At 41.2% G+C, this 57671-nt stretch carries 46 protein-coding genes; 22 read left to right on the plus strand and 24 right to left on the minus strand.

Annotated elements, in window-relative coordinates; all coding sequences use genetic code 11:
• Positions 1 to 150 precede the first annotated feature (150 nt).
• Both PR709_RS12965 and mdtD read left to right on the plus strand, forming a co-directional pair.
• On the plus strand, positions 151 to 849 hold the full coding sequence (locus PR709_RS12965; RefSeq protein WP_004923944.1) for a FadR/GntR family transcriptional regulator: 699 nt from the start codon (positions 151 to 153) through the stop codon (positions 847 to 849).
• A 49-nt stretch (positions 850 to 898) separates the two neighbouring features.
• The gene (gene mdtD / locus PR709_RS12970) at positions 899 to 2305 is read left to right on the plus strand and encodes a multidrug transporter subunit MdtD (RefSeq protein ID WP_004923945.1); all 1407 of its coding nucleotides are present in this window, start codon (positions 899 to 901) and stop codon (positions 2303 to 2305) included.
• Here mdtD and rbsR read toward each other — a convergent pair.
• From rbsR to rbsD, 6 genes are all read right to left on the minus strand, one after another.
• Positions 2302 to 3303, minus strand: a complete 1002-nt coding sequence (rbsR, locus tag PR709_RS12975) for a ribose operon transcriptional repressor RbsR (protein WP_014657138.1) — start codon at positions 3301 to 3303, stop codon at positions 2302 to 2304. The genes mdtD and rbsR overlap by 4 nt on opposite strands.
• A gap of 3 nt (positions 3304 to 3306) precedes the next feature.
• Positions 3307 to 4236, minus strand: coding sequence for a ribokinase (rbsK, locus tag PR709_RS12980; protein ID WP_004923951.1), 930 nt, complete (start codon positions 4234 to 4236; stop codon positions 3307 to 3309).
• A gap of 81 nt (positions 4237 to 4317) precedes the next feature.
• A complete protein-coding gene (gene rbsB / locus PR709_RS12985) occupies positions 4318 to 5208 on the minus strand; it encodes a ribose ABC transporter substrate-binding protein RbsB (protein ID WP_014657139.1) in 891 nt (296 codons plus the stop codon).
• A 24-nt stretch (positions 5209 to 5232) separates the two neighbouring features.
• Positions 5233 to 6195, minus strand: a complete 963-nt coding sequence (gene rbsC, locus PR709_RS12990) for a ribose ABC transporter permease (protein ID WP_004923956.1) — start codon at positions 6193 to 6195, stop codon at positions 5233 to 5235.
• On the minus strand, positions 6192 to 7706 hold the full coding sequence (rbsA, locus tag PR709_RS12995) for a ribose ABC transporter ATP-binding protein RbsA (RefSeq protein ID WP_004923958.1): 1515 nt from the start codon (positions 7704 to 7706) through the stop codon (positions 6192 to 6194). Before rbsA ends, rbsC begins: the two co-directional genes overlap by 4 nt.
• A gap of 7 nt (positions 7707 to 7713) precedes the next feature.
• Positions 7714 to 8133: a D-ribose pyranase gene (rbsD, locus tag PR709_RS13000; protein ID WP_004923960.1), complete on the minus strand. Its 420-nt coding sequence runs from the start codon at positions 8131 to 8133 to the stop codon at positions 7714 to 7716.
• A 280-nt stretch (positions 8134 to 8413) separates the two neighbouring features.
• Here rbsD and ravA point away from each other — a divergent pair, with 280 nt between their 5' ends.
• Positions 8414 to 9928, plus strand: a complete 1515-nt coding sequence (ravA, locus tag PR709_RS13005) for an ATPase RavA (RefSeq protein ID WP_004923961.1) — start codon at positions 8414 to 8416, stop codon at positions 9926 to 9928.
• Between the two features lie 2 nt (positions 9929 to 9930).
• Positions 9931 to 11388 (plus strand): ATPase RavA stimulator ViaA, encoded by a 1458-nt coding sequence (gene viaA / locus PR709_RS13010; protein ID WP_004923962.1) that lies wholly within the window; start codon positions 9931 to 9933, stop codon positions 11386 to 11388.
• Here the strand turns inward: viaA and asnA are convergent, their stop codons facing one another.
• Positions 11389 to 12381, minus strand: a complete 993-nt coding sequence (gene asnA / locus PR709_RS13015) for an aspartate--ammonia ligase (protein WP_004923963.1) — start codon at positions 12379 to 12381, stop codon at positions 11389 to 11391. It abuts the gene before it with no gap.
• Between the two features lie 161 nt (positions 12382 to 12542).
• On the opposite strand from asnA, the gene asnC reads away from it, so the two are divergent.
• From asnC to glmS, 15 genes are all read left to right on the plus strand, one after another.
• Positions 12543 to 13004 carry a transcriptional regulator AsnC gene (gene asnC / locus PR709_RS13020; protein WP_004923964.1) on the plus strand — a complete coding sequence of 154 codons (462 nt, stop codon included), beginning with the start codon at positions 12543 to 12545 and terminating at the stop codon, positions 13002 to 13004.
• Between the two features lie 91 nt (positions 13005 to 13095).
• A complete protein-coding gene (mioC, locus tag PR709_RS13025) occupies positions 13096 to 13536 on the plus strand; it encodes an FMN-binding protein MioC (RefSeq protein ID WP_004923965.1) in 441 nt (146 codons plus the stop codon).
• A gap of 378 nt (positions 13537 to 13914) precedes the next feature.
• Entirely contained in the window at positions 13915 to 15804 is a 1890-nt protein-coding gene (gene mnmG / locus PR709_RS13030; protein WP_004923968.1) for a tRNA uridine-5-carboxymethylaminomethyl(34) synthesis enzyme MnmG, read from the plus strand.
• A gap of 2 nt (positions 15805 to 15806) precedes the next feature.
• Positions 15807 to 16430 carry a 16S rRNA (guanine(527)-N(7))-methyltransferase RsmG gene (gene rsmG, locus PR709_RS13035; RefSeq protein ID WP_004923970.1) on the plus strand — a complete coding sequence of 208 codons (624 nt, stop codon included), beginning with the start codon at positions 15807 to 15809 and terminating at the stop codon, positions 16428 to 16430.
• A 601-nt stretch (positions 16431 to 17031) separates the two neighbouring features.
• Positions 17032 to 17409 carry a F0F1 ATP synthase subunit I gene (gene atpI / locus PR709_RS13040; protein WP_004923974.1) on the plus strand — a complete coding sequence of 126 codons (378 nt, stop codon included), beginning with the start codon at positions 17032 to 17034 and terminating at the stop codon, positions 17407 to 17409.
• Positions 17410 to 17442: 33 nt separating this feature from the next.
• Positions 17443 to 18261 (plus strand): F0F1 ATP synthase subunit A, encoded by an 819-nt coding sequence (gene atpB, locus PR709_RS13045; protein ID WP_004923976.1) that lies wholly within the window; start codon positions 17443 to 17445, stop codon positions 18259 to 18261.
• Positions 18262 to 18307: 46 nt separating this feature from the next.
• Positions 18308 to 18529, plus strand: a complete 222-nt coding sequence (atpE, locus tag PR709_RS13050; RefSeq protein WP_004923979.1) for a F0F1 ATP synthase subunit C — start codon at positions 18308 to 18310, stop codon at positions 18527 to 18529.
• 57 nt (positions 18530 to 18586) lie between these two features.
• The gene (gene atpF, locus PR709_RS13055) at positions 18587 to 19057 is read left to right on the plus strand and encodes a F0F1 ATP synthase subunit B (protein ID WP_004923980.1); all 471 of its coding nucleotides are present in this window, start codon (positions 18587 to 18589) and stop codon (positions 19055 to 19057) included.
• 12 nt (positions 19058 to 19069) lie between these two features.
• The gene (atpH, locus tag PR709_RS13060; RefSeq protein ID WP_004923982.1) at positions 19070 to 19603 is read left to right on the plus strand and encodes a F0F1 ATP synthase subunit delta; all 534 of its coding nucleotides are present in this window, start codon (positions 19070 to 19072) and stop codon (positions 19601 to 19603) included.
• Between the two features lie 14 nt (positions 19604 to 19617).
• Entirely contained in the window at positions 19618 to 21159 is a 1542-nt protein-coding gene (gene atpA / locus PR709_RS13065; RefSeq protein WP_004923988.1) for a F0F1 ATP synthase subunit alpha, read from the plus strand.
• 54 nt (positions 21160 to 21213) lie between these two features.
• On the plus strand, positions 21214 to 22077 hold the full coding sequence (atpG, locus tag PR709_RS13070; RefSeq protein WP_272570919.1) for a F0F1 ATP synthase subunit gamma: 864 nt from the start codon (positions 21214 to 21216) through the stop codon (positions 22075 to 22077).
• A gap of 34 nt (positions 22078 to 22111) precedes the next feature.
• The gene (gene atpD / locus PR709_RS13075) at positions 22112 to 23494 is read left to right on the plus strand and encodes a F0F1 ATP synthase subunit beta (protein ID WP_004923990.1); all 1383 of its coding nucleotides are present in this window, start codon (positions 22112 to 22114) and stop codon (positions 23492 to 23494) included.
• A gap of 21 nt (positions 23495 to 23515) precedes the next feature.
• Positions 23516 to 23941: a F0F1 ATP synthase subunit epsilon gene (locus tag PR709_RS13080; RefSeq protein WP_004923991.1), complete on the plus strand. Its 426-nt coding sequence runs from the start codon at positions 23516 to 23518 to the stop codon at positions 23939 to 23941.
• Positions 23942 to 24067: 126 nt separating this feature from the next.
• Positions 24068 to 25438 (plus strand): bifunctional UDP-N-acetylglucosamine diphosphorylase/glucosamine-1-phosphate N-acetyltransferase GlmU, encoded by a 1371-nt coding sequence (gene glmU, locus PR709_RS13085; RefSeq protein ID WP_004923994.1) that lies wholly within the window; start codon positions 24068 to 24070, stop codon positions 25436 to 25438.
• 168 nt (positions 25439 to 25606) lie between these two features.
• The gene (glmS, locus tag PR709_RS13090) at positions 25607 to 27439 is read left to right on the plus strand and encodes a glutamine--fructose-6-phosphate transaminase (isomerizing) (protein ID WP_004923999.1); all 1833 of its coding nucleotides are present in this window, start codon (positions 25607 to 25609) and stop codon (positions 27437 to 27439) included.
• 72 nt (positions 27440 to 27511) lie between these two features.
• Here the strand turns inward: glmS and PR709_RS13095 are convergent, their stop codons facing one another.
• From PR709_RS13095 to PR709_RS13130, 8 genes are all read right to left on the minus strand, one after another.
• Positions 27512 to 27916, minus strand: coding sequence for a ParB N-terminal domain-containing protein (locus PR709_RS13095; RefSeq protein ID WP_004924000.1), 405 nt, complete (start codon positions 27914 to 27916; stop codon positions 27512 to 27514).
• Positions 27917 to 27940: 24 nt separating this feature from the next.
• Positions 27941 to 29086, minus strand: coding sequence for an ABC transporter substrate-binding protein (locus PR709_RS13100; protein ID WP_272570920.1), 1146 nt, complete (start codon positions 29084 to 29086; stop codon positions 27941 to 27943).
• Positions 29070 to 30278 (minus strand): MFS transporter, encoded by a 1209-nt coding sequence (locus PR709_RS13105; RefSeq protein ID WP_272570921.1) that lies wholly within the window; start codon positions 30276 to 30278, stop codon positions 29070 to 29072. Before PR709_RS13105 ends, PR709_RS13100 begins: the two co-directional genes overlap by 17 nt.
• Entirely contained in the window at positions 30275 to 31444 is a 1170-nt protein-coding gene (locus PR709_RS13110) for an NAD/NADP octopine/nopaline dehydrogenase family protein (RefSeq protein ID WP_014657146.1), read from the minus strand. Before PR709_RS13110 ends, PR709_RS13105 begins: the two co-directional genes overlap by 4 nt.
• 11 nt (positions 31445 to 31455) lie before the next feature.
• Positions 31456 to 32472, minus strand: a complete 1017-nt coding sequence (locus PR709_RS13115) for a PLP-dependent cysteine synthase family protein (RefSeq protein WP_004924012.1) — start codon at positions 32470 to 32472, stop codon at positions 31456 to 31458.
• Positions 32473 to 32480: 8 nt separating this feature from the next.
• Entirely contained in the window at positions 32481 to 33884 is a 1404-nt protein-coding gene (locus PR709_RS13120; protein ID WP_272570922.1) for a Y4yA family PLP-dependent enzyme, read from the minus strand.
• Between the two features lie 11 nt (positions 33885 to 33895).
• Entirely contained in the window at positions 33896 to 36067 is a 2172-nt protein-coding gene (locus tag PR709_RS13125; RefSeq protein WP_150376165.1) for a TonB-dependent receptor, read from the minus strand.
• Between the two features lie 61 nt (positions 36068 to 36128).
• Entirely contained in the window at positions 36129 to 37694 is a 1566-nt protein-coding gene (locus PR709_RS13130) for an IucA/IucC family protein (RefSeq protein WP_230084715.1), read from the minus strand.
• A gap of 498 nt (positions 37695 to 38192) precedes the next feature.
• On the opposite strand from PR709_RS13130, the gene PR709_RS13135 reads away from it, so the two are divergent.
• Entirely contained in the window at positions 38193 to 39023 is an 831-nt protein-coding gene (locus tag PR709_RS13135) for an HpcH/HpaI aldolase/citrate lyase family protein (RefSeq protein ID WP_004924028.1), read from the plus strand.
• Positions 39024 to 39166: 143 nt separating this feature from the next.
• Here PR709_RS13135 and PR709_RS13140 read toward each other — a convergent pair whose 3' ends face one another.
• Positions 39167 to 39703, minus strand: coding sequence for a TetR/AcrR family transcriptional regulator (locus tag PR709_RS13140; protein ID WP_004924031.1), 537 nt, complete (start codon positions 39701 to 39703; stop codon positions 39167 to 39169).
• Positions 39704 to 39798: 95 nt separating this feature from the next.
• Here PR709_RS13140 and PR709_RS13145 point away from each other — a divergent pair, with 95 nt between their 5' ends.
• Positions 39799 to 41280 carry an MFS transporter gene (locus PR709_RS13145; RefSeq protein ID WP_004924034.1) on the plus strand — a complete coding sequence of 494 codons (1482 nt, stop codon included), beginning with the start codon at positions 39799 to 39801 and terminating at the stop codon, positions 41278 to 41280.
• A gap of 72 nt (positions 41281 to 41352) precedes the next feature.
• Here the strand turns inward: PR709_RS13145 and PR709_RS13150 are convergent, their stop codons facing one another.
• A complete protein-coding gene (locus PR709_RS13150; protein WP_004924037.1) occupies positions 41353 to 42762 on the minus strand; it encodes an MFS transporter in 1410 nt (469 codons plus the stop codon).
• A 74-nt stretch (positions 42763 to 42836) separates the two neighbouring features.
• On the opposite strand from PR709_RS13150, the gene PR709_RS13155 reads away from it, so the two are divergent.
• On the plus strand, positions 42837 to 43499 hold the full coding sequence (locus PR709_RS13155; RefSeq protein ID WP_004924040.1) for a helix-turn-helix transcriptional regulator: 663 nt from the start codon (positions 42837 to 42839) through the stop codon (positions 43497 to 43499).
• Between the two features lie 33 nt (positions 43500 to 43532).
• Here PR709_RS13155 and PR709_RS13160 read toward each other — a convergent pair whose 3' ends face one another.
• The 7 genes from PR709_RS13160 to PR709_RS13190 all read right to left on the minus strand — a co-directional run bounded on the left by PR709_RS13160 (position 43533) and on the right by PR709_RS13190 (position 57366).
• Positions 43533 to 46064 (minus strand): penicillin acylase family protein, encoded by a 2532-nt coding sequence (locus PR709_RS13160; protein WP_004924044.1) that lies wholly within the window; start codon positions 46062 to 46064, stop codon positions 43533 to 43535.
• A gap of 151 nt (positions 46065 to 46215) precedes the next feature.
• The gene (locus tag PR709_RS13165; protein ID WP_004924046.1) at positions 46216 to 46791 is read right to left on the minus strand and encodes a rhomboid family intramembrane serine protease; all 576 of its coding nucleotides are present in this window, start codon (positions 46789 to 46791) and stop codon (positions 46216 to 46218) included.
• On the minus strand, positions 46788 to 51728 hold the full coding sequence (locus PR709_RS13170; protein ID WP_004924049.1) for a DNA repair ATPase: 4941 nt from the start codon (positions 51726 to 51728) through the stop codon (positions 46788 to 46790). The genes PR709_RS13165 and PR709_RS13170 overlap by 4 nt, the downstream gene beginning before the upstream one ends.
• Before the next feature lie 165 nt (positions 51729 to 51893).
• Positions 51894 to 54092, minus strand: a complete 2199-nt coding sequence (locus tag PR709_RS13175) for a flotillin family protein (RefSeq protein ID WP_004924051.1) — start codon at positions 54090 to 54092, stop codon at positions 51894 to 51896.
• 56 nt (positions 54093 to 54148) lie between these two features.
• Positions 54149 to 54787, minus strand: a complete 639-nt coding sequence (locus tag PR709_RS13180) for an OB-fold-containig protein (protein ID WP_004924054.1) — start codon at positions 54785 to 54787, stop codon at positions 54149 to 54151.
• Positions 54788 to 55618: 831 nt separating this feature from the next.
• Positions 55619 to 56221 (minus strand): hypothetical protein, encoded by a 603-nt coding sequence (locus PR709_RS13185; RefSeq protein ID WP_004924062.1) that lies wholly within the window; start codon positions 56219 to 56221, stop codon positions 55619 to 55621.
• A 71-nt stretch (positions 56222 to 56292) separates the two neighbouring features.
• Positions 56293 to 57366, minus strand: a complete 1074-nt coding sequence (locus tag PR709_RS13190; protein ID WP_272570923.1) for an HBL/NHE enterotoxin family protein — start codon at positions 57364 to 57366, stop codon at positions 56293 to 56295.
• Positions 57367 to 57671: the final 305 nt, after the last annotated feature.

Genomic DNA, 57671 nt, shown 5'->3' on the forward strand with positions numbered 1-57671 from the left:
CCCTTATTTTGCATTTTCTTTTCGTTCGCGCTTTTTTTCATCAAAACGGTGATAAATCAACTAAAACAACGGTAGAATTGATTATTTCAGCAGCAATTATCCCCCAACTCACGTAATATAATTGCTCAAGGTTATGTATTGGGACTAATTATGGAATTTAGTGAGCAGCAAACTGCTTCGCAAAAAAACCTTTCTTATCTTATTGCCGAACAGCTAGGCCAAGAGATTTTGAAAGGCACTTATTTACCAAGCTCTATTCTTCCCAGTGAAATAGAGTTATCTGATAAATTCCAAGCCAGCCGCACAGCGATTAGAGAAGCGGTTAAGATGTTAGCAGCAAAAGGGATGTTACTTGCGCGTCCTCGCATTGGCACAAGAGTTATGCCTTCATCCCACTGGAATTTTTTGGATCAAGATCTGCTTAAATGGTGGATAAGCAGTGATGAACAAACGGTCGTTATTAGGCATTTTCATGTTGTAAGACTCGCGATTGAACCGCAAGCTTGCTACCTTGCCGCAAAACATGCCACAGACAAGCAAAATAATTTACTCAAAGCACTCGCCAATGAAATGCAATTATTAGAAAAGCAATTTGATAGGCAGCGTTGGATAGATGTTGATCACCGTTTTCATCTAACGATTTATGAAGCTTGTGCCAATCCATTTTTGATCTCCTTTGCCAATTTATTCCGTTCTGTCTATCAATTCTATTTTGATGCGATTACAGAAAATGACGTTATTGAAGTAGACATTCATCAGCAACTGGCAAATGCCATAATAAAAGGTAATAGCGCCAAAGCGTTTGATCTCTGCTATAAGTTATTAACTATTACTGGAAAACAAACCTAACACGATAACTTTCCATGTTTGCTTTAACTTTTTATTTAATAGGTTACCGATGTTAAAAACAGCTAAAAGCATGTCAGGCCTTCCATGGATAGCCGCAATGGCATTTTTCATGCAAGCCCTTGATGCAACCATTTTGAACACGGCGCTACCTGATATCGCCAAAAGCCTCCACCATTCACCACTCGCCATGCAATCTGCGATTGTCAGTTATACATTAACAGTTGCATTATTAATTCCTGTGAGTGGATGGTTTGCAGATAGGTTCGGCACTCGTCGCATTTTTATTATCGCTGTTTCACTGTTTTCCTTTGGTTCCCTTCTTTGTGCGCTATCACCGTCATTGACATTTTTAGTCACCTCCCGCGTTATCCAAGGTATTGGTGGGGCAATGATGATGCCTGTTGCGCGCCTTGCATTGATCCGTGCCTATCCACGCAGTGAATTACTCCCAATATTAAACTTTGTTACTATCCCTGGATTAGTAGGTCCTATCTTAGGCCCTTTACTAGGCGGTGTATTAGTGACTTATGCCACATGGCATTGGATCTTCATTATCAATATTCCGATTGGTATTTTAGGGATCTTGTACGCCTTAAAATCAATGCCTGATTTTAAAATGCCAAAACGTAAGTTTGATGTTCTTGGGTTTATTCTCTTTGGCTTTGGTCTTGTCATGTTATCAGTCAGTCTGGATCTCTTTGGCGACAAGTCCTTGCCCGGTTACATTCCAGCATCCATCGTACTCGGTGGTTTTGTATGCCTATTTCTTTATGTTTTTCATGCTCGACGTATAAAACATGCCATCATTCCACTAAACTTATTTAAAACCCGTACTTTTAGTATTGGTATTAGCGGTAATATTGCCACTCGATTAGGGACAGGAAGTATTCCATTTTTGATGCCATTAATGTTGCAGGTTGGTTTTGGCTACGAAGCGGTTATCGCCGGTATGATGATGGCTCCAATGGCTATAGGGTCAATTATCGCAAAATCAGCAGTAACTCGGATACTGACTCGCTTTGGTTATCGAAAAACACTGTTTACCGTGACGGTCATTATTAGTTTTATGATAGCTCAGTTTTCTCTCCAGACTCCGACTATGTCTATCTATTTACTGGTGATACCTCTATTTGTGCTTGGGATGGTTATGTCAACGCAATTTACTGCGATGAATACGATTTGCTTAGCTGATTTAACAGATAATAATGCCAGTGCGGGGAATAGTATGTTAGCGGTGACTCAACAGCTATCGATCAGTTTTGGTATTGCAGTCAGTGCGGCAATATTGAGCTTCTATGAAGGCTTACCACATGGGAATACTGTAGATAATTTCCATTACACCTTTATAACTATCGGTGCTATTACATTACTTTCTGCATTTGTCTTCTTGTTGTTGAAGAAAAGTGATGGTCAAAACTTAATAAAAAATAAGTCTAAACCATCAGATAAGAACTAATTTCGTTTAACGGATTGGCGCTCAACCAGTTTGGGCGTCAACACCAAAACGTTAGCGTCGGCTTCAGGGTTATCCATCCGAAAAATAAGCTGGTCGACAGCCAATTTACCTAATTCATCTTTTGGTTGATGAATCGTCGTTAATGGCGGGATCATATAAGGTGATAAGTCGATATCATCGTAGCCAATGATTGAGATATCATCAGGTACTTTCAGTCCTTTACGAAATATCGCCTGATAAGCGCCAACGGCCATGGCATCATTCCCGGCAAAAATAGCTTTAGGTGGGTTAGCAAGCGCCAACAGTTTATTCATTGAATTAAAGCCACCAGCAAATTCAAAATCACTAAAAATAATATATTCATCAGGAATATTCAGCGATGCTTGCTTCATCGCCTGCATAAAACCTTGGAAACGCGCACGTGCCGGTGATTTGTCTTGGGGGCCTGCGATGCAAGCAATTTGGGTGAACCCCGCATCAATTAAATAACGTGCGGCAATCTCCCCGCCAAGAAAAGAGTTATCTTGAATAATATCGCCATCAGACTCAAAGGGAGACCAATCCATCATCACGGTAGGCACTGCGGGATAACGGGAAAGAACCTCTTTTGATGGCCCCTGAACTTCTGTACACATCATCAGTAAACCATCAACGCGTTTCTGTAATAGTGTTTCTAAACTATGATTCATCCGCTGAAGGTCGCCTTCAGTATTACAGAGGATCAAACTATAACCACGTTCATAACAACTGCGCTCAACCCCACGAACCACTTCTGCATAAAAAGGGTTATTACTGGTTGTCAGTAACATACCTATCGTATTAGTACGATTCATTTTTAAGCTACGAGCTAACGCCGATGGAGCATAATTTAGCTGCTCAATCGCATTTTTGACTCGTAATGTCACACTTTCGCTGACATAGCGATTTTGGTTGATGACATGAGAAACGGTGGATGTCGACACGCCAGCAAGGCGCGCAACATCTTTCATTGTTGCCACAAGCTATTCCTGTTGAGTTAAAAATGCATCGATTTCATTGCGCCATGGTACAGAGGGTTGTGCACCGGGTCGAGTTACCGCAATTGCAGCCGCTGCATGAGCGAAAACAATAGCCTCAGCATCACTTTTCCCTTCAAGTAAAGCGGTAACATAAGCGCCATTAAAGGTATCCCCTGCCGCAATTGTATCGACGGCTTTCACTTTAAATCCAGCGATAATTTTACCTGTTGAACCTTTTTCACTATACCAAACGCCTCTCGCCCCTAACGTAATCATGACTTTACTGATACCTTTATCATGCAATACTTGAGCTGCCGCTTGTGCGCTCTGATCATCTTTGACGGTAATTCCAGTCAAATGCTCCGCTTCTGTTTCATTTGGCGTAATAATATCGACTAAAGCAAGTAACGAGTCAGGAAGAGCTTGGGCAGGTGCAGGGTTTAAGATGACTTTTGTACTGTTTTTTTGTGCAATTTCCGCTGCTAACTGAACCGCTTCAATAGGGGATTCTAATTGCATCAGTACGGCATCTGCATCAATGATTTTTTGCTGATAGTGGTTCACTCTTTCTTTAGTTAAATGCGCATTGGCTCCAGCATGGATACCAATTACGTTTTCACCTTGTTGGTTTACAAAAATCAGTGCAACACCCGTTGTTTCATTATCAACGACATCAATACATTCAACATCAATATGATCATTTTTGAGCTGCGTTTTGATGCTTTGCCCAATGCTATCGTTACCGACGCAAGCAATAAATGTTATGTCAGCACCACTTCGTCCAGCAGCAACCGCCTGATTCGCACCTTTACCACCAAAAGCAACCTGATAGTGATTCCCTCTAACCGTTTCTCCCGGTTGCGGAAATTGCCCGATGTTTAGAATATGATCAGCATTGATACTACCTAAAACCACAAGTTTAGCTGCGCCCATAACATTTATTTCCTTTTGCCTTTTTTATTTTATTCGCAAATAGAGCAAACCGCCGTTAAGGTTAACGGCGGTTAATCTTTATTACTTTTTAACAACCAGTTCTAGTTCTACAGGTACTGTTGGCTCGACCTTTTCACCTTTCAAAACTTTATCGGCGATTTGTACACCTACAATGCCAATTTGATCAGGGCGCTGTGCAATTGTTGCGCCTAGTTTGCCCCCTTCAACCGCTTTAATACCATCATTGGTTCCATCGAACCCGACAACTAATACATCATCACGTCCTGCGGTTTGTAACGCTCTTAGCGCCCCTAATGCCATTTCATCATTTTGAGCAAATACCGCTTGCACAGTAGGATGCGCTGTCAGTAGGTTTTGCATCACGTTTAAGCCTTTTGTTCTATCAAAATCAGCAGGCTGGCTGGCTAATACATTAAATTTATGCTCTTTTGCACCGGTATTAAAACCTTCACCGCGTTCACGAGCTGCGGAAGTTCCTGTGATCCCTTCGAGTTGGATCACTTTGGCGTCGTTACCTGTTTTTTCAGCGATAAAATCTGCCGCCATCTTACCGCCCATTCGGTTATCAGAAGCGACATGACTGACTACATCACCTTTGTTAGCTGCGCGGTCTAGGGTGATAACAGGAATTTTTGCTTTATTGGCCATGATAATGGCATTCCCAACCGCATCTGAATCGGTCGGGTTAATCAACATGAGTTTAGTGCCACGAACAGTTAAGTCTTGAACGTTAGCTAGCTCTTTAGCAGGGTTATCTTGAGAGTCGAGTACTATTAGTTCGTAACCTAATTTATCGGCTTCTTTTTGAGCACTATCTTTCATTGTCACAAAGAACGGGTTGTTCAGTGTGGAAATAACCAGAGCGATACTCTCTTTCGCCATCGCATTAACACTCACAGTAGCACTTAAAGCGACGGCTGATAGCAAGGTTGCGAGTTTTTTCATTTTCATAATCGTATTCCTGTAGGGTATAAGTTACTTTTTATTATCAACGAGTACGGCAAGTAAGATGACAACCGCTTTTACAATCATTTGATAGTTTGATGATATACCTAGTAAGTTTAAGCCATTATTGAGAAAACCTAAGATAAGAGCACCAATCAAAGTTCCAACAATGCGTCCTTTACCACCAGCCAGACTTGTACCGCCAAGAACAACAGCGGCAATTGCGTCAAGCTCATAACCATTACCAGCCATTGGTTGCGCTGACGACAGTCGAGCAACTTCAATAACACTCGCCAATGCCGCTAATAATCCACACAGGGCATAGACAATAATTTTAATTCTGTCGACATTAATGCCGGATAAGCGCGTCGCGGCTTCATTTCCACCCAATGCGTAGATATATCGACCCAAACGGGTGTGGTGTAATAGATACCATGCCGCGGCAAACACAATGATCATCAACCAAACAGGGGTCGGGATCCCGAAGGGGCGACCAATACCAAACCAGCCGAAAAGATCTGCATTATCACTGAAACCTGTATTGATCGGGCTACCATCGGTATACACACGTGTCACCCCCCGCAATAACAACATCATGACTAATGTCGCAATAAAGGCTTGAACTTTACCTTTGGCGACAATCACCCCCGTACAAGCACCAATAGCAGCCCCAAGGGCTAATGCTCCCGCAACGGCGACGAAGGCATTCACATCAGCCCCCACCATCGATGCCGCAACAGCCCCTGTTAAAGCCAGTAATGAACCAACAGATAGGTCAATACCGGAGGTTAAGATCACCAACGTCATCCCCACAGCCATGATGGCGTTAACCGATGTCTGTTGCAGGATATTAAACAGGTTATTAAGGGTGAAAAAATTCGGGCTAAGGGATGAAACAATGGCAATTAACACTAATAATGCAATCAGTGATTTTTGCTCCATTAGCCATGCTTTACTGAACCAACGTTTTGAGGTTGTGGTATTCGATGTCATTCTGATAACTCCTGAACTGAGCCGTAGCTTTTGCCAACAGCGGCAGCCATTAAGACTTCTTGAGTGGCCTGTTTAGCTGAAAACTCACCGCTAATATGCCCTTCATGCATAACGAGAATGCGGTCACTCATCCCAATCACTTCTGGCATTTCAGAAGAAACTAAGATGATGCTCAGCCCTTCTTTTTTAAATTGGTTAATTAATTGATAGATCTCTTTTTTAGCCCCAACATCCACACCTCGAGTTGGTTCATCTAAAATCAGGACTTTAGGCCTTGTCATCAAACCACGCGCAATCGCGACTTTTTGCTGATTTCCTCCCGATAGGTTGCCAATAATCTGATCCATGGAAGGGGTTTTGATATTAAATAAGCGAATAAAGTCACCGACCGTCTGTTGTTCTTCTTTATGTTTAAGATTGCCGCCAGCACGACTAAAGTAACGAAGTGCTGTCAACGACATGTTCTCTTTGACGGACATACCTAGTACTAAACCGTCACGTTTACGATCTTCCGAGATATAGACAATGCCGTTATTTAAACCATCTTGTGGCGTTTTTAATGAAATACTTTTGCCATCAAGGCGTACTTCACCTGATTTTTTTGTCGCAGCGCCGTAAATGATCTTCATTAATTCAGTACGCCCTGCTCCCATCAAACCAGAAACGCCTAGAATTTCACCGCTTCTCAATGAAAAGCTGGCATTATCGACACCAGGGCCTGATACATTTTCAACCTGTAAGCGAACCTCTCCCACCGGAACATGAATACGTGGGTATTGGTCTTCTAATTTACGGCCCACCATCATTTCAATCAGGGTTTCTTCTTCTAATTCTTTAACGGGTTTTTCACCGATAAATTGTCCATCACGAAACACGGTTACATCATCACAGATTTCAAAAATCTCTTTTAAGCGATGAGAGATATAAACAATTCCACGCCCTTGCGCTTTAAGCTCTTCAATAACTCGAAAGAGTGATGCTGTTTCCGTATCTGTGAGGGCATCCGTTGGTTCGTCCATGATGATGACTTGCGATTCAAAACTTAACACTTTCGCTATCTCAACCATTTGCTGTTCGCCAATAGAAAGCTCAGCGATCAATTGATGGCTGTCATAATCCAAGTTCAGGCGTTTTAGTAGCTTATCGGATTCACTGAACATGGTTTTCCAGTCGATTTTGCCGAATTTATTAACAAATTCGCGACCAAGGAAAATATTTTCAGCAATTGTCAGTTCAGGGATCAAATTAAGCTCTTGATGAATAATACCAATCCCTGCTTCTTGTGAATTTTTAGGGCCATGAAAGACCACTTCTTTCCCTAAATAACGGATAGCGCCAGCATCTTTACTATAGATACCTGTAAGCACTTTCATCATGGTGGATTTACCCGCACCATTTTCACCGACTAGCGCCATCACTTTTCCTGGGTAAACTTTAAGTGCAGCACCGTTTAGTGCTTTTACTCCGGGAAAAGACTTTTCAATGCCAATAAGCTCTAATAAAGGCTGCATACACACCTCAAAACGTCACACCAGAACAAAGGATCACATTAGCAAAAGGTGAACACTCCCCTGTTCTAATCACCGCTTTGCTGTCATGAGTCATTTTTTTAAAGCTTTCATGACTACAATATTCCACTGTTATTGGTTTTCCTTGGGCAAGCTCTAATGCCTGCAAATGTGCCAATATCGCATGTTCCATTTCAGGATTAACGGTCGTGATCTCGCCAGCCAAAATTGCCTTTTCAATCTGCATCTCTTGAGTAATGACACTCAATACCGACATCAAATCGGGCAAACCTTGTGTAATAGCTAAATCAATACGTTCAACCTGCTGTGGTATAGGTAACCCAGCATCAGCAATTGTGATATGGTCGGTATGACCTAACTTTGCTATCACGGATGTAATATTGGAATTAAGCAAAATACCTTTTTTCATTGTTCCCGCCGTTTCCTTATGAGCGAAACGTTTCGCTAAATCTAATCATAGATAAGAAAATGAACAACACAATGTTGTTGGCTAAGATTTGTGATCACCATCGAAACGTTTCGTTAACGCCAAAAAGAGAAGAAAAGATGAAAGTATTGAATTAGTTATAGCTGAATCGTTTTTGTTGATAGTGAGTCTAAATCAAAGAAAAATGACAAAATTCGTTGCAAAATTGGCACCTCGATGGATAACCTAGCAATAAATGACATAAATAATAAAAGGAACGAATATGCAGTTAGCGGAAAGAATCGCCCAACTTAGCAATTACCTTGAAAGTGGTTTGTATGAACGCCAGCAAGCAATTCGTTTATGTTTATTGGCCACATTAAGTGGTGAAAGTGTCTTTCTTTTAGGGCCTCCAGGTATCGCTAAAAGCTTAATTGCACGCCGCATGAAGTATGCGTTTCGCCACGCGAATGCGTTCGAATATTTAATGACCCGTTTTTCCACACCAGAGGAAATTTTTGGGCCATTATCCATCCAAGCTTTAAAAGATGAAGGGCGCTATCAACGACTAACAAAAGGCTATTTACCTGATGCTGAGGTGGTTTTTCTTGATGAAATTTGGAAAGCTGGCCCCGCTATCTTAAATACCCTACTCACCGCTATCAATGAACGGAAATTCCGTAATGGAGATGGTGAAAGTGCTATTCCTATGCGTTTATTAGTCACCGCATCTAACGAGCTTCCTGATGCTGACAATAGCTTGGAAGCGCTATTTGACCGAATGCTTATCCGTATTTGGCTCGATAAAGTACAAGAAAAACAAAACTTCCGAGCGTTGCTGACAGGTAAATCCCCCCAAGATGAGTCACTGGTTCCTGAACACTTAAAAATCAGTGATGATGAATATAAAGAGTGGCAACAGCAAATCCCTAAAATTACGCTTCCCGATCACTGTTTTGAACTTATTTATCAACTCCGCCAGCAACTGGATGCCACCGATAAACACCTTTATGTCTCGGATAGACGCTGGAAAAAAGCGGTCTATTTATTACAAGCCAGTGCGTTTTTTAATGGGCGAAATACCATTTCCCCCCTTGATATCATCCTATTAAAAGATTGTTTATGGCATGACATGCAATCGATGAATGCTTTACCTCAATTACTCAAGTCCATATTAGAAGAAGATGGCTGGCAACAGAGAAAACTCTCTCGTGAAATAGAAATGCTCTACCAAGAGTGGACCTCATCAACCCAAGATCAAAACAATCAAAATGCTTTTAAGGTCAATAAAAATACGCCAATGTTTGCTCGTAAGCCAACGTACACTCTTCCAGAAAATATCAAAGAGGGGCGTTTAACACTATTTTTGCATAAGCCACTACAGTTACATGATATAAAAGTAACGTTTATTACCACGGATAAAAAGTTACTGACTCATTTTCTAACGAAAGGTACTACTCTATCAGCTCACCTCAATGGTATTGGTTTTGCACAAGAAATTGCTGCTGAAATTAATAACTTAAATCAGATTCAGCTATTAGATGTGAGTCACCAAGCTTCCACTCTTTATTTACAAGAATCCACCACCACCGTCGATAAAACGGATAACACACAATGGTTAGAAAAGCTTGATAAGATCCAACAAGATATTCAATCGGCGCGTTATCAATTTGAACAACAACAGCCCAATTTATTTATTGAATCAAGCTGGCTGGCAGGAATCGAAGGAAGCTTTATGAAGTTAACTGAAAAGCTCACTCAGTTACGTAATCAAATAACAGGAAAAATGGCGGATTAACTATGCTGAGTTTAGCCACGCTAGACTTATTGCTTTCCGTTAATGAAAGCCAGCTTATAGAAGAGATTATTATCTCTCTTCTTGCCACACCTCAACTCGCCGTTTTCTTTGAAAAACACCCTCGACTTAAAAAAGCCCTGTTAAAAGATTTATCGGAATGGAAAAAAGATCTTAAACAAAAGCTGCAAGATGCCTTAGTGCCTGCTCAACTCGCTGAGGAGTTTCAACTTTATCAACAGTCTCTTGGTCAAGCGACTGAGTTATTTTTTAATCAATTACCCGAGATTATTGAAACACTAAAAGCCATAGACTCTCCTTTTTATGCCGAAGCCTGCAAATTAAGTTCAGGTAAAATAGAGAATAAAAGCGCTAGGCAAAGTTTATTTATCCAACGCTGGCGGATCAGTTTGATATTGCAGGTGACAACTTTACATAAAGAGTTATTAGAGCAAGAAAAAGAGCAGTTACTCGCTGAACTACAACAACGGCTCGCGTTAAGCGGTAATCTCGAAGAGATTTTAGGTGAAAATGAGCGGGCTGCTGGCCGATTATGGGATTTAAGTAAAGGGCTAAATACAGCATCAGCCTATAATGATAAGTTATTGAATCAATATAGTGATTTTTTACGTCAACAACCTGAATTGGAAAAGATAGCTCAATTATTAGGCCGCAGCCAATCTGCTCGCACCCTGCCTGAAGATAGCGTGCTGCTAGAGCCAATGACTATCTTCGAGAAAGTCCCTGAAACAATACCAGAGCAAGTTGATGGATTAAGCCAAAGTGATGACGTATTACGACTATTACCTACCGAATTAGCGATGTTAGGGCTTGAAGAAATTGAGTTTGAGTTCTATCGAAAACTGCTTGAAAAGCAGTTAATCACTTATCGTCTCCAAGGAGAAAGTTGGCAAGAAAGACGAGTATTGCGCCCCGTAACTCACCATCATCATGAAGAACAACCTAGAGGGCCTTTTATTGTCTGTATTGACACTTCAGGCTCTATGGGGGGAATAAATGAGCGATGTGCAAAAGCATTTTGCCTCGCATTATTAAAAATTGCGCTGGCGGATAACCGTTCATGTCACATCATGTTATTTTCTACTGAACTCGTCCATTATGATTTACTCTCCGTGGATGGTTTAGAGCAGTGTATTCGTTTTTTACACCAAACATTTCGTGGAGGAACAGATTTAGCTAACTGTTTGCAAGAAACGGTCAAAAAACTCGAAACCCCGACATGGTCAGATGCTGACGCGGTGGTGATTTCCGATTTTGTTTCTCAACGTTTGCCTGACGAATTAATCAAAAAGATAAGATCCCTTCAGCAGGTAGGGAAATACCGCTTCCATGCGGTATCTGTTTCAAATTATGGGAAACCCGGCATCATGAAGATATTTGATCATATCTGGCGCTTTGATACCGGATTAAAAAGCAGGTTATTGCGCCGCTTTAGTCGCTAACTACAGCATACCCGCAACAGATTCACGAGTTTCTGGAGACCAAACACCACATTGAACTTGGCCAATGTGCTGACGTTGGAGCAGTAACATCACTAAACGTGACTGACCAATACCGCCGCCGATAGTCTGTGGCATTTTGCCTTCGACTAATGCTTGGTGCCATTCTAGCTCCATGCGCTTTTCATCGCCTGTTAAGCTTAGCTGACGAGTCAGGCACTCAGGGCTAACACGGATCCCCATTGACGAAATTTCAAATGCGTCTTGCAGCACTGGGTTCCACACAATGATGTCACCGTTTAAGCCTTTAAAGCCATCTTCGTTTTCAGTTGTCCAGTCATCGTAGTCTGGTGCACGCACATCATGCGCTTCACCGTTTGATAGCTTCCCACCGATACCGATAAGGAAAACAGCGCCTAATTCTTTAGCAATCGCACGTTCACGGCCTTTTGCATCTAAATCAGGATAGCGCTGTAGCAGTTCTTCACTGTGGATAAAGTGAATTTGGTCTGGCAGGAACGGTGCCAGCCCAAATTCGCTGCTAATTGCGGCTTCTGTTTGTTTTATTGCCTGATAGATTTTACCCACTGTCTGCTTCAGATAAGGAAGTGTACGCTCCTCATCTGCCATCACTTTTTCCCAATCCCACTGATCAACGTAAACAGAGTGGATTGGTGTTAAGCGATCTTCGTCCGGACGTAACGCTTTCATATGAGTATAAAGGCCTTGGCCTTGTTTAAAATCGAAACGGCCTAATGTCTTACGTTTCCATTTAGCCAAGGAGTGAACCACTTCAAAGGTTGCGTCAGGAATTGATTTTACTTTTACTTGAACCGCTTTTTCATGGCCTGACAAGTTATCCTGAGTTCCATCACCTAAACGGCTTAAGATAGGACCTTGAACTTCAATTAAGCCAAGCTCTTTTTCAAGTAAACGTGAAAAATAAGATTTAACAAAGCTGATTTGCTGCTGTTGTTCGATGAATGATTTGTCCATTTTATTTACCCATAATTTGTTAGCTGCGTTAGCCGATGTGTAGATTAAGCAACAAAACAGGGGTGGAATTCAATATACTTCATTAAAAAAACACTTTCTCATTTATTTTATCTAAAAAAATGGGTATAAAAATGAGAATTCGTTAAATTAAGGAGGTAATAATGCCTGAAAATTATCAAATCGATAATCTCGATCGTGACATACTTCACGAATTAATGCGCAATGCACGTACAGCTTATGCTGAACTTGCTAAAAAATTCTCCGTTAGCCCAGGTACTATTCACGTCCGTGTAGAAAAAATGAAGCAGGCAGGGATCATTACAGGAACACGTATTGATATCAGCCCGAAACAACTCGGTTTTGATGTGTGCTGCTTTATTGGCATTATTTTGAAAAGTGCTAAAGATTATCACACCGCCCTCAAAAAATTAGACGCCCTAGAAGAAGTAGTTGAGGTCTACTATACGACTGGGCAGTACAGTATTTTTATTAAGGTGATGTGCCGATCTATTGATGCCCTCCAAGACGTACTTATCAACAAAATTCAAACTATCGATGAAATTCAATCGACAGAAACGCTGATCTCGCTACAGAACCCGATCATGAGAACAATCACCCCATAGAAAAAAATTTATATAACCACATTATCCACAGGTAGATCCCAGCTCATTCACAGCGTACAATAACGCCCTAATATTGCTATCGGGAATCACCATGACAAAAGTAACCCTAATAAGTGGCAGCACAATGGGCAGTGCTGAGTATGTTGCAGAACATATGGCTGAGATCTTAGAAGAACTTGGTTATGAAACAGAAGTGCAGCATGGGCCTGATCTTGACTCACTTCCACGTGAAGGTTTATGGCTGGTGGTGAGTTCCACTCATGGGGCAGGCGATCTTCCTGAAAATATTCAACCTCTAGCTGAACAAATTGAAAGCCAATCCCCTGATCTTAGTCAGGTGCTGTTTGGTAGTGTAGGTATCGGTAGTTCTGAATATGACACTTTCTGTGGCGCGATCCATAAATTAAGTCGCCTATTAGTCGATCATGGGGCGAAAAGGATCGGTGAGCCACTAGAAATCGATGTACAGCAACACGAAATACCGGAAGATCCAGCAGGGGAATGGGTTAAAATTTGGGCAAACGAACTCTAGTTTGTTCAAAATAACAACGAACAGATGTGGATAACTCTGGTAAGATCGCGGTATTAACCCGTAGTTATCCATAGTATAAGTTTTAAAGGGTCGGGTGCCTGTGCATAACCCCCCTTTTAGATCCCAGCTTATACGCAAAAGGATCACGGATCATTCACAGTATATGATCCTTTACACTTTTATGATCTTTAAAGTGAAAAGTCAGTTATCCACAGATATCGATGATCCTAATAAAAGATCTAATAAAGAGATCTTTAAATAAAAAGATCTTTATATAATAAGGCTCGGATCAACTTAGCTTGGTCTATCCTTAAAACTTGAGTAGAATTCTCTCCTCGAATGCAACACTCAGCATTTTTCTAACGTTAAGGTTCACACATGTTTTATCCAGAGCAATTTGACGTCATCGTAATTGGTGGTGGTCATGCCGGTACTGAAGCAGCAATGGCAGCTGCACGTATGGGGCGTCAAACCCTATTACTGACTCACAATATTGATACATTGGGCCAGATGTCTTGCAACCCAGCCATCGGTGGGATCGGTAAGGGGCATCTGGTAAAAGAAATTGATGCCCTTGGTGGCCTAATGGCTATCGCGACAGACAAAGCGGGTATTCAATTTAGAACCCTCAATGCCAGTAAAGGGCCAGCTGTTCGTGCAACTCGAGCACAAGCAGACCGCGTCCTTTATCGCCAAGCGGTAAGAACAGCTTTAGAAAATCAACCAAATCTCATGATCTTCCAACAACCCGTGGAAGACTTAATTGTGGAAAATAACACGGTTACTGGTGCGGTAACCCGTATGGGGCTGAAATTTAAAGCCAAAGCAGTTGTGTTGACAGTCGGTACTTTCCTTGATGGAAAAATCCACATTGGTTTAGAAAATTACAGTGGTGGACGAGCAGGGGATCCCCCATCTGTTTCACTGTCACAGCGCCTAAGAGAATTACCTTTACGTGTTAATCGTTTAAAAACGGGTACACCACCAAGAATTGATGCTAGAACAATAGATTTTAGCCAATTAGCTCAACAGCTTGGTGATGATCCAATGCCTGTATTCTCCTTTTTAGGATCACAGGATCAACATCCACAACAGATGCCTTGCTATATCACTCATACGAATGAAAAAACCCATGATGTGATTAGAAATAACCTTGATCGTAGCCCAATGTATGCTGGGATCATTGAAGGGATCGGTCCTCGTTATTGCCCATCGATCGAAGATAAAGTCATGCGCTTTGCCGATCGTGACGCTCACCAGATCTTTTTAGAACCTGAAGGGTTAACGAGCAATGAAATATACCCTAATGGGATCTCCACCAGCCTACCATTTGATGTACAAATGCAAATTGTCCACTCAATGAAAGGGATGGAAAATGCAAGGATCGTACGTCCGGGTTACGCCATTGAGTATGATTTCTTTGACCCTAGAGACCTAAAACAAACACTTGAAAGTAAGTTTATTAATGGTTTGTTCTTTGCTGGTCAAATTAACGGAACTACAGGTTATGAAGAAGCTGGTGCGCAAGGGTTGCTAGCTGGCTTAAATGCGGCTCAATATGCTTTTGATTTAGAAGGTTGGTTCCCTCGTCGTGACCAAGCTTACATGGGAGTGCTGGTGGATGACCTTTGCACCCTAGGAACAAAAGAGCCTTACCGTATGTTTACTTCTCGTGCAGAATATCGATTAATGTTACGCGAGGACAATGCTGACTTGCGCTTAACAGAAAAAGGCCGTGAGTTAGGATTAGTCGATGATGTCCGTTGGGCTCACTTTAACAACAAAGTTGAGTTGATTGAGAAAGAGCGTCAACGCCTAAAAGATATTTGGGTTCATCCAAAATCTGAAGGTCATGATGAAATCAATCAGATACTGTCAGTTCCGCTTTCTAAAGAAGCGAACGGGGAAGACTTATTACGTCGCCCTGAAATGGATTACCAAACATTAATTTCACTAAGCCGTTTTGCACCGGGGATCACCGATCCTCAAGCTGCGGATCAAGTTGAAATTCAAGTGAAATATGAAGGTTATATCGCTCGTCAGCAAGAAGAGATTGAGCGCCAACTACGCAATGAAAACACCTTATTGCCTGTTGATCTTGATTATAAGCAAGTCAAAGGGTTATCAAATGAAGTGATGGCTAAGCTAAATGATCATAAGCCAACTTCAATTGGTCAAGCTTCGCGTATTTCGGGAATTACTCCAGCAGCAATTTCCATCTTGCTTGTTTGGTTAAAAAAGCAAGGCATGTTGCGTAGGAGCGCTTAATAATGAGTTTATTAGCACAACTAACGCGCTTATCGGCTCTCGCGAACATTGAATTAACCGATCAACAAAAGCAGCAGCTAGTGGGATATGTCGAACTACTGGCGAAATGGAATAAGGCTTATAACCTGACCTCTGTTCGTGACCCTCAACAAATGTTAATCCGCCATATTATGGATAGCATAGTGGTGAACGGTCAGCTTAAGGGCACATCATTTATTGATGTTGGAACGGGGCCGGGGTTACCTGGAGTACCGTTAGCGATTGTTCGACCTGATTCGCATTTTGTTTTACTTGATAGTTTAGGGAAGCGAATTCGCTTCCTCAAACAAGTCCAACATGAGCTAGGGTTAAATAATATTGAGCCGCTTCAATCACGTGTTGAAGAGTATCAGCCTGAAGCAGGGTTTGATGGCGTAATTAGCCGCGCATTTGCTTCCTTAAGTGATATGTTGAGCTGGTGCCATCATCTGCCAAATGCTTCTGGGAAGTTCTATGCATTGAAAGGAGCGGTGCGTGAAGAGGAACTGACTGACTTACCTGATAATTTTTCAATTGATACCATCGTTGAATTGAAAGTGCCTGAACTTGATGAACAACGTCATTTAGTGATTTTATCTTTAAAATAAAGTTGCTTTTCATCAATAAATTTTTATCTTTTAGAGCTTTAGCAGTAGCATTTACAATGTTACTGCTATTTTTATTTTTACCTTATTCTCTCAATTCGGGTTTTACGTGATATTTACACGGTAATAACGAATAACTAGCAAAAATGAACATTAGAGATTAAAAAATATCTCTAAATGGATATTTTAGATAAATCCAGTTTGTGTCTTAGTTAATTAATAATGAAATATTTGATTTATTATGGCTTTTTTTTGTTTAAAAAATATCGCTTTTAATTATTTGATTTATGGCTCAAATCTTTTTTTTCTTAGTGAGAACGCGGGAGTCCGCTAATAATCTGAACAGTAAATATTGTGATACTCATCACAGAAAAATGTTTTTAGTTGTCGAGTCATTAACTATTTATTAATTATTATTGCCACATTTCTGCGCTATCTCGAAAAAATTAAATATTTATTCACCTTTTCGCTACTTACTGATTGAATTCATTTCGCCTGCCCGTATAATTTGCTCGTTTTTGTCTCTTGACACATTTAAGCAAAGACAGTTTTATACAACACTTAGCGTTTCTGAGGCTGAGAATAGCTGGGAGTACAAAAAGTTATGTCTGTATCCCTTTACGACAACAAATATGCTGTAAAGCAGTTGTCTTTTCAGTTAATAACTTTTGTGATCCTCAGTGGGGCTTTCTGTGCAAATAGTATAGAATGGGGGGCCTCTGCTCTTGCGGGTGGTTTAGCATGCTGGTTACCAAATATCGTATTTATGCTGCTAGTCCACTTTCAGAAAGCAAAAGAAGAGGATGAACCTGTCCGCATTGCCTGGTTCTTTGCATTAGGAGCAGGGCTAAAGGTTGTTACAACTATTATCGTACTAGTTGTTGCTTTTGGTGTGTTTAAAGCGTCATTAACACCACTGGGTTTGGCCTATTTAGCTGTGCTAATTGTTCAGATTGTTGCACCAGCCGTTTTTAAACGGTAAGTAATTTTAAACTACAAAAGGGTAAGAGGCATCATGTCTGCATCAGGAGAAGTGATGACTACAAATGAGTACATAGGTCACCATCTGAAAAACCTTCAGTTGGATCTACGTACCTTTGAGTTGGTCGATCCCCACGCTAGTCCAACATTTTGGACGTTGAACATTGACTCGCTTTTTTTCTCGATAGTTCTCGGGGCTCTGTTCCTGTGGCTATTTAGAAAAGTTGCAGTTAAAGCGACTAGTGGCGTACCCGGTAAGTTACAGACTGCAATAGAACTGATCATTGGTTTTGTTAATAATACCGTTCGTGATATGTATCACGGCAAGAGCAAAGTTATTGCTCCTTTGGCATTAACTGTGTTCGTCTGGGTATTTTTGATGAACCTTCTGGATTTACTCCCTATCGACTTTATTCCATACATTGGTGAGCACTATTTAGGTTTACCTGCTCTGCGTATTGTTCCAACAGCAGATGTCAGTATCACTATGTCTATGGCGATTGGCGTGTTTATCCTAATCCTCTTCTACAGCATTAAGATGAAAGGAATTGGTGGATTTACTAAAGAGTTAACTCTTCAGCCATTTAATCATCCAGTTTTTATTCCTATCAACTTAATTCTTGAAGGGGTAAGCCTGCTATCAAAACCTATATCACTCGGTCTACGACTGTTTGGTAATATGTATGCGGGTGAATTGATCTTTATTCTTATCGCGGCTCTGCTTCCGTGGTGGTCACAGTGGTTGTTAAGCCTACCTTGGGCTATCTTCCACATACTGATTATTACGTTACAAGCCTTTATTTTTATGGTTCTAACGATTGTCTATCTGTCGATGGCATCTGAAGAGCATTAATTTAACTATCAATTATTGATTAAACTGAAACAAACTGGAGACTATCATGGAACTTGGTATCTTGGCTGCCGCTGTAATGATGGGATTAGCGGCAATCGGTGCTGCTATCGGTATCGGCATCCTAGGTGGTAAATTTTTAGAAGGAGCTGCTCGTCAGCCAGATTTAATCCCTCTGCTGCGTACTCAGTTCTTTATCGTAATGGGTCTAGTCGACGCTATTCCGATGATTGCAGTTGGTCTGGGCCTATATGTGATGTTTGCTAGTTAGCCCTAAACCGCTAACTATTTTGAATATCAAGTGATAATTGAATAAGAGGTATTGTCTGTGAATCTAAATGCAACAATCCTCGGCCAGGCTATCGCGTTTGTCCTGTTTGTTTGGTTCTGTATGAAGTATGTATGGCCACCGATTATGGCGGCCATTGAAAAACGTCAAAAAGAAATTGCTGACGGTTTATCTTCCGCAGAACGTGCTAAAAAGAACCTGGAACTGGCGCAAACCGACGCAACCGACCGACTGAAAAAAGCGAAAGCTGAAGCTCAGGTCATCATCGAACAAGCGAATAAACAACGCAATCAGATGATTGAAGAAGCAAAAGCAGAAGCTGAAGCAGAACGTACAAAAATCGTCGCACAAGCCCAAGCAGAAATTGATGCTGAGCGTAAACGTGCACGTGAAGAGCTACGTAAACAGGTTGCGATGCTTGCTGTCGCAGGTGCCGAGAAGATCATCGAACGTTCCGTGGATGAAGCTGCTAACAGCGACATCGTTGATAAACTAGTCGCTGAACTGTAAGGAGGGAGGGGCATGTCTGAAATCGCTACTGTAGCTCGCCCCTACGCCAAAGCAGCTTTTGACTTTGCTGTGGAAAATCAATCTGTTGAAAAATGGCAAAATATGCTGGCCTTCACCTCTGAGGTGACGCGCAATGAACAGGTTGGTGAGCTACTTTCTGGGTCTATTGCCCCTGATAGGTTAGCAAAAACGTTTATCTCTGTTTGTGGAGATGAAATTGACGAGCATGTTCAAAATCTGATTCGTATTATGGCTGAAAACGGGCGTTTGAGTACGCTACCAGAAGTGTTAGCTCAATTTATCCAATTGCGCGATACCCTGGAATCAACGATTGAAGTTGATGTTATCTCTGCTAACGAATTGAATGAACAGCAGTTAGCCAAAATTTCTGCAGCGATGGAAAAACGTCTGTCACGCAAAGTTAAGCTGAATTGCAAAATTGATAAGTCTGTTATTGCCGGAGTGATTATTCGTGCTGGAGACCTCGTTATTGACGGGAGTGTCCGCGGTCGCTTAGAGCGTTTAACTGACGTCTTGCAGTCTTAAGGGGACTGGAGCATATGCAACTGAATTCCACCGAAATCAGCGAACTGATCAAACAGCGTATTGCTCAGTTCGATGTTGTGAGTGAAGCTCACAATGAAGGTACGATTGTATCCGTTAGTGACGGTATCATTCGTATTCACGGTTTAGCCGAAGTCATGCAGGGTGAAATGATCGCTCTGCCTGGTAACCGTTACGCAATCGCATTGAACTTGGAGCGTGACTCCGTTGGTGCGGTTGTTATGGGTCCTTATGCTGACTTAGCTGAGGGCATGAAAGTTAAATGTACTGGTCGTATTCTTGAAGTTCCAGTGGGCCGTGGCCTGCTAGGACGTGTTGTGAATACACTGGGTGAACCTATTGATGGTAAAGGTCCTGTTGAGCACGATGGCTTCTCACCAGTAGAAGTGATTGCTCCAGGTGTTATCGACCGTCAATCTGTTGATCAACCTGTACAAACTGGTTATAAATCAGTCGATGCGATGATTCCAATCGGTCGTGGTCAGCGTGAGCTTATCATCGGTGACCGTCAAACAGGTAAAACTGCTTTGGCAATCGATGCAATCATCAACCAACGTGATTCTGGCATCAAATGTGTTTACGTTGCTATCGGTCAGAAAGCATCAACGATTTCTAACGTTGTTCGTAAACTGGAAGAACACGGCGCATTAGCTAACACCATCGTTGTTGTTGCAACTGCATCTGAATCAGCTGCACTGCAATACTTAGCACCATACTCTGGTTGTGCGATGGGTGAGTATTTCCGTGACCGTGGTGAAGATGCACTGATCGTTTACGATGACCTGTCTAAGCAGGCTGTCGCGTATCGTCAGATTTCACTATTGCTACGTCGTCCACCTGGACGTGAAGCTTACCCTGGTGACGTTTTCTATCTGCATTCACGTTTGCTGGAGCGTGCTGCTCGCGTTAACGCTGAATACGTTGAAAACTTCACAAAAGGTGAAGTTAAAGGTAAAACAGGTTCATTGACAGCATTGCCTATCATTGAAACTCAGGCTGGTGACGTTTCTGCATTCGTTCCGACTAACGTAATTTCGATTACAGATGGTCAGATCTTCCTAGAATCTAACCTGTTTAACTCTGGTATTCGTCCAGCGGTTAACCCGGGTATTTCTGTATCGCGTGTTGGTGGTGCTGCTCAGACGAAAATCATCAAGAAACTCTCTGGTGGTATCCGTACAGCACTTGCTCAGTATCGTGAACTGGCAGCATTCTCTCAGTTTGCTTCAGACCTTGATGATGCAACGCGTAAGCAGTTGAATCATGGTCAGAAAGTAACTGAACTGCTGAAACAGAAACAATATGCACCGATGTCAGTTGCAGAGCAGGCACTGTCTCTGTTTGCTGCAGAACGTGGATATCTGGAAGATGTTGAGTTAGCGAAAATTGGTGCGTTTGAAGCTGCATTAGTTTCTTATGCATTGCGCGAGCATGCTGACCTTATGAATGAAATCGGCCAGGCGGGTAACTATAACGATGATATCGAAGGCAAGTTGAAAAAACTGCTCGAATCATTTAAAGCAACTCAGTCCTGGTAATACTATTCGGCCCGTAAATTTAAATGGGCCGTCTGGTTAAAAGGAGAAGCAGAAATGGCCGGCGCAAAAGAGATACGTTCCAAGATCGCCAGCGTGCAAAACACGCAGAAGATCACTAAAGCGATGGAAATGGTCGCTGCGTCCAAAATGCGTAAATCGCAGGAACGCATGGCGGCCAGCCGTCCTTATGCAGAGACTATGCGCAGTGTGATTGGTCACCTTGCGTTAGGGAATCTGGAATATAAACATCCATACCTTGAAGAGCGTGAAGTTAAGCGTGTTGGGTATCTGGTTGTTTCTACAGACCGTGGTTTGTGCGGTGGCTTGAACATTAACCTGTTCAAAAAGCTGTTGTCAGACATGAAGATGTGGTCTGAAAAAGGCGTTCAAGTTGACTTGGCTTTGATCGGTTCTAAAGCAGTATCATTCTTTGGCTCTGTTGGTGGCAATGTTGTCACACAGGTGACAGGAATGGGGGATAACCCAACGCTTTCAGACTTGATTGGCCCAGTTAACACTATGCTACAAGCCTATGATGAAGGGCGTTTGGATAAACTGTATGTGGTGACCAATAAGTTCATCAATACAATGTCTCAGGAGCCAACTATTCTTCAACTTCTGCCATTACCTGAAAGTAATGACGAGTCATTGAAGAAAAAATCTTGGGATTATTTATATGAACCCGATCCTAAGGCGTTGCTGGATACCCTGCTGCGTCGTTATATCGAGTCGCAGGTTTATCAGGGCGTCGTTGAAAACCTGGCTAGTGAGCAGGCCGCACGAATGGTAGCAATGAAAGCTGCTACCGATAATGGTGGAAACCTGATCAAAGAGTTGCAGTTGGTTTACAACAAAGCTCGTCAGGCCAGCATTACTCAGGAGCTTACCGAAATTGTTTCGGGTGCTGCCGCGGTTTAACAGCTAGGTTTACGAATTACGTAGAGGATTCAAGATGGCTACTGGAAAGATTATCCAGGTAATCGGCGCCGTTGTGGACGTCGAGTTCCCTCAAGATGCAGTACCAAAAGTGTACGATGCGCTTGAGGTTGTTAACGGTAAAGAAAAACTGGTGCTGGAAGTTCAGCAACAGTTAGGCGGTGGTGTTGTCCGTTGTATCGCAATGGGTACATCAGATGGCCTAAGCCGTGGTTTAGAAGTTAAAAATTTAGAACACCCAATTGAAGTACCAGTAGGTAAAGCAACACTCGGACGTATCATGAACGTTCTGGGTGACCCTATTGATATGAAAGGTGATATCGGCGAAGAAGAGCGTTGGTCTATTCACCGCGCTGCACCAAGCTACGAAGAGCTATCGAGCTCAACTGAACTGCTAGAGACAGGTATCAAAGTCATGGACTTGATCTGTCCATTCGCGAAAGGTGGTAAAGTTGGTCTGTTCGGTGGTGCGGGTGTTGGTAAAACGGTAAACATGATGGAACTTATCCGTAACATCGCGATTGAGCACTCAGGTTACTCAGTATTCGCAGGTGTTGGTGAGCGTACCCGTGAAGGTAACGACTTCTATCATGAAATGACAGATTCAAACGTTCTTGACAAAGTATCACTGGTTTATGGTCAGATGAATGAGCCACCAGGAAACCGTCTACGCGTAGCATTGACTGGTTTGACTATGGCTGAGAAATTCCGTGACGAAGGCCGTGATGTTCTGTTGTTCGTGGATAACATCTATCGTTATACACTGGCAGGTACAGAAGTATCGGCTCTGTTAGGTCGTATGCCATCAGCAGTAGGTTATCAGCCAACATTGGCAGAAGAGATGGGGGTTCTTCAAGAACGTATCACTTCTACTAAGACAGGTTCTATCACCTCTGTACAGGCTGTTTACGTACCTGCGGATGACTTGACTGACCCATCACCAGCAACAACCTTTGCTCACTTGGACGCAACAGTGGTTCTGAGCCGTCAAATCGCTTCTCTGGGTATTTACCCTGCGGTTGACCCTCTGGATTCAACTAGCCGTCAGCTTGACCCACTCATCGTTGGTCAAGAGCACTATGATGTTGCACGTGGCGTTCAGTCTATCCTTCAGCGTTACCAAGAACTGAAAGATATCATTGCAATTCTGGGTATGGATGAATTGTCTGAAGAAGACAAACTGGTTGTTGCTCGTGCTCGTAAGATCCAGCGCTTCCTGTCTCAACCATTCTTCGTTGCAGAAGTCTTTACTGGTTCACCAGGTAAGTTCGTTTCCCTGAAAGACACTATCCGTGGCTTCAAAGGCATTCTGAACGGCGATTACGACCACCTGCCAGAACAAGCGTTCTACATGGTTGGTACCATTGAAGAAGCTGTGGAAAAAGCTAAGAAGCTTTAATCTGGCTGACGGGAGGTTGATATGGTAGCTGCAATGACATACCACCTGACAGTTGTCAGCGCTGAAAAACAGATGTTTGAAGGGCTGGTACAAAAAATTCAGGTGACAGGTAGTGAAGGTGAACTGGGAATTTATCCACAGCACACCCCACTGCTGACTGCCATAAAACCGGGCATGGTACGTATTACTAAGCAATTTGGTGAAGAAGAGCTAATTTACCTCTCTGGCGGTATTTTAGAAGTGCAACCAAATGGCGTTATCGTACTGGCTGATACAGCTATCCGTGGTAAAGATTTAGATGAAGCGCGTGCGCTGGAATCTAAACGCAGAGCGGAAGAACATGTCCGTAAAGCTCACGGTGATGTTGATTATGCTCAGGCATCGGCAGAACTTGCGAAAGCAATAGCGAAACTTCGAGTTATCGAGTTAACTAAAAAGCTGATGTAATGAAGGCAGTATAAAGAAAAGCCAGTCGGTTAATACCTGACTGGCTTTTTTATTTGTGCGAAATATGTAGTAATTTATGTAGGAAATAGGTTTACTTTTATCCCAAAGTTGGAGTTTCAGGAAATTATGACTGTGCAAAGAAAAAGTGTCGTCATTCTTGCTGCTGGAAAGGGCACTCGAATGTATTCAGAACTGCCTAAAGTCCTGCATTTATTAGCAGGTAAACCAATGGTTCAGCATGTTATTGATACAGCTAAATCTGTTGGGGCATCAGACATTCACCTTGTTTATGGACATGGTGGCGATTTACTGAAAGAAAAATTGGGTGAACAAAACCTCAATTGGGTATTACAAGCAGAGCAACTCGGTACAGGGCACGCAATGCAACAAGCTGCCCCACACTTTCAAGATGATGAAGATATCATCATGCTTTATGGTGATGTGCCATTAATTGCGAAAGATACGCTGCAACGCTTAATTGAAGCTAAGCCTGAAGGTGGTATCGGTTTATTAACGGTAATTTTAGATAACCCAACTGGTTATGGCCGTATCATCCGTGAAAACGGTGAAGTTGTCGGTATCATTGAACAAAAAGACGCAACTGAAGAGCAACGTAAGATCCAAGAAATCAATACTGGGATCATGGTTGCAAGTGGTAAAGACTTTAAACGTTGGTTATCCCAACTGGATAATAATAATGCTCAGGGTGAATACTATATCACTGACGTTATTGCATTAGCTCATAAAGAGGGGAACAAGATTGAAACTGTTCACCCTAGCCGTTTGAGTGAAATGGAAGGGGTGAATAACCGCTTACAACTTGCCGCTCTTGAACGTATTTATCAAAGAGAACAAGCAGAAAAGCTCCTGCTTGCAGGGGTAATGCTAATTGACCCTGAACGTTTTGATATTCGCGGTACATTGACACATGGGCGCGATATTATCATTGATACGAATGTGATTATTGAAGGTAATGTGACGTTAGGTAATAACGTACATATTCAATCAGGCTGTATTCTTAAAAATTGTGTTATTGGTGATAACTCGGTTATCAGCCCCTATTCTGTGATAGAAAACTCTGAATTATCTGCGGAATGTACAGTCGGTCCTTTTGCTCGTTTACGTCCTGGTGCTAAATTGGCAGCCAAAGCCCATGTAGGTAACTTTGTTGAAATGAAGAATGCCTCATTAGGTGTTGGTTCTAAGGCTGGCCATCTAACCTATTTGGGCGATGCTCAGATTGGTGAAAACGTCAATATTGGTGCAGGAACGATCACCTGTAATTATGACGGTGCGAATAAGTATAAAACCATCATTGGTGATGATGTGTTTGTTGGCTCCGACACCCAGTTAATTGCCCCTGTTTCTGTTGCAAATGGTGCAACCATTGGTGCTGGTACAACGGTAACTCGTGATGTTAATGAAGGTGAGTTAGTCGTGAGTCGTGTGAAACAAGTCCATATTAAAAACTGGCAGCGTCCAGTGAAGAAAAAATAAAATACATTTTTAGGAGAGGTGAATGTGCCTCTCCAACATTAGCGTTAATAAGATAAAAATATAATAAACCCCATTTTCTACAAGGCTTGGGGAGCAGCAAAAGCTGTAACAACAATCAGGTAGCGACATCATAAGGGCTGGAGCCCTTTGTTTAGGAATAAATTTAATATGTGTGGAATTGTAGGTGCTGTCGCACAACGTGATATCGCAGAAATTTTGATAGAGGGGCTTCGCCGCCTTGAGTATCGTGGTTACGACTCTGCTGGTATGGCTGTCGTTGATCATGAAGGCCATCTTCAGCGTTTACGAGAAGTTGGTAAAGTACAAATGCTGGCGGAAGAAGCGGAGAAAAATCCTGTATCAGGTGGAACGGGGATCGCACATACCCGTTGGGCAACCCATGGTGTTCCGAGTGAACGTAATGCTCACCCACATACTTCTGGTTTTATTGCTGTTGTTCATAATGGGATCATTGAAAACTATTTAGAACTTAAAGAAGAGTTAAAGCAACTTGGCTATATCTTTAGTTCTGATACTGATACCGAAGTGATCGCACACCTTGTTCATCATGAACAACAAAAAGGTGGTGCTTTAGTTGAAGTGGTTCAGCGCGTTATCCCACAATTACGCGGTGCTTATGGCACGGTGATCATGGATAGTCGTACTCCTGAATTATTGGTGGCAGCCCGTTCGGGAAGCCCATTAGTGATTGGTTTAGGTGTGGGTGAAAACTTCCTCGCATCGGATCAACTTGCATTATTGCCTGTTACACGTCGTTTTATTTATCTTGAAGAAGGCGATATTGCGGAAGTCACTCGTCGCACTGTACGTATCTTTGATAAGCAAGGTCAGGCTGTTGAACGAGAGCAAATTGAATCTAATGTTCAATATGATGCAGGTGATAAAGGTGTTTATCGCCACTATATGCAAAAAGAGATCTATGAGCAGCCAATGGCGATTAAAAACACCCTTGAAGGGCGTTTTAGCAAAGACAATGGCATCGATCTGAGTGAGTTAGGCCCTAAAGCAAGTGAAATATTATCTCAAGTTGAGCATATTCAGATTGTAGCTTGTGGTACATCTTACAATGCGGGGATGGTTGCACGTTACTGGTTTGAATCTTTGGCTGGCATTCCTTGTGATGTTGAGATTGCCTCTGAATACCGCTATCGCAAGCCCGCTCATCGCAAAGGCAGCCTGATGATCACGCTATCACAGTCAGGTGAAACGGCTGATACGCTAGCAGCATTACGTTTATCGAAAGAGCTAGGCTATTTGACGTCTCTTGCGGTATGTAACGTGGCTGGCTCTTCATTGGTACGTGAATCAGACTTTGCACTAATGACTAAAGCAGGTGCAGAGATTGGCGTTGCTTCAACCAAAGCGTTCACCACGCAATTAACCGTACTGTTGATGCTGGTCGCCTATATGGGACGTATAAAAGGCGCAAGTCCTGAATTAGAAGAGAGTATTGCTAATGCTCTGCATGCACTGCCTGCGCGCATTGAAAGCATGTTATCTCAAGATAAAGTGATTGAGGCGCTGGCGGAAGATTTCTCTGATAAAAATCATGCTCTATTCCTGGGTCGTGGCGAGCAGTACCCTATTGCGGTTGAAGGTGCATTAAAGCTCAAAGAGATCTCTTATATTCACGCAGAAGCGTATGCGGCGGGTGAATTGAAACATGGTCCATTGGCTTTGATTGATGCCGATATGCCTGTCATTATCATTGCACCTAACAACGAACTGTTAGAAAAATTGAAATCTAATATCGAAGAAGTACGCGCTCGTGGTGGCTTGCTTTATGTGTTTGCAGATCAAGATGCAGGCTTTGAAGCGAGTGAGAATATGAAAATTATTCCGTTGCCACATGTTGAAGAGTTGATTGCGCCGATTTTCTATACGGTTCCTCTACAACTGCTCTCTTACCATGTTGCGTTGATCAAAGGTACTGACGTTGACCAACCACGTAACTTGGCTAAATCAGTGACGGTTGAATAAATTAGAATTATTTAAAATTTAAATACATTAAATCCGATTATGCTTTTAACTGCATAATCGGATTTTTTATTTTTATCTTAACATGCTGAGATCAATACCAATTATTGGCAATGATGGTGAAAAGTAATGACACGTTGCTTTATAAGGAAGGAGTTTGTTTTGGTGTAAAATAACATCAAAAATTGTTTGTATATTATAAGGTTGATCTGAGTTTTGATGGTGTACTTTGACTCGTTCATCTTGGTAATTTAGTAAAATACAGGGGAGAAAAGTCAGATTTAACCGCTTAGCCACTTGATAGCGGTGGTTGCCATCCATAATAATGCCGGAGTTTATTTCGCAAGGAATAGGGGTTGTCCAAATACCCTCACCAATTATTTTTTTACTTAAATAGTCGACGTGGCGTTGATCCGTTTCTTCTGATGAGCAAAGAAATTGTATTGGCTTCAGTTCAATATGATAGGTATTGATAGTCATACCCCCTCCTTCTTATCAAGATGGTTATTTATCACCTAAACTTACAAAGTAACCAGGTTCATAGCTGATCGGTAAAAATTTATCGTAAAGCGCCTTAAATGTTTCATCTGCATTTAAATCTGGAAATAATTCGGGATGGAACCAACGTGCTAATTGTTGGATTGCAATAAAATCGTATGGACTATTATAAAATTGATGCCAAATTGCATAAAATTGTTGGTTTTTGACGGCATTACTTCCGGTATAAGCAGGCTTTTTTAGGTATTTTTTTAGCTTCGCTTTTGCCGCTTCCATATTTTCATTTGGCCCTAAACCAATCCAATCACCATTAGGCATAAATGATGAAAAGTTTGCACTGGTAACAACGACTTTATCAGGATTTGCGGCAATAACTTGCTCCGGATCCATCATATAAAATGTGTTAGGCGCATTTTTTTCACCGATATTTTCACCTCCGGCGAGTGAAACAAAACGCCCAAAGTTACCATTGCCAAATGTCAGACAGCATTCATCGGTATATCCACCAATGCGCTCAATAAAAATACGTGGCTTTTTAGGATGTTGGTTACTTAATACATCACTCACTCGTTTTAATTGTTTATCTCTAAATTCAATAAACTTTTCTGCTATTTCTTCTTTACCCCATAAAGTGCCGAATAGGCGCATCGTTGGCGTCGTATTTTTTAATGGGTTATAGCGAAAATCAATATAGACAATAGGGATCCCTGCTTTCTCTAATGCTTTATCATACCCTTGTTCTTCTATTGCTGTTTTTGCCTCAATATTCATGATGATAGCATCGGGTTGTAGCGCTAATGCTTTTTCAATATTGAGTGAACGTTTTTCAGTGCCGCCAAATGTGGGAATACGGTTTAGTTGAGGAAAATAAGTACTGTATTGTCGCCATGTTGCAGGATCTGACGTTTGCATATCATTCCCCATCGCAACAATACGTTTCGCTGGATTATCTTTATCTAGCATGGCGACAAGGTAGAGCATACGCCCTTCACCTAAAATGACTTTTTTTATGGGGGTATTTACGGTGACCTTTCTACCAAGTATATCTGTAACAACGGTCGGTTTTGCTGAGATTATTGTGGAAAATAATAGCCCAAAAAGAATAAGTAAAAATTTAGCCATTTGCTGGTGTAGACTATACTTTTTTTTCATATTGTTCCTTATTGATGATATGTTTTGTTAGTAAAATAATCGTGCTAAGGCATATTAGATAACCGACTGAAATATAATAAAAAAGCATATTGATTCCAGGGTAAATAATAAGAATACTGCCGAGAGAGATCCCCCCGATTGATGCAAATTGATTAATACTTTGCGATAAACCAAGTACATAACCTTGATGTTCTGCTGGCGATGCTGAGGAGATCAGTGCTGTTAAGATGGGAGTGGTCGCGCCTAGTAAAATTCCCCAAATAAAATAGAGTAAGGCAAACCAAATAATTGAAGCGTTTGCGAGACTGATGGCAATAGCCGCGCAGCCAAAGATAATCCATCTTAAGCGTGTCAAAGAGGCAACAATGGATTGGTGTTCAAACCATTTAGCCCATAATTGAGCCGATAGGATCACCCCCATCGCTTGTAATCCATAAATAAGCCCTATTACCCAATAGTCTGTTGAATAGGTTTTTTCGATATATAAGGAGAAACTGGGCAGGGTGATAAGCCGGATCATTAATAATAACCCTGTAAGCAACATCAATTGTTTAACGATAGTTTGAGGGGAACCGTTTTTTTTCGTTGTATGGGCTGTATTGGCGGGGGATAAAAGGGGGGAATGCTTATCTGATGGTAAAAATAGAAAAACAGCCACGGCACTTAACATACAAAGCCACCCAGCCATCATATTGATCCAAAAGAAATTGAGATAATCTAAAATTAAACCGCCAGCCAGCGCCCCTAATAGAGAGCCTATATTGGTTGATACTTGTAGTAGGGCAAAGAGATGAGTCCGTTTTCTAGGGGCTGTTACCGCCACCCCGTAAGCTTGCGCTGGCGCTATATACCCCGCACATGCTCCTTGAATAAACCTTAATAGTAAAATTAACCAAGGGTCATTACAGAATGACAGTAAAATTTGGGTAATTGATAACCCAAGCAAGGCTCGGATTATCATTGCTTTATTCCCCATCCGGTCACCAACTTTCCCCCAAAAAGTACTGGTTAGCATGATGCCAATCATGGGGGCTACATAGACCATTGTTAGGGCGAAAGGGAGTAGTGAATCTGAGCTGTTATTTTGCAAATGAATAGGCCAAAATGGCCCACTCATTTCCATTGCACCCATTGATATTATTTGAATACCGAATAAGAACCCAATAATCAGATGGTTTTTAAGCAATTTCACCGTTTAGCCACCCTATATTGAGTGAGGTCTATCTTGGTAAATATAGGGTGATGAATTTCAGGTTTTAGCCCTAAATAATCCATACACCAAGTGTAGATCTCTTGCATATAGGGAATAGGGATATTGAGCTGCTTCCCTAAATTAACGAGTAAGCACAAACCATAAATAATATCTTCCTGAAAAACGCGATGGTTTTTATTGAAGACCCAGCCACCGCCTTCAGCGTTTATAAGAGGTAATTGAATACCATGGTAGGCCTTGTTTGAACGAAGAATTGACCATAGTGTTTTGGCATCCTCGATTTGTTCGGTATAAGCTTCTCGTAATTCTTCAATTAAAGGTTTTACGGTATTAAGTGAGATTGCCAATTCTTTGGTTAAATATTGGCAAATCGCCAGTCGCTCCTCATCACAGCGCTGTAAATAGTAAGCACCAAGTTCAGGGCAATCATTCCACCAGCACAGTGGAGATTCAAAATTGCGTTGATGCCATTGAGCGTAGGGGCCTATCAGCCCATAAATGACTGAGCTGTGCATAATAGGATTTGCGGGAGTGAGGGTTATTTCTAAGTAATTATCAAGAATAGTAATAGGAGCCGAGTATATTTCCGATAACCAACAATGGAGTTGGTTTTTATTTGTTTCATTTTCTCGATGATGAAACGCAATAAAGAGTTCAGATTTCTCACCACCGAAACAAACTTTTGTGCCAAGTTCTAAACCCCATGCAATATGAGGCACATCTTTCATGCCCCATATTACGACATTAGGTTTATCTTTAAAAAATTGTTCAGCAAGCCAATCAAAGCCATTTATACCGGGAATGGCGCCAATAAACACCGTGTGGGATGTCGATAAGTAGGGCGAGATAAAATTTAGCCAATTTGCTTGTTGATGGGAAGGAACAGTAAGAATAATTATATCGGCATGAGGTATGACGATTTGCGGTAAATTAGTTATTAATTCAATCGAATAATCAATAACTTTTCCATCATGATAGTGAACTGATAATTTTTGGTTCTGCTGCTGGTGGCGTTCGACGGTTATAGGATTTTGGGTAAGTAATGATGCCTTAACATGAGCGAAATGGCTAAACAGAGCAACCGCTAAATGACCGGTTTGGCCTCCCCCACAGACAACAACCTTGAGCTGTTTGTTATCTATCATCATGGTTTCCTCTAGTTAGCTTGCTCTAGTGGAATGGTATTCGTTAGCCAACGATTGAGTTGATGCGAAATCTCCTCTGAAATCAGGTTGCGAGCGCTTAACCATTGTTCGTTGAATATTGTATTCAGGTATTTTTCACCGCCATCAACAACAATGACCACGACATTGCCGCTAAGAATATCTGTATTTATATATTCTAAGGCTTTATAGACAATGCCTCCGGTTGACCCTCCTACTAATAAACCGTATTTGTTGGCGAGAAAACGGGTTGTTTCAAAAGCTTGGCAGTCAGAAACTTGAGCATTATGGTCAATACAACTGTAATCGAGCACTAAGCCTACGGTGTCCCCTTTTGGCGTCCCTGTTCCTGATTGATAATAGGGTTTGCCTGGGTTACCAAAAATAATTGAGCCTTCAGGCTCTACAGCGACGGTAATCGTTTGTGGGTTATGAGCCTTTAACCCTTGAGAGATGCCAGTAATAGAGCCACCTGTACCGACACAACCGACATAAGCATCAATTTTACCTATTTGCTCAATAAGCTCACAGACTAAAGCTGCATAACCTCCTGAATTAGCGGCATTATCTGATTGATTCAAAAAGGTTGCATTAGGCAGTTGAGATGCTAACTCGCTGGCAAGGCGTTGCCGTTCAACAACAGCCACTTCATCCTCTTGATAATCACCTGTAACATAGCGAATATCTGCGCCTAGCGCCTTCATAATAGAAATTTTGTCGGGGGCGGCATGGTGGTCAACAACCGCGATAAAATGCAAATCAAACTCGATTGCTGCCAGCGCGAGTCCTATTCCGGTATTACCTGATGAGGATTCGATAATAGTGCTTTTAGGTTTTATTTTTCCTGATTTAAGGCCAGCAATAACCATGTTTCGAGCCATTCTGTCTTTCATACTTCCCCCTGGATTGTTCTTTTCCATTTTTAGAAATAGAGCACTTTTTTTGTGGGGAACAGCGATACGTAAAACAGGTGTATTGCCGATCAAATCAGTGACTTTGCTGCTGATCATAAATATTCCTATTTGCTATCTTTGAAAAAAATAAACTGCCCATCATGATTTTCCAGTGCATACAATCGACAAGGAATAGGGTGCCGATGAAATTGATTTTCAAGTAAGTCCATTTGATATCCGGCTGTATTTATGAAAATGAGCAAATCACCGGCTTGAGGAAGGTGAGTAAATAAAATTAAGCGATGGGTGATCACATCATTTTCTAAACAGCTATGTCCTGCTATCCATACTCGGGTGGGGCGCTGTTTATGTTGTTTTGAGTGTGGTACTAAAACATGTAGTGGATCGAGTAAAAACTCTGAGTTAAACCAAGTTTCACAGGCACTAAAGCTACTGCCTTCAACAAAAATAATAGGATGTTGGAATTGCTGATTAACACGCACAACTCGAAATAGCGATATTGCACTTTGATCGACTAAACATCTGCCGGGCTCTATCGTTAGTGTGATATGGTTTTTCTTAAGGTATTGAGAGATGGTTTCGTTTTCTGTGTATTGGGATGATAGGAATGTAGTTAACCATTGGGTGGCTGATTGTTCCCCTCCATAAGGGTAAAAATCGGTTGGTATACGGTTATTTTGGTAATATTGGCTCGTTTGATTATCTATCCATGATTGGTATTGCCTCGTTGAAACATATTGAACTGGTAGCCCGCCGCCAATATCAATGGTTTTAATTTCAAACCCCAATGACAGTGCTGATTTTATAAGTGGCTGTAATTCACGGAAAGCTTGTACGCGTGAAGCGCTTTTATAGCCACCTAAATGAAAATGGATACCTTGCCAAAGTAAACCTGCATGCTGTTTGGCTAATTGAAGTGCCGTTATAAATACAGCAGATTTCATGCCAAACCTAGAGCGGCTCATTTGTGGTTGATAGCGAAATAGAACCCTCGCGATGAATGATGTTCCTGATAATAGGTTGAGGATATCTTGTAATTCTTCAAGAGAATCAACGACAATCAGTGAGTTATGTAATATCAGTTTCCAAAGAAATTCATTGGTCTTCGCAGGACCAGTAGCACAAATTTTCTCTGGTGAAATCCCATAGTCATAGGCATCTTGCCATTCATGAAGGCTTGATACATCAACGCCAATACCTTCTTCAACGGCTATTTTGACTAGGATATTGGATTGGTTAACTTTCACACCATACATAATGCGCCCTGTTACACCATGTTCTTGAAAAACAGCATTCAGTTTTAGAATATTTTGTTGCATGGTATGAGGAAAAATCACGTTTAATGGGGAACCATACTGCTTAACCAGTTCTACCAGCCTTTCATTATTTTCAAAACATAGCCGTTTGACCTGCTCATCCATGAGCGGCGGTAATTCTGTTGGCGCTACGGTTTTGATAGATTGATAAGGTACCGATAAAAAATGGGTTAAGTTAGTTTGGTTCACCATGATTTCACCTCTTAGAAATCAACTGAAATAGAACCGAGTACGGTTCGCGGAGAGCCTTGAGCGAATGTGCTATAGGAGGCTACACCAGACCAATAACGCTCATTTAAAATATTGGTGATATTTAGTCTCAACGTAACAGGCGTATTCGATATCTTAGTCTTATAGGCAGAGCCAATATCGACGGTTGTCCATGAAGGTATTGAATGAGTATTTTCTTTATTAACGTATTGACGAGTATGGTAATTGATATTGCCATTGATACTTAAACCTGAAACAGAAGGGATATCATATTCCGCACCAAAATTTGCGACCCAAGGGGAAACGCCAATCGGTTCATTTCCTTTATTTTGCCCAGATGCAGTTTTGGTGAGCTCTGCTTGAATATAAGTGACGCCGCCGGTTAAACGGAGAGAATCAAATGGCTTACCAGAGACACTTAGCTCAATACCACGATTACGTTGTTCATCGTTGGCAGAATAAATCAGGCTGTTAGGGTCTAATGACCCGCTTGGTTTACTGATTTGGAAAAGGCTCAGTGTTGTTATTGCGACGGGTTGTTCATATTTAACGCCTAACTCATATTGCTTAGAACGAAATGGCTTCATCATTTCGCCGCTATTTTTAGCATTAACCGGAGCAGTACTTCCTTTGCTGAGACCTTCAACATAATTCGCATATAGCGAGATATTATCAGTAGGTTTAAACAATAAACCGACTAATGGGGTAATAGCGGATTCATCATAAGTTGTTGAAAGAGCCCCTAAAGTAAAGCTATCAGATTTTATATTTTGATAGCGAATACCGGGGGTGACCATAAAGCTATCGTTAAAAAAGCCAATTGTATCGACCAATGAAACCCCTGAAAGTGTATTTTCGGAGCGTTTTGTTATTTCTGGGTAATCAGGGATTTGTTTATCAATATAAGTAGGGTGATATAAGTTGGTATTGTATGGTGTGCCTGCATTTGTACCGACATTATAACGATCAAAATAGCGGTTCCACTGTAATGCGAGTTGATGAGAGGTATTTCCTGTCATGAATTCACTTTTGATACCAGTGCCAACAGAGTAACGCTGGGTTTTGCTTTGAAAATTCATGATATATGTGGAGATATCCCCTTGATCATTAAGGACGGTGTAGGTTTGTTCATTAACCCGATCGATACGGGTTCGAGCACCACCAATATCCATAAATAATGAGGTATTGCTTAGCACATCATATTCCATATGTAATAAGGCGGAATCATCATTGGATTTCCACCATGTCCATGGGCTAGCTAAATTGGTTTTCCCACTAGGCGCAGGTGGAACAACCCCATTTTCCCCTAAAAAAAATGGACGATTAGTCGCATTCATATTTTGGTTTTGAGTAATGAGATCCAATGAAGCGCGAAAGCGTTCACTAGAATAATCTAGCGCGATAGCACCGACGCCGAGCCGACGGTCTTGATGGTCAACGGCAGTATTACCATTGGTGTAACTTCCATTCACGCGAATACCAAAATATTGGTTATTCCCTAGGTCATATAAACGGCCAACATCTAATTTACCACCTAACTGAGAGTCACTTAGATATTGGGCGGTTAAGCGAGTGATAGGTTGCGCACTGGCACGTTTGGTTACGACATTGATAACACCACCAACCCCCCCTTCAGGTGACATACCATATAACAGAGATGCTGGTCCTTTTAGAATATCAACACGTTCAGCGTAGTCTGCTAATAATTGAAAGTTAGGGGATACACCATAGATACCATTAAGCGCAAACTCACCGATATTACCTTCCGTTATAGGGAAGCCTCGAATATATAATGAGTCAAGTAGTCCACCTTTAGAGCTACTAATTTGTATCGAAGTATCGTGAGAAAGAATGTCTGAAATTTGTTGTGCTTGTTGTGATTCTAAATAAGCTGAATTGTAATTAGTGATATTAAAGGGAATATCCATAATATCGTTATCCCCTAATAGCCCCGCTTGCATTGATCTTGAAGAAAAAAGGTTAGGTTGTAGGTTATTATTACCCTTAGCTGATACGATGATACTATCTTTGCTGAGCTTATTATCTGATTTAGCAAAAAGGGTATTAGGATAAAAGAATGAAATTACCACACAAAATAAAGAGTGATAGGTAATTTTATGTTTTGCTATGTCTTTAAATGGTATAGTTAATAATTTATTTTTCATATTGAATTAGTCGTTTTATTCGCTTTATTTACAAGGAAGGAAACAAACTTAGTATTACCTTCTATTGAAATAATAAAAATGGATTCGTTAAACCATGTTGTATTCGATAATTAATATATCGTTGGATATGCATAGTGAGTAGTGAGCGAGTTTGCCAAGGTGAATTCATAAATATTTCATATTCTTGCCTCCAAAAACCTTCATCAATTCGAGGCTTAACTGATTCAAAAATATATTGAGTTATATTTTTTAATTCCCTCCAAAGCTGGTGGTTAGTTAAGCGGTAAAAACGAGTAATATGGACAGCTAGTTCATGTAAATGGCTTACAAAACAAGCGTCAATCAAAAAACTCCGTACAGGTTCTATATCCTCTTCAAAAACGGTCGGTAAAATACCGGGCCAAGAGTAGGCTTGTAATTGATAGCCTTGTTGGTGCAATAGGGGTAAAAAGGCTCGGCCATCACCATAGTCACGGATTAAACATTTTTCTGGGATACCTTCTGATGTGAAGAGTACTTGGGTATTTTGCTGATGAGCTTCAAGAGCAATGCCATATATCAAATACATAGATATAACAGGCTCTAAAATAACTTTTGTATAGCTGCGGAACCATTCACGAGGAGTTAATCCTGATTTTTCAATAAGTTCAGTGAAAATCGGTTTTTGTTGATTTGGTAAAGCAGTAAAGAGTGTTGCAACCGTGATAGGCAATAAATTGTCACTTCTTTCATAAGAATTCGTGCAACGAAATACGACAGAAAGAAAGCGCCCAGCTGAATCATCTTGTTCAATGGCATGTCGGTAGTGGATACCGAGATCTTCACGTAGAGATTCTAATTTCCCATGAAAGTTTTTCTCTTGTTTTAAGATGGTATCGATTAACTGACTAATTCTAGGCCCCATATGGATGGATTTTGCTTGCAAGCTACGCATTTCACTTGTCATCCAAACTGCGATGGGTAATTTAACAAATGCCTTATTAGTGGCATCTGTGGGGAGCATGGTCCTAAAGGACATCGTCGGTTTGGTTTCTAATTGAGGCCCATCAATAAGCAGTATTTCATCTTGAATGAGTTCTGCTGCTTGCTCTTTTACCCAATGATTTAAGTGCCAGGGATGAATGGGTAATGGAAGCCATTGTTGAGGATCCCTACCTTGCTGCCCAAGCCAATCACACCATTGTTGACCAGTAAGTGGAAATTGTTGAAGAAACCAGAGGTGAATATTAGCGACATGCGGCAATGCTTCAATATAGGCCATATCTCGGCGTAGAGCTGCGACAGTAAGATTCACCGTAGCATTAAATTCAGGAGAGTAAGCCATAACATCTTTGGCTTTCATGTTTGGTCGGCTTTTCCATGTTGGATAATAGGGATGCCCTTCAAGTGAGCCCCATTGGTCGAGAAACAAAGCCGCATCGCGGATACTGTATTTATGAACGACCCAATCAGTTAAGTCATTAAAACCGTATTTAGACATTTGTTGGCTAATATCGTGTGACCAATTAATGCGGAAGTTGCGTGCATTAATGTCATTATCGACACTGTTTTTTATATCATTTTTTAATTTATTTAAATTGTTAGGGGTAAACGCTATATTTAAATCTTCTTTTAATATATCAAGCATGTCATCTATCGTTTGAATAATTTCCTTTTGATTGTTTTTATCGATTATATAAATATTTCCATAACTTAATACGGTATTGGTAGGGTATATATCTACATCGGTGAAAAGGATTTTAAATGATGATGTTATGGATTGATAAATATATCCACAATAATCAAAATCCCAATAAAATTGTTTTTTATCAATTAGTTTTTCTGCAAACAAGCAATGAATTAAACGCCTAAGGCTATTATGATGAGAAAATTCAGCATTAATATTTAAAACATTTGTTTGTTTAGGGGTATTCGTCATGATTAGCCTCTTATAGCTATGAGAACGAATTAATTAATGATGAATATCATTAACTAGAAAAATAATTTTGAATACTTGAAAGATATTGGTAATAAAGTTAGCATTGCCGAAAAAAATAGTAAATGAGAATTATTGTTTTTTTTATTCTCAACTGAGATGTAAGGGAAAATAATATGTTATTCAAATGATTGATTAGGAAGGTTCACGATGACTAATTGTTCTGTAACTTATTTATTTGTACCCGGAGATCACCCTCAATTCTTTGATAAAGCGTGTATTAGTGGCTCAGACGTGTTGATTTTAGATTTGGAGGATTCAGTCCATCCTTTACATAAATCTCTTGCTAGGCAGGAAGTTATGGATTGGTTACTCCATTATCCAAAAAAGGAGGTAACGCAAAAAATAGCCATTAGAATTAACCAGCCAAATAGTATTGAATATGATCAAGATATTGATTGGCTAAAGAAAAATAACTTATTCATCTATTTATCTCACCTTGTTATACCTAAAGTTGAATCTGTAGCGATGATCAACGATGTTAAAAAACATCTCTTTGATAATCCGCAACTATCGATGATTGCTATCATTGAAACGGCATGGGGGTTACACCGTGTTTATGATATCGCACATTCAGGTGTTGAGCGCCTTGCATTCGGCTCTTTAGACTTTTCTCTTGATATGCAGTGTGACATGTCTCGTGAATCACTGTTGTTTGCAAGAACACAAGTGGTGCTTGCTTCTCGCCTTGCAAATCTTTTAGCTCCTATCGACTGTGTCACACCAGATATTGATGATTTGGCTGCTTTAGAGCAAGAGTGTTTGCATGCTAAAGCTCTTGGTTTTACAGCAAAATTAGCTATTCATCCCTATCAAATTGCTATTATCAAGCGATCGTTTGATATAACACAGCAGCAGCTGGCTTGGTCAAAAAAAGTATTACAACAATCTCAAGAGCAGTATGCCTTTAAAGTGGATGGCAAAATGGTAGATTTACCTTTAATTTTGCAGGCAAAGAAGTGGCTAAATACCCACAAATAAAAATACGCCTAATTTGCTTACCGTTTCTGGCATCATTCCCGTCCATTTATTTCGTCGTAATGAAAAATAGCGATTTTTTGTATCTCTGTATCGATACAACGAACGATTGTTTTTTTATAGGATAAGTTCCTAGGTTTGTCACGTTAGCCTAAAAAACGTGACATATCATGGAACATCTCTTGCCACTCGTTTTCGTCTATTTCCATCAAACCAAAATAGCGCAACATAAAGGCGCCCTCGGTAGCAAGAAACATCAGCCGAGCGCGTTTGCCATGCTCTGTTGAGGTGTCTAAATGGCGCAATCTATCACGATACCAAACACGGGTACTTTCTAAGTATTCAGGGGTTTGTAGTAAAGCTGCCATTAATGCTGCCCCCTTCGCCATCGCGACTTTGTCATGTTCATAGGTTGCAAGCCGATGGGCATTAATACGATTTTCTGGGGAGCTGTCTTTTTCAATCTCACGGTTAAATATTTGCTCATAGGTATAACCCCAGCGTTCAAACATTGCATCGATTAAGGCATCTTTGTTACCAAAACAGTATTGAACCCCTCCTTTAGAGATCCCCATGGATTTTGCGACTGCATCAATCGTCAGAGCAGCAGCACCTTGGTTAAGTACGATGTTTTCAGCGGCATCGAGCACTTTATCTCGATCGATAGTTCGTTGACGTCCCATTTAACAAAAACCTCTTTTCAATACATACGTATGGATTTATATTGTAGCACGATCATGAATAAATAGTGATTAAATAAACTTGTTGAGATGATTTTATGCTAGCAAATTATAAACGCTGGATTATTTTACTTTTAGTATCAAGTGTACTCTTTCTGATTGTTATCGATGTGACGGTGTTATATACCGCGTTACCGCGATTAACGCATGATTTAGGCGCCACATCTTCTGAAAAATTGTGGATCATGAATGCTTACCCATTAATTGTCGCTGGGCTGTTGCCTGCTGCGGGTATGCTTAGTGATCGCATTGGCCATAAGGTCATGTTTCTGTTAGGGCTACCTTTATTTGCGGTCGCTTCTTTATGTGCGGCATTTTCTCCGACGGCAATGAGCCTAATTTTATCCAGAGGCTTTTTAGCTGTGGGAGCGGCGCTGAGTATGCCTGCAACCTTATCGATTGTTAGACACGTTTTCTTAGATCCAAAAGAGCGTGCACTTGCGATAGGTATTTGGTCGGCGGTGGCATCAGGTGGTGCTGCGATAGGCCCTTTGGTTGGTGGTGCGCTGCTTAACCACTTTTGGTGGGGATCGGTCTTTTTAATTAATGTTCCTGTGGTATTGCTGGTATTACCTTTTGCCTATTTTTTAATTCCTAAATGTGGCGGAACAGGCTCACAAAAAATTGATTATCTTGGCTCTGGGTTAGTGCTAGTCGGGTTAGTTGGCATTATTTATGCTCTAAAAGAGCTGGGTAAGCCTTATACCAATTGGTGGGAGTTGACTATTGTTGGGGTTATCGGTGGGCTATTTTTATGGTTATTTAGCCGCAGACAAATAGCGTCTGAATCACCAATGATTGATTTTAAATTATTTTCTAACCCTCGTTTTAGTGCCGGTATTTTAATGGCGATATTATCGATGGTGATTATTGTGGGTGTCGAACTCCTATTGAGCCAAAGACTACAATTAGTTCAGGGGTATACGCCACTTCAAGCGGCGCTGTATATTATCCCGATCCCGATTGCTTCTGTATTAGCAGGCCCATTAACTGGAATGTTATTACATACAATGGGGGAAAGACGTTTAACCGTCATTGGCTTTGTTTGTACTTTGGCAGGGGTACTTGGTCTCATTTCTATTTATCAAACCTCAACAGGTTTCATCTTATTGTTATTCCTGTTTTTAATTGGTTTTGGTTTAGGAATTATTTTTACGACAGCTTCAACAACCGTGATGCTCAATGCGCCAGATAAAAAAGCCGGTATGGCCGCGTCTATTGAAGAAGTCGCATATGAAATTGGTAGTGTGTTGGGTGTAACCTTTATGGGGGGATTGATGAGTGCCATTTATACAATGAAATTATCATTGCCCGATAGCTTAGTCGTTGATAATAAAGCTTATGATAGCATTGATGAAGCTTTTATTGTTGCGGAGCATCTGCCGCACGAAAGTGCTAATTTATTGATAAATCAAGCGCACATAGCGTTTGATCAAGCCTTTTTTGGTGTCATGGTATCGACAGCGATTATTGTCATAATCAGCACGCTGTGTATCCCTTACTTTTTCCGTAAAAATTAACGTTAATGAATAAAGGGAAGTGAATTAAATGACACTTCCCTGCTTTTACCACGTATCCCCCACGCGGGAGTATTACTTCACTTTCCTGATCAACAGTGCGGCAAAGAATGGACAAATGGCAAATAAAATAAATAACCAAACAGAGGCTTGTTGAGCGCCTGCTATTCCACCAGGGGAAATCAACCCGCTGTTATTCACGACGACACCCACGAGCGCGGCAGAAAGCGCAGTCGCATATAGTTGAACGGTAATGACGGATGAAGACGCGAGATTTTCTTCACCACTAGGGGCGACACTGAACACTTTTAACACCAAGTGTGGCCAGCAAATGCCAATACCAAGGCCAACTCCCATCATTGCGACTAAATAAATTGTAAACAGTAAGATTGAACTCACAAGCTCCGTATGAGGAGTCAAAATGGCTAACACAATTAATGAAATAAATATGATGATTGGCCCTATACGAAGTATTTTTAACACGATTGGGCCAGTTTTATTGGCACTTAATAATGCGCCAATCGTCCAACCTGCTGCCATAATCGCTGTAAGATAGCCTGCTGATAATGGCGAGAAGTGGTGGATGGTTTGTAAGAAATAAGGAACATAAATTTCCGTTGTCATACCACCCACCAACAAGCTCATCGTTAAATAAATCACACCGAGTGAATTTTTTAATGAATAAGTGCCTGTTGGTAGTAATCGCTTACCTTTTTTACCATCGATTTTTGCGATAGTGACCAATAAGATAAGGCCAACGAATAGGCCAATGGCATTGGATATCAACTGACTGGATAAGCTACCGATGGAAATCGCTAAGACGGAAATCACTAATAGTGAAATAGCGAGAACAGGCAGTTTACTGATCTGTTGGGATTGATTTGTCCTTTTAGGCAATTGATTTATCACGATTAGAACGAGTAGAAGTGCAACGGGAAGTAGTGACCAAAAAGCCCAGCGCCAATGACCCGTTTGAGCGAATATTCCACCAATAGCAGGACCGCAAAGTGTCGCTATTCCCCACATACCGGAAACAATGCCCATGGCACGTGACCAAAGGTTTTCAGTAAACACAACGCGAATAAGGGCGTAGCTTAAGGCGAATAAAATTCCACCGCCTAGCCCTTGTAACGCTCGCCCGCCAAGTAACATTAACATTGATGGTGACAGTGCACACCAAATGGAGCCTAATGAGAAAATAAGCAGAGCCGTTAAATAGGCGAATTTAGGCCCTAATTGATTGAGTATTTTACTCGACAGTGTTGAACCCACAATTGAAGTAGCAACAAAAATCGTCGTATTCCACGCATAATATTCAAGACCACCGATATCATTGACGATACTAGGTAAGATAGTTGTCACAATATAAATATTGATAGCATGAAGAGCGACACCACCGGTGAGGGCAATCGTCAATAATGCGTTACGACCACTAAGTAAATCAGCCCACTTAGCTTGAGTTGTCGTGGAGGGGTCATTGCTCATAGCGAGACCTGCTAGACGAGAGAGTTAAAAAAACGTTAATATCCAAGTATTGACTTGGATATTAGAGTGACAGAATGATTAATGCAAGTGATTACTTTGATAATTTAAATATCAGCCAAGCAGTTGATAAGGTTTTGTTTTGCATAAAAACAAAAGGTCCTATCTCGACAGCTGTGATTGCAAAAGACTTGGCAATGACGGGGGAAGCGGCACGCCAGCATATTCAGAAACTGACGTCTTTAGGTTTAGTTGAAGGGGTGCAATGTACCTCTCAAACCGGAGCGGGCCGACCAAGGCAGAATTGGGTGCTCACAGCATTAGGGCATCAGCGCTTTCCTGACACACATGCTCAATTAACATTGCAGCTCATTGATTCTGTAAAAAATATTTTTGGTAATGAAGGGCTGGAAAAGCTAATTAGCCAACGAGAAGGGGAAGTTAAGGCGAAATATTTGTCGCGATGTGGCTCTTTACCTTTCGTTGAACGATTACAGGCATTAGCCGATGTTCGCAACGAAGAAGGTTATATGGCACATATTGAGCAAGATGGTAATAGCTGGTTATTTATTGAAAATCATTGCCCTATCTGTGCTGCGGCGACGGTCTGCCAAAATTTTTGTCGTTCAGAATTGCAACTGTTTCGCGATATTATGGGAAGTGATGTGACAGTTGAGCGTGAGCAATATTTGTTAAATGGCGCGGGACGTTGTGTCTATCGTGTACGGCAAATGAAATAGGGCCGAGTGTTACCTCGGCCCTGTTGAGATTGACTATTTTTCGATCTCAACCTGTTCGCTAGATTCGATGTGCGGCGTCAATTCTTCCGTTGTGAGCCATAATGGTTTCTTTTCAAATTGTTCGTAGAGTGACAATTGGTCTTGATAATGAGGTGATGGTTTGCCTTGAGGTGAAATAAAACCGCTTTGGCCTGGTGCGACGACATCCCAAGCTTTCACTTTACCATCGCTAAACACGATCAAATCATTTTCTGTGCCTCTATTATGATACTCATTTTGATGAAAACGCTCTTTTGCATTGGCTTGAGGAACGCCAAAGAAATTATTGGCTCTGAAAGTGAGTGCCGTGGCAGGGGTTTGCCAGCTTGCAAGATTATCACCATATTTTAGGGTCATCTGCTGATAAGTATTGCGTAATGCTTGGCGAATGACCTCATCTTGAGGTTTGCCTGCAAAGAGATCAATCGCTTGAGGAATTGCAGAGCGTTGTCCTAATAACGATTCATATAAGATTTTGGCCCCCGTACTAATATTCAGTGAACCTGTAGGGCCGTCTTGTGTTGTTTCATAGCCACTGGCTAAATACCATTTATCAAAGGGAGCCGGTACAGCTTGACCGAGAGTCGCTTTTAACATCTCCTTGAGCCAGATATCTAATATTGCCGAGCCTGGTTGAATATAATGCTTACCATCCTTTGTAAGATGATTAATGCCATCCCATTGGTTCAGTATATTAGCAAGTTTTACTGCATCATCATCGGCAGGTAAATCACGCGTAGCACGGATGATATAAGGGGTGAATAAGCGATGATTGAGGTCAACACGGCTGGTTTGTTTTAGGATATCCCACATATCCTCTTGGTTTAACAAAGCTTTTGATTCTATCAGTCTATTTATTTCTGTCACTCGATCAGCCGAACCCCATAAGAAAGCAAATAAGTCACTAGCGGGGTAGTTTTTGGCTGGGGAATTATTCCAGTTGGCAATATAACCGGATTTCGGGTTATACACTTTTGGGTTATTGGCAAAGGGTTGCATACCTTGCCAATCCCACTCCCCGGTACCTGGCACTGGAAGGCGAGGGTCATGGTTTTCTTGGCGCTCAGGGTAATGTCCTGTATGGATATAACCAATATTGCCATCTCGATCGGCATAATACCAATTAATGGTCAGTGCTTGATTTTGTGCCTGAGCTTGCCATTGCTGCCAATTTTTGGCTTGTGCTTGTTTTACCCATGCCATCAAGGAAGAGACTTCTTTTCCATCCCACGCTCGAGCCTTGCTGTATGCGATGTTAGCGCTGTTATCTTGTTTGACTATGTTGCCGTGCACCGTTCGATAAACATCTAATGTGACAGGCGAAGCATCTTTCACGTTAATGACCTCTTGGCGGCTGAGCATTTTTTTCCATTGGCCTTGATGTTGGTAATAGTTAGGACGTTTTGGGTCGAGTTTCTCTGCAAAAATATCGACACCATCACCAAAACCAGCCGTTGATCCCCATGCTATGTTGCCATTATGGCCAAATAATATTGCTGGATAAGCGAAAGGGGTGTTGCCAACCAAATCAAAACCAGCACCATGTAAACCAATGCCATAGGTATAGGCTGGGTTAAACCAGCCAAATTGTGGGCCGTTGAGCAAAATTGCGTTAGCGCCATCGGCTTTTGATTTGCCGACAACCCAGATATTACTCGTCGTTGGGTAACCTGCTAACCCGTTCGCACCGCCTTGCTCATATTGCTTGGCAATCAATTGGCTATTTTGCTGTGCTGTTAATGCGATTAATTTGCCGGAGGCATCCTTTGCAGGGCGCTCAAACATAGGGGGAATTAGACGGTAATCGTTTATTTGATTCACCTGAGATTGCTTGTTTTTATTTTTTGTATCTGAATAGGTAAATTCTTGAGCATCAATAGTGGTGGGGGCATTAGGGTTGTTTAGCCAATTTATTTGGTTGAATACTGCTAACCCTGTTTGCTCACCATACTTATCTTTTAAGGCGGTTAATAAGGCTAGATTATCGATTTCACTGTTCATATCTGAGAAGCGGTTAGCCATAGTGCCCACCATAATCATGGCAACATCAAAGCTGTTCCATTGAGATGGTGTGAAGTCATAATCAATAAATTGTTTAGGCATTAATTTATCTGGCGTCGCATTCACTTGTTTGATCCAAGCGTTCATGCCGTCTGCATAGCCACGTAGGATATCCTGTTCTTCTTTAGGGAGATTTTTAATTTGTTGATGGATGGAGTCAGGCCAGTAATTACTGCGGATATCTTTATCAAAGGCAATAAAATCTTTGCCGAGCACTTCTGAAACGGTGCCTTGGGTACTGCGTTTTGCCATTTCCATCTGGAAAAGCCTGTCTTGGGCGACAGCATAGCCATAACCATAAAAAAGGCTATATACGTCATCGGCATAGATATGAGGAACGCCGTAGCTATCTCGATCGATTTTGATTTTATTCGGTTCGGCATAGCCAGTAGATGAAAGTGTTGTTAATCCAAAAATAATAACCGCAGATAATAAGTTGTTTATCTTCATCAGGTGAGTCTCCATTTTTTATTGTTTTATGAGACTAACAATCACTAATTTGTAAATGAAGGGTTAAATAATGGTTAAATTATTAATATGTGAACCAAGTAGATAAAAAAGGATACATAAAAATAAAAAAAATATTAAAAGTGAATCTGATCACGTTAGCTAAAAATTAGCTTTCTGTAGGTGAAAGGGCGCTTTTCTTGCGGCGATTAACCCACCATGCATAGAAAATACCCGATATTGCACCAGCAATATGCGATTCAGTTGAAATATATTGATGAACGGGCAGCAAGCCGGATGCCATTGCGCCAAAATAAAATAGCACCAAGACAGTGATGATAATGTCAGAAAGTTTGCGACGAAAATAACCTTGGGCGATCAGTAACCCCCAAAGCCCGAAAATCCAACCACTTGCGCCAACATGAATGGCGTAGCGACCAACTAACCAAACAGCTAATCCACCAGTAATAATAATAAAGAGCGAAGCTAATAGATATTCACGGATCTCTCTATGTAGCAGTACTGCGCTGAGGATCAGTAAAGGAGGAAGGTTACTCAGTAAATGTCCCCAACTACTATGAATAAAGGGGGAAAGGGGGATACCGATGAGGCCCTCTAAGCTTCTGGGTATGATACCAAAGCGATTTAACGAATAGCCTGTTAGGCTATTGATCACTTGGATGATGACCAATAGCCCAGCCAAAATAGCAAGTAGTTTCAGTCGTTGGTTCAACCACTGTTTCATGCTTGCTGGCTTAATGCTTGTACACTTTCAACCAGATCAGCAAGTTGTGCAACAACACGGTCACCCACATCTGCATTATCCCCACCTAGTGCTTTATTGCGCATAAAGTCCTTTTTGATTTGTTGCCAGCGTGCGGCCTGTTGCTCCGTGAGCTTACCGCGAATTTCAGCTAATTTGAGTAAATTTTCTTCTGCTCCTGCGGTGAGTAATTGTGCTTCACCGAGGTAGTGATCATCCAATAAACGTTCAAGCTCCTCTTCATTCATGACAGAGGACACTTTTTCACTCAGTTTATTCATATTTCGATAGCTACCTTGCAAACGGAAGGCTGGCTCGGTGCGGTATTTATCGGACTGTGCTGCACTGGCAATATATTGCTGATTCACTTTGAGTACGACATCGCGTAGCGTGATTAGGCGCTTAATGACAGCGACAATTTCACTGATTTCTGCATCTGAATAGGGGTAGCTCAAAGCATTAGTTGAGACTGATTTACCCATTGCTTTATCAACGAAAAGGTAGAGGTCATTGAGATCACGTAGAGCAAGCGGCGCAAGTACAGGGTTTGAGGTGAGACTGTTTTCAATGTAGCTTAATGCGAAGGCATCATCCATGCCGCCAAGCACTTCCCCTAGGTTATAGATATCAGCGCGGTTGGCGAGCATGTCCGGTATGCGGAACACTTCACCTGATTCGGTATATGGGTTACCTGCCATAACAACACAGAATTTTTTACCACGCATGTCATAGGTTTTCGTTTTTCCTTTCCAAACCCCTTCAATGCGCCTTGTTCCGTCACACAGAGAAATAAATTTCTGTAAAAACTCAGGATGCGTATGCTGAATATCATCCACATAGAGCATCACGTTATTCCCCATCTCTAACGCTAAATTGAGTTTTTCTAGCTCCTGACGTGCAGTTGCATTTGGTGCTTGGTCTGGGTCGAGTGATAACACGTCATGACCTAACGCAGGCCCGTTAATTTTCATGAAAATGAGGCCTAAGCGGTCAGCAACATATTCCATCAATGTGGTTTTACCGTAACCAGGCGGGGAGATCATCAAGAGTAGCCCCATCAAATCGGTACGTTTACCTTCCCCTAAAGCACCGATTTGCTTCGCCATATTGTCACCAATAATCGGTAAATAGACGTCGTTGATCAGTTTATTACGAACAAAGGAGCTAAGAGGGTGCGCTTTAAACTCATGCAGCTTCAAACGACGGCGCTCTTCAATGACAACACGTTGGCGTAACGCTTGATATTCACGGAATGCGGGAATAAACCGTTTTCTTTGAAAACGCATGCGACTGAAATAGTTATCTAAGCTCAACGAGAGGGTTTGATTTTCTATCGTTGGATGTTCGCCTAATAACCCATTAACTTTGAAGTACAGATCAGCTTCGCTATAACGTGCCGATGCGACTTTGTCTAAAATAATAATGGCGATTGCACCCGGAATATAAGGCGTAAGATGGGCAAATTCAGGCACTGAACATAGCCCTTGTAACCAGTTTTGAATCAATGCCCAACGCTGAGCATAGCGGCCTGCAAGGTTTTGTTGGGAACGGTTGAAGTCTATCCACATATGGGCGTCTTCTAACCGAGTTTGCAAGGCGGCAACAAGGTCTCTAGCATATTTACTGTAAACTAATTCAATAGGCGTTCTCGCCAGCGCAAAGCTAAGATACTCTGCGGCTTGAGTTTGTTGGTAACTTTCACAAGGTATCGGGTGCTCTTGTAAAAATAGGCTAATGTCTGCTTCGATTTCCGCCTGCAAATCGAGCAAAGCATCATCATTATGGAATAGCTGATGAATATTCATTGCGGTTCTGGCGCGCTCTGGCCATAAAGCCGGATATTCATTATTTTGTACTTGTTCCCAGAAAATCGCAGCAATTGCTCGCGATGTTGGGTTATAACGCAGTAAATCAGCACTCTCTCCGACAGGCAGGAGTTTTTTCAAAATAGCGATGGCATCGTGATCGTGAATACCTTTCTCATAGCCCTCTTTATAACGTGGGGCTGCAAAGTCGCGTACGATTTTCTCTAATTTCTCAGGCACCGATAACGCGGACTTAAGCATATTATAATCAAGGCCATCTTGGCGCTTACTTGCAGCGTAGATAATTGAATATGCAAGGTATTCAGCCCGATAAACATCGTCTGACTCGGATTCAAGTGCCGCTGACCAATAAGGTTGTAACTCAGCTAATTGAGGGTTATCAATAGGCTCTTGGAAATCGGTACCCGTCAGATATAACCAAAGTTGGTTATCTTTCGGCAAGATGGTTAAATCAAGCTCTTGGGTGTTAACACTAAAGCGATGGCGAGGCCCTAATTTAATTATATTACCGCCATCTTCGTAAATATCTGTTTTATCGCGTAGTGTGCGAATAGATTGGTCGCGCGCTGCTTTTAATCTAGCATCAATATCATCCGCTTTGACGTTATCATTGATTTCTCTTAGTTTTTCAATGATTTCACGCGTTTTTGTTGCCAATGGATCAGACGCAAAAAAGGCGTTTAATTCATCTTGAGACTGTAAACGTGCAGTGCGGCGTTGCAAACTATCTAACAGGCGGTCGGCTGCTGTTTGTAAGTTTTGTGAACGGCGTTGGCGTTCATCTAATAAGGCTTGCTTGTGCGACTCAAAGGTTTCTAGCAGCTCTTCGCGTTTGGCGAGAATATCTTCTAGGAACTCATCATGGCTGCTGAATTGGCTTTCTAACTCTTCTAATTGGACTAATAGCCTAGATAGCTGGTCATCGCAGCGTTCAGGATCCGTGGAGAGTGATAGGGCATTTGTAATGCCTTGGCTAAATAGGCGGAATTGTGCGCCAAACTGAGCCACAGTCTCGACAGCACTTTGTGATTTACGTTTTTGTTGTAAACGAGCGCGTGACTGGTTTAATTGGGCATAAATTTGTGAAATTGCATCAATGATGTTGGTTTGTTGAGTCACATCATCAAATTTTAGCGAAGCCATTAGATTCGATAGCATATCCAAGTCGGCAGACATTTTTTCCATGCCATTCATTGGAATATCGAGCTGCGCACTATTTTGAGCACTCTCCATTTGCTCTTCAAACTGAGAAAGTTGCGTTTTAAATGGTTGTAGTGCTTTATCGCTCGCTAGGAAAGTCGCGGTAGTTTGAGAAACATACTGCTGTGCTTGCGTAATTTCTTCTTCCATCTGCGCGAGTTTCGTTAAATCCATATAGCGGAATTCGCGTAAGGAGATCAGGTGACCACGTTGGGCACTGAGTGCATTTAACCCATCAACAAACTGCTGAATATCATTCCAGCTTTCAGGTAATGTTAAAGACATCAGTGTCTTTTGCCGATTAACCGCTTCATTCATCGATTTTGCTGATTGCTGGCGGATACTCTCGACTTTTTCATACTCATCTAAGACCAATTCACTGGTTTGTGTGATCTCTTTGAGTAATTTACCGATACCTAAACATTGCTCGTCATTAAACCAATAATAAATATCAAGTAGGTTTTTCGGTTGTTGGCTCAGTTGTTCATAGCGGGCAACGGAAACCTGATTACCTTCAATTTCTTTAGCAATATGCAGAATTTCTGAGATACCACGTACAAGATCAGCGTTACCAATGCGACCAAAAAAGCCCCCTCGCGCAGGCTGTTGATCGGCAAATTCTTCTGAATAGAAAGGGGTTTGCCAAACTTGCATCGGGTGAACTCGAGTGGCTTCGTCACCTTCACCTTCAAAGAGAACCATTTTCCCATCTTCAAGCATGGCATAACCATGCCCGATCAGCGGAATCGCCAGTTTTCGCTCAATCAAATTATAATTAAAGAGGGCGATACGACCTTGGTTTGGCGAATAGAAGACATACAGGACATCCTCACCGTTTGGGGAACGGCGCAAGCGACGAAAACGCATGCCATCCATAGGTTGATCAAAGGTTTTATACTCACCATTTTGTAAGTAATATCCACCTGGGAAAATAATGCCGTGGTCTTCGGGAAGCTGTACACATGCCTGACCAATCGCATCAATGCGTTGAGCTGTTTGAGTCAGTGTATTGTAGACGAGATAGCGCCAGTTCTCTTCGCGATAGGGTAATATTTTCAGTAAGATCAGGCTGCCTGTTTGGGCATATTCAATTTGGGCATCATCTAGGGATTGGTTTTTATCTAACACCGCTTCGCGATAAATGCCGAGGCCATCTTCTGTGTTATTTTCGCATTTTATGGTGAGGTCGCCACCAATAGTTTCAACGAAAACAGTATCTAAAATATTGATATGCGGAAAACGACCATTAACCGTGTTTTCACGGGTTGTTTTCACCCATTCAAAGTCATAGGCAGGGGGAAGGGCGATGTCGCGTTCACCGCGGTTGTCGATATAATCGATTTTGCTTTTATCACTGGAGATAGACCAGCGGAAAACCCGCACATCGGTGATACGTTCACCAATTTGAAAGCTAGCTAATAGCTTACCATCACGTTCAACTAACTGTAGTAATTGGGTGTTTTTGTAATAGGTGTAAAGCTCAGTAAAATCTTGGATAAAGCGCGTATCACTGAGGAAGGTGCCGTCATAGGAGACCGCTTCAACATCAAACTCACCTTGGTTATCAATCAGTCGATACAGAGAAAACACATCTTCAATTTGTGTTTCTCTTTTGAGGCCAAGGAAAACGTTATAGCCAAATAGAAGCCATTCACCAACTCGGACAATATCCCTTGCTTGGCAATTATTTTCTGTGCGAATACGAATACGGCCAATAATATCCATTTGGCTTTGACCGAACTCTTGTAAACGACTGTCATTGAGTTGCGCTGCTTTTTGATGAAGCTGTTGCCCTTGTTCTGTAAGGCGTTTGCGTAATATTTCATATGCGCCGCCTTGCGCAACAGCACTATCCAGTATGTTTTGCTCGTGACTCGTATCCTGAATTGACATGCGTCGTTGGTTTCCTTGGCTATAACAAAAGACAAAAGTTGAAGGCATACCCGATATGTATGCCTTTGAACTAGGATGCTCGTTTACCGTTAAATGATTATTCGCTACGGTATGAGTGCCATACCGAGCCAGTAATATAATTTAAACACGTTAGAGCATACCCCATTAGAGCTGATCATCCGTTGGTGCTTCAGGTTTTGCCGAGACGGTTTTAACCTGCGGGTTTGCACCTTTTGCAGCCATAAAGCTGTTAATCAAATCTTGAACCTCAGGGTTTTTCAGTAAAGCTGCAATATCGATTTTCTTATCGTCTTTACGGTTGATCAGCTTTTCGACACTCTCTTTAGCAAAGCTGCTTTTATCCATAAAGCCATCAACGGCTTTACCTAAGCTAAGCGCTTTAGAGAAGGTATTAAAGAAGCTACCGTCACCGCCCACAATTTCGATATTGGTTTTGGTTAATGCAGCAGCCAATACATCGGCTTGCTCACGAGCAATCTCTTTATTTGCGTCAATTGATGCCATAGCTTGCTCAAACTCTTTCTCAAGACGCATACGGAACTCTTCATGAGCACGGGCAGTATCGCTGAGGTGATCCATAGATTTGAATTTATCGGTCAAGCCATCCGCTTCTGCTTTCAGACGTTGACGGATCACTTCGGCTTGTGCGGCACCTAATTGACCTTCCCCTCGAGCTTGGGCAGCCAGTTTCTCTTCAAGCACTTTCGCATCCGCCAAGCCCAGTTTTTCTTTCGCATTGGCTTGTTGCTCTTCACCGCGTGCTTGAGCGGCCAGTTTTTCTTCGAGGACTTTCGCTTCAGCAAAGCCTTGTTGTTGTTCAGCAAGCGCTTTTGCTTCCAACACTTGTGCTTCAGTTAAGCCTTTTTCTTTTAATCCACGCGCTTCTGCTAGGAGTTTCTCAGCGGTGATATTCGCTAGGACTAATCCCTCTTTTTCTTCCGCTTCGGCTGTGGCTTGACGTACTCGTGCTTCTGCGAGGCCGAGTGCAGCATGTTCAGCTTCAATCCCTTCTGCTAAGCGTTTTTTGGCTTCTGCTTGTTTTGCTGAAGCTTCAAGTTCCGCTTGTGCCATGGTGCTGATTTCTTCGGCTCTGTGTTTTGCACTCGCTTCATCGGCTTCGGCTTTCTTCACTTGGCGAACTAAAGACTCTTCCGCTTCTGCCTGAGCGTTGATAACGGTCACTTGTCTTAAGCGATCGGCTTCTGATACTTCACGTACCTCTTTGATACGCTCTTCTTCTTGGGCAACGCTTTTTTCAACGATAACGCGTTCACGGATCACGTTAGAAATATTTTTGCGTTCTTCTTCCAACGCTTTTTCTTTTTCAATACGTTGTAGTTCAACCTCACGTTCGCGGGCCACGATTTCGAGGTCACGAGCACGATTAACGCGTTCCTGTTCAATGGCGACTGCGCGGGTCCGGTTCTGCTGAGCAACTTCAACTTCACGCATGCGATTTTCTTCACGAATTTCAATTTCTTGCTGAGTTTGAATACGTGCTTGCTCTGCTTTTAAGCGCTCTTCTTCTTGTACGCGTAATGTTTCGGCTTGCTCACGAGCACGAATATTTTCAATCTCACGTTTTTGGCGAGCTTCTGCATCCGCTTGTTGGCGTTCAAGGGCTAGGCTTGCTTCACGGGTTTCCACATTTTTCTTTTGAATAGCCAGTTCTTGGTCGCGTTCTTTCTGGTTAGTTTCAATATTATGGATAGCGGTGATTTCAGTGATTTTACGGATACCTTCGGAGTCGAAGATATTATTTGGATCAAGAGCGGCTTTTGGCGTTTGTTCAAGGTAGTCAATGGCCACATCTTCAAGTGCATAACCATTGAGATCTTTACCGATAACATCCACGATACGATCACGGAAGTTCTGCCTATCTTCAAATAGCTTAGAGAGTTCAAACTGCTTACCAACCGTTTTGAGTGCTTCTGAAAACTTAGCGCTAAATAAGGTACTGACGGCTTGATGATCGGATGCGCGGTCGACCCCAATGGCTTTAGCCACTTTGAGTACGTCTTCAGTGGTCTCATTAACACGTAAATAGAAAGCGACAGTAATATCTGCACGTAAGTTGTCTTGGCAAATCAGGCCATCTTTACCGCGGCGGTCAACTTCCAAAGTTAAGAGAGAAATTCTCATAAACTCTTTTTTGTAGATGACGGGATAAACTAAAGCACCAGTAAAGTGAACTTTTGGTTGCGACGACATGTCGTTAACAATCAATGCAGTTCCTTGTGGGACCTTGATATAGAAGGCTTTAAATAGCCCAAAAAAGCCAAGTATGACTATGATGATGCCCCCAATAATGGTTAAAAAGGGCATTAGGTCAGCCAATTCCATATTTTCTCTCCATGGGTTTCGATAATGTCGTCGTTAAAGGTTCAAAATAGTGTTTATTACTGGCGAAATTCGTCTTCCGTCACCACATTGTAGCTGTGTGACACGGGGTCATAACTAATGATAACAACGCGGTCACCTCGCTTAATATTTTCAGTAGCAGCGGCACGAATTTGCAGAATTAACCCTGCACCACCATCTTCTAGTATGGCTTCGCCTTTATGTTCGGTGACTTCTCCTGAACGTACGGTGGCGAGTTTACCCATTAATCGCTGGGCTGTTTTTGGCGTATTAGATTTAGCCAATTTCTCACGTAATGGTTTTAAACATAGGGCGGTTAAGTGGATTGAAATAAAGGATATAACGAAGAATACAGTGAAGCCGACAAGGTAGCGTAGTAGTGTAATATCAATAAAACGAATAAACCAATGAACACTAAAGTAACTTAATAACCAGCCAAATAGTGTAAATAAGGTCAGAATAATCGTGACTGGAATACCTGCAAGCCCGAGTTTTGTGAGCCAGCCAGCAAACCCTGTAGCATCAAAGCCGCCACCATCAACGGATGTATCAACATTAAATAAATCAATATCTAATAATCCAAAAGCGGCGCATAACCAATAAAACATAACAATAATAAGTAGGCCGCTAAAAATAATGACGGGGAAGGTCAGACAGTTTTGTAGAAACAAACTCATAAATGTTCTCTCTATAATATTTAGAGTTTCAATTTTGTTATTACCATTACCGTTAACTTAATCATATCAATTTCAATGATTTTCAGTATCGGACTAGTCTTTATTATCTGGCTGATTTTCATGAGTTATTTATGAAATTTTTCTAAGTATCATCAATGACTGATAAAAACGGGCTAGATAGGAGTTATTTTGCCATTAATTGTTAATAAAAGATAATGAATCATAACAGCAATATGTAAGATTATGTTATAACTTATTGAAACCGTAGAATTAAAAAACTCTGAAAAATGCATCAATATAAAAATATTATTTTTTAAATTATCTTTTTCTAGTGATAAACAATAAAATGGTTATTAATAAAAGAAAAAAATGAGATTAAAGGCGTGCTATAGATTCAAAAACACAGTAAAGCAGCCCATTTCCATGGTCAGCTAGATATTCGTCAATTCACACCAGGCATTGCAATTTTTACCTACAATTTGTGACCTTTAACTTAACTAGCATTATGAAAATAGTTTACAGATACGTACGCGTCATTACGCCATAACTGAGTTAGGTTTGCTTGATATATTTGACATATTTTATCGGAGTCTATTCGATAAAATAGCAATAAGTGGCTGAATGATGAAAAATTCCTCGTTCAGCCAAAATATCACTAACATCGGCATAGCTCAGAGATATTGAATCATAGCTACGTATACACAAAGGGTGATAGAGGGAGCAAAATACTTCCATTTAAAATCATTCAGTGACATGGTTATTTTCCTAAATAATGAGCAATAACGTCACACCAATGCACTTTTTGCAATAAGCGCCTTTAATCCCTATATCCTAAAGTGACAATCTTAATTCCTTTACTTTTACAAATGAGGCTTCGGTTTGTACCTTAACAACTAACATCGAATTATATTGTTCATAGTTGTATGGTTGTATACTTATGCTAAAGAGATTATTTAGCGCTTTGCAATCCGATAATATTACAAGTAGATATACTTGAAAGTTCATTTCAATATTAAAAAAACCAATTACGTCATTTTTAAATTCATTTAATGCGTTAATTTCCGGATCACCATAGAAAATTTGAGATGTTGACATGACGTCTTCTATAGTACTAACACAGTCTTGCAGGACACTTATTTGTAACGATATATCATTAATGACATTAGATGAATCAAGTTGCATTTTAGAGAATGCTTCACGACAACTAGATATGTCATTCATATTTATAAAATTGGATATTGATTTAAGTTCATTAATCCAATTTTGGATTTGAGCTGATGAAGCCTCAATAACTTTCTCGCATACAAGCATTGAATTATTAATTGCGATGATTATTTTCTGGGCATAAAAGGGCAAGTTCCATTGCGAATTATTATACTTGCTTAATATACCAAGATAATTAAACATTAGGCTTTTATAATTTAAAATGTTCATACCTTCACCTTATGATTGAGTTAATTTTACTTCATGTTATTAACTTCCTATGCTATTTTTAGTGCTGATTTTTAATTAACATTAATTAAATCATAAGTTAACTTTTTAGGGTTGATGACATATTCAACACCACTCATTTGCGATTTAATTGTATCAGTATCTTTTAATACGATTTTAACTTGGTTATTAGCACTAGATAAGAATAATTCTCTAACATTATCCGTATTGATAATTCCCATATTTAGGTCACTAATAAGGTTATCTATATCATTAGAGAGAAACTGCCATGCATTTGACATTTCAAGTGAAGCTTGAGCTGCTTGTGATATACAAGTTGCCAGTTGCGCATTTCCCGTTGAACATGCTTGAGCGACTCTAACCTCATTTTTCAAATTAGCATCTTCAATTAATAACTTCTCTTTCAATCTAAGGTCACCCTGAAGTTTAAGTACCGCACCTATAACACCAGCAAGACCTGTTGCTATTGCCACCGCCCCTCCAATCACCATGCTTACTGCCGCCCCTCCGGTAACGAGGGAACCCACAGCCCCCACAATAATAGAAAAGAACCCTCCAGCAATACCTAAAGCACTAATCGTTATACCGGCTTGATCAGCAGCTATTTGTGTTTGTATATTGAGTATATTATTTCTATTTTGAGACAGCGCACCGTTATCACCTAGTATCGCGGTGTTTAATCTATCAACAACATCATAGAAACTCGCTACACTATTATCTAGCTTATGGCTAAATTGTGATAAGAGTGTGCTAGTTACATTCGCCTCACTTGCATATTTGTTTGATTGATCTCTAATCGCACCTAAAATATTTAGCCAATCAGAAATACTTTTTCCCGCCGGAACTTGGGATGATATTGAATTATGAATTGTATAGTAAGCACTAATGCTGGAAATATTCCTAATTATCATTGGTTGTATCGTATCAAGATAATATTTTGCATTTTCTTTTGCTGTGCCTAATGCAGAATTGACATCTTGCTGTAAGCTAATTAATGACGGATTATTAGTGAAATTCACTAATGGCTGTTGCATAACGGAACGACAACTACTTTGTACAATCAAATCAAAACTAGATTGTTTTTTGTTTGCACTATTTATAGCTAAAGGAGATTGATTAAAATCCATGATATACCTCATTAATGTAATGCGATGCTTTATTTCATACGATTTAATTAATCATATGAAATAGAGAGATTGTTTAGTAATATCGGAGTTATCTTTTGCCATGATAATCACAGCCACTACATCAATTGATATTTTAAAAATATCTGATAAGTGATATTATGCGTTTAGAGTTTAAAAGACTGGCTTATCTGATAACCGATAAGGTCTGCTAAGGCGACTAATAAATTTAATGACTCCTAGCAATATGTGAACATATAGTTCATGATTTAATTTAATCATGAATCATAATTATTTTTTTGTGATGA

This window comes from Providencia sp. PROV267 (assembly GCF_028477825.1).
In the GTDB taxonomy this organism is placed as follows: Bacteria; Pseudomonadota; Gammaproteobacteria; order Enterobacterales; family Enterobacteriaceae; genus Providencia; species Providencia stuartii.

What these genes read in the sequence shown, in the direction of transcription:
- PR709_RS13095 (WP_004924000.1), bottom strand. Translation starts at nt 27,916, where the DNA reads ATGACTATCAATACCTATCATATTGAACTGAAGCCAATACAATTTCTT.
- rbsA (WP_004923958.1), bottom strand. Translation starts at nt 7,706, where the DNA reads ATGCAGCCTTTATTAGAGCTTATTGGCATTGAAAAGTCTTTTCCCGGA.
- PR709_RS13175 (WP_004924051.1), bottom strand. Translation starts at nt 54,092, where the DNA reads ATGGAATTGGCTGACCTAATGCCCTTTTTAACCATTATTGGGGGCATC.
- rbsB (WP_014657139.1), bottom strand. Translation starts at nt 5,208, where the DNA reads ATGAAAATGAAAAAACTCGCAACCTTGCTATCAGCCGTCGCTTTAAGT.
- PR709_RS13130 (WP_230084715.1), bottom strand. Translation starts at nt 37,694, where the DNA reads ATGCTTGATATATTAAAAGAAGATTTAAATATAGCGTTTACCCCTAAC.
- PR709_RS13110 (WP_014657146.1), bottom strand. Translation starts at nt 31,444, where the DNA reads ATGATAGATAACAAACAGCTCAAGGTTGTTGTCTGTGGGGGAGGCCAA.
- mioC (WP_004923965.1), top strand. Translation starts at nt 13,096, where the DNA reads ATGACAAAAGTAACCCTAATAAGTGGCAGCACAATGGGCAGTGCTGAG.
- PR709_RS13135 (WP_004924028.1), top strand. Translation starts at nt 38,193, where the DNA reads ATGACTAATTGTTCTGTAACTTATTTATTTGTACCCGGAGATCACCCT.
- rbsK (WP_004923951.1), bottom strand. Translation starts at nt 4,236, where the DNA reads ATGGGCGCAGCTAAACTTGTGGTTTTAGGTAGTATCAATGCTGATCAT.
- atpB (WP_004923976.1), top strand. Translation starts at nt 17,443, where the DNA reads ATGTCTGCATCAGGAGAAGTGATGACTACAAATGAGTACATAGGTCAC.
- mnmG (WP_004923968.1), top strand. Translation starts at nt 13,915, where the DNA reads ATGTTTTATCCAGAGCAATTTGACGTCATCGTAATTGGTGGTGGTCAT.
- glmU (WP_004923994.1), top strand. Translation starts at nt 24,068, where the DNA reads ATGACTGTGCAAAGAAAAAGTGTCGTCATTCTTGCTGCTGGAAAGGGC.
- asnC (WP_004923964.1), top strand. Translation starts at nt 12,543, where the DNA reads ATGCCTGAAAATTATCAAATCGATAATCTCGATCGTGACATACTTCAC.
- atpH (WP_004923982.1), top strand. Translation starts at nt 19,070, where the DNA reads ATGTCTGAAATCGCTACTGTAGCTCGCCCCTACGCCAAAGCAGCTTTT.
- ravA (WP_004923961.1), top strand. Translation starts at nt 8,414, where the DNA reads ATGCAGTTAGCGGAAAGAATCGCCCAACTTAGCAATTACCTTGAAAGT.
- asnA (WP_004923963.1), bottom strand. Translation starts at nt 12,381, where the DNA reads ATGGACAAATCATTCATCGAACAACAGCAGCAAATCAGCTTTGTTAAA.
- PR709_RS13125 (WP_150376165.1), bottom strand. Translation starts at nt 36,067, where the DNA reads ATGAAAAATAAATTATTAACTATACCATTTAAAGACATAGCAAAACAT.
- atpG (WP_272570919.1), top strand. Translation starts at nt 21,214, where the DNA reads ATGGCCGGCGCAAAAGAGATACGTTCCAAGATCGCCAGCGTGCAAAAC.
- PR709_RS13080 (WP_004923991.1), top strand. Translation starts at nt 23,516, where the DNA reads ATGGTAGCTGCAATGACATACCACCTGACAGTTGTCAGCGCTGAAAAA.
- PR709_RS13185 (WP_004924062.1), bottom strand. Translation starts at nt 56,221, where the DNA reads ATGAACATTTTAAATTATAAAAGCCTAATGTTTAATTATCTTGGTATA.
- PR709_RS13180 (WP_004924054.1), bottom strand. Translation starts at nt 54,787, where the DNA reads ATGAGTTTGTTTCTACAAAACTGTCTGACCTTCCCCGTCATTATTTTT.
- PR709_RS12965 (WP_004923944.1), top strand. Translation starts at nt 151, where the DNA reads ATGGAATTTAGTGAGCAGCAAACTGCTTCGCAAAAAAACCTTTCTTAT.
- PR709_RS13190 (WP_272570923.1), bottom strand. Translation starts at nt 57,366, where the DNA reads ATGGATTTTAATCAATCTCCTTTAGCTATAAATAGTGCAAACAAAAAA.
- PR709_RS13155 (WP_004924040.1), top strand. Translation starts at nt 42,837, where the DNA reads ATGATTAATGCAAGTGATTACTTTGATAATTTAAATATCAGCCAAGCA.
- rsmG (WP_004923970.1), top strand. Translation starts at nt 15,807, where the DNA reads ATGAGTTTATTAGCACAACTAACGCGCTTATCGGCTCTCGCGAACATT.
- PR709_RS13165 (WP_004924046.1), bottom strand. Translation starts at nt 46,791, where the DNA reads ATGAAACAGTGGTTGAACCAACGACTGAAACTACTTGCTATTTTGGCT.
- rbsC (WP_004923956.1), bottom strand. Translation starts at nt 6,195, where the DNA reads ATGACATCGAATACCACAACCTCAAAACGTTGGTTCAGTAAAGCATGG.
- mdtD (WP_004923945.1), top strand. Translation starts at nt 899, where the DNA reads ATGTTAAAAACAGCTAAAAGCATGTCAGGCCTTCCATGGATAGCCGCA.
- rbsD (WP_004923960.1), bottom strand. Translation starts at nt 8,133, where the DNA reads ATGAAAAAAGGTATTTTGCTTAATTCCAATATTACATCCGTGATAGCA.
- PR709_RS13160 (WP_004924044.1), bottom strand. Translation starts at nt 46,064, where the DNA reads ATGGAGACTCACCTGATGAAGATAAACAACTTATTATCTGCGGTTATT.
- atpI (WP_004923974.1), top strand. Translation starts at nt 17,032, where the DNA reads ATGTCTGTATCCCTTTACGACAACAAATATGCTGTAAAGCAGTTGTCT.
- glmS (WP_004923999.1), top strand. Translation starts at nt 25,607, where the DNA reads ATGTGTGGAATTGTAGGTGCTGTCGCACAACGTGATATCGCAGAAATT.
- atpD (WP_004923990.1), top strand. Translation starts at nt 22,112, where the DNA reads ATGGCTACTGGAAAGATTATCCAGGTAATCGGCGCCGTTGTGGACGTC.
- PR709_RS13120 (WP_272570922.1), bottom strand. Translation starts at nt 33,884, where the DNA reads ATGGTGAACCAAACTAACTTAACCCATTTTTTATCGGTACCTTATCAA.
- PR709_RS13145 (WP_004924034.1), top strand. Translation starts at nt 39,799, where the DNA reads ATGCTAGCAAATTATAAACGCTGGATTATTTTACTTTTAGTATCAAGT.
- viaA (WP_004923962.1), top strand. Translation starts at nt 9,931, where the DNA reads ATGCTGAGTTTAGCCACGCTAGACTTATTGCTTTCCGTTAATGAAAGC.
- PR709_RS13140 (WP_004924031.1), bottom strand. Translation starts at nt 39,703, where the DNA reads ATGGGACGTCAACGAACTATCGATCGAGATAAAGTGCTCGATGCCGCT.
- atpA (WP_004923988.1), top strand. Translation starts at nt 19,618, where the DNA reads ATGCAACTGAATTCCACCGAAATCAGCGAACTGATCAAACAGCGTATT.
- PR709_RS13150 (WP_004924037.1), bottom strand. Translation starts at nt 42,762, where the DNA reads ATGAGCAATGACCCCTCCACGACAACTCAAGCTAAGTGGGCTGATTTA.
- atpE (WP_004923979.1), top strand. Translation starts at nt 18,308, where the DNA reads ATGGAACTTGGTATCTTGGCTGCCGCTGTAATGATGGGATTAGCGGCA.
- PR709_RS13170 (WP_004924049.1), bottom strand. Translation starts at nt 51,728, where the DNA reads ATGTCAATTCAGGATACGAGTCACGAGCAAAACATACTGGATAGTGCT.
- PR709_RS13100 (WP_272570920.1), bottom strand. Translation starts at nt 29,086, where the DNA reads ATGAAAAAAAAGTATAGTCTACACCAGCAAATGGCTAAATTTTTACTT.
- PR709_RS13115 (WP_004924012.1), bottom strand. Translation starts at nt 32,472, where the DNA reads ATGATCAGCAGCAAAGTCACTGATTTGATCGGCAATACACCTGTTTTA.